54 protein-coding genes, 1 riboswitch and 1 other annotated feature (1 of these 56 only partly in view) are annotated in these 57,671 nt (G+C 46.5%); of the genes, 44 read left to right on the top strand and 10 right to left on the bottom strand.

Annotation, left to right across the window (positions count from 1 at the left end; all coding sequences use genetic code 11):
- Positions 1-1,025: the 5' portion of an MFS transporter gene (locus ACTRXF_RS10345; RefSeq protein ID WP_474279059.1), read on the bottom strand. The gene continues 229 nt to the left of window position 1, outside the view; the window shows 1,025 of its 1,254 coding nt (coding positions 1-1,025); its start codon is at positions 1,023-1,025; the stop codon falls past the left edge of the window.
- A 212-nt stretch (positions 1,026-1,237) separates the two neighbouring features.
- Positions 1,238-1,446, top strand: a binding site (T-box leader).
- Between the two features lie 46 nt (positions 1,447-1,492).
- On the opposite strand from ACTRXF_RS10345, the gene argS reads away from it, so the two are divergent.
- From argS to ACTRXF_RS10305, 8 genes are all read left to right on the top strand, one after another.
- Positions 1,493-3,181 carry an arginine--tRNA ligase gene (argS, locus tag ACTRXF_RS10340; RefSeq protein ID WP_474279096.1) on the top strand — a complete coding sequence of 563 codons (1,689 nt, stop codon included), beginning with the start codon at positions 1,493-1,495 and terminating at the stop codon, positions 3,179-3,181.
- Between the two features lie 199 nt (positions 3,182-3,380).
- Positions 3,381-3,836: a GNAT family N-acetyltransferase gene (locus ACTRXF_RS10335; RefSeq protein WP_474279057.1), complete on the top strand. Its 456-nt coding sequence runs from the start codon at positions 3,381-3,383 to the stop codon at positions 3,834-3,836.
- A 37-nt stretch (positions 3,837-3,873) separates the two neighbouring features.
- The gene (locus ACTRXF_RS10330) at positions 3,874-4,398 is read left to right on the top strand and encodes an alpha/beta fold hydrolase (RefSeq protein ID WP_474279055.1); all 525 of its coding nucleotides are present in this window, start codon (positions 3,874-3,876) and stop codon (positions 4,396-4,398) included.
- A gap of 424 nt (positions 4,399-4,822) precedes the next feature.
- Entirely contained in the window at positions 4,823-5,881 is a 1,059-nt protein-coding gene (locus ACTRXF_RS10325; protein ID WP_474279053.1) for a tyrosine-type recombinase/integrase, read from the top strand.
- 379 nt (positions 5,882-6,260) lie between these two features.
- Positions 6,261-10,052 carry a hypothetical protein gene (locus ACTRXF_RS10320; protein WP_474279051.1) on the top strand — a complete coding sequence of 1,264 codons (3,792 nt, stop codon included), beginning with the start codon at positions 6,261-6,263 and terminating at the stop codon, positions 10,050-10,052.
- Between the two features lie 395 nt (positions 10,053-10,447).
- The gene (locus ACTRXF_RS10315) at positions 10,448-10,714 is read left to right on the top strand and encodes a recombinase family protein (protein WP_474279049.1); all 267 of its coding nucleotides are present in this window, start codon (positions 10,448-10,450) and stop codon (positions 10,712-10,714) included.
- Positions 10,715-10,753: 39 nt separating this feature from the next.
- The gene (locus ACTRXF_RS10310) at positions 10,754-11,047 is read left to right on the top strand and encodes a hypothetical protein (RefSeq protein ID WP_474279047.1); all 294 of its coding nucleotides are present in this window, start codon (positions 10,754-10,756) and stop codon (positions 11,045-11,047) included.
- Positions 11,048-11,333: 286 nt separating this feature from the next.
- Positions 11,334-12,851, top strand: a complete 1,518-nt coding sequence (locus ACTRXF_RS10305; RefSeq protein ID WP_474279045.1) for a hypothetical protein — start codon at positions 11,334-11,336, stop codon at positions 12,849-12,851.
- 294 nt (positions 12,852-13,145) lie between these two features.
- On the opposite strand, the gene ACTRXF_RS10300 is transcribed toward ACTRXF_RS10305, so the two are convergent.
- The 3 genes from ACTRXF_RS10300 to ACTRXF_RS10290 all read right to left on the bottom strand — a co-directional run bounded on the left by ACTRXF_RS10300 (position 13,146) and on the right by ACTRXF_RS10290 (position 17,495).
- Positions 13,146-13,556: a hypothetical protein gene (locus ACTRXF_RS10300; RefSeq protein ID WP_474279043.1), complete on the bottom strand. Its 411-nt coding sequence runs from the start codon at positions 13,554-13,556 to the stop codon at positions 13,146-13,148.
- Between the two features lie 1,262 nt (positions 13,557-14,818).
- A complete protein-coding gene (locus ACTRXF_RS10295) occupies positions 14,819-15,814 on the bottom strand; it encodes an NAD(P)-dependent alcohol dehydrogenase (RefSeq protein ID WP_474279041.1) in 996 nt (331 codons plus the stop codon).
- Positions 15,815-15,902: 88 nt separating this feature from the next.
- The gene (locus tag ACTRXF_RS10290; protein WP_474279039.1) at positions 15,903-17,495 is read right to left on the bottom strand and encodes a phytoene desaturase family protein; all 1,593 of its coding nucleotides are present in this window, start codon (positions 17,493-17,495) and stop codon (positions 15,903-15,905) included.
- Between the two features lie 187 nt (positions 17,496-17,682).
- Here ACTRXF_RS10290 and ACTRXF_RS10285 point away from each other — a divergent pair, with 187 nt between their 5' ends.
- From ACTRXF_RS10285 to ACTRXF_RS10265, 5 genes are all read left to right on the top strand, one after another.
- On the top strand, positions 17,683-18,123 hold the full coding sequence (locus tag ACTRXF_RS10285; RefSeq protein WP_474262216.1) for a MarR family winged helix-turn-helix transcriptional regulator: 441 nt from the start codon (positions 17,683-17,685) through the stop codon (positions 18,121-18,123).
- Between the two features lies 1 nt (position 18,124).
- Positions 18,125-18,541: an organic hydroperoxide resistance protein gene (locus ACTRXF_RS10280; RefSeq protein ID WP_474279037.1), complete on the top strand. Its 417-nt coding sequence runs from the start codon at positions 18,125-18,127 to the stop codon at positions 18,539-18,541.
- A 168-nt stretch (positions 18,542-18,709) separates the two neighbouring features.
- The gene (locus ACTRXF_RS10275; RefSeq protein ID WP_474279035.1) at positions 18,710-19,096 is read left to right on the top strand and encodes an RrF2 family transcriptional regulator; all 387 of its coding nucleotides are present in this window, start codon (positions 18,710-18,712) and stop codon (positions 19,094-19,096) included.
- 67 nt (positions 19,097-19,163) lie between these two features.
- A complete protein-coding gene (locus ACTRXF_RS10270) occupies positions 19,164-20,066 on the top strand; it encodes an NAD(P)/FAD-dependent oxidoreductase (protein ID WP_474262213.1) in 903 nt (300 codons plus the stop codon).
- A gap of 86 nt (positions 20,067-20,152) precedes the next feature.
- Positions 20,153-21,022, top strand: a complete 870-nt coding sequence (locus ACTRXF_RS10265; RefSeq protein ID WP_474262212.1) for a PhzF family phenazine biosynthesis protein — start codon at positions 20,153-20,155, stop codon at positions 21,020-21,022.
- A gap of 4 nt (positions 21,023-21,026) precedes the next feature.
- Here the strand turns inward: ACTRXF_RS10265 and ACTRXF_RS10260 are convergent, their stop codons facing one another.
- Complete coding sequence (locus tag ACTRXF_RS10260) at positions 21,027-21,602, bottom strand: DUF4256 domain-containing protein (RefSeq protein WP_474262211.1); 576 nt, start codon at positions 21,600-21,602, stop codon at positions 21,027-21,029.
- A gap of 134 nt (positions 21,603-21,736) precedes the next feature.
- Between ACTRXF_RS10260 and ACTRXF_RS10255 the strand changes: the two genes are divergently transcribed.
- Complete coding sequence (locus ACTRXF_RS10255; protein ID WP_474262210.1) at positions 21,737-22,495, top strand: SDR family NAD(P)-dependent oxidoreductase; 759 nt, start codon at positions 21,737-21,739, stop codon at positions 22,493-22,495.
- A 111-nt stretch (positions 22,496-22,606) separates the two neighbouring features.
- A complete protein-coding gene (locus ACTRXF_RS10250; protein ID WP_474262209.1) occupies positions 22,607-23,323 on the top strand; it encodes a class I SAM-dependent methyltransferase in 717 nt (238 codons plus the stop codon).
- On the opposite strand, the gene ACTRXF_RS10245 is transcribed toward ACTRXF_RS10250, so the two are convergent.
- Positions 23,320-24,087: a helix-turn-helix domain-containing protein gene (locus ACTRXF_RS10245; RefSeq protein ID WP_474262208.1), complete on the bottom strand. Its 768-nt coding sequence runs from the start codon at positions 24,085-24,087 to the stop codon at positions 23,320-23,322. The genes ACTRXF_RS10250 and ACTRXF_RS10245 overlap by 4 nt on opposite strands.
- Before the next feature lie 118 nt (positions 24,088-24,205).
- Here ACTRXF_RS10245 and ACTRXF_RS10240 point away from each other — a divergent pair, with 118 nt between their 5' ends.
- The 15 genes from ACTRXF_RS10240 (at position 24,206) to ACTRXF_RS10170 (ending at position 40,261) form a co-directional block, all read left to right on the top strand.
- The gene (locus ACTRXF_RS10240; protein WP_474262207.1) at positions 24,206-26,128 is read left to right on the top strand and encodes a right-handed parallel beta-helix repeat-containing protein; all 1,923 of its coding nucleotides are present in this window, start codon (positions 24,206-24,208) and stop codon (positions 26,126-26,128) included.
- 143 nt (positions 26,129-26,271) lie between these two features.
- Positions 26,272-27,552, top strand: a complete 1,281-nt coding sequence (hisD, locus tag ACTRXF_RS10235; RefSeq protein ID WP_474262206.1) for a histidinol dehydrogenase — start codon at positions 26,272-26,274, stop codon at positions 27,550-27,552.
- Between the two features lie 103 nt (positions 27,553-27,655).
- Positions 27,656-28,660 carry a LacI family DNA-binding transcriptional regulator gene (locus ACTRXF_RS10230; RefSeq protein WP_474262205.1) on the top strand — a complete coding sequence of 335 codons (1,005 nt, stop codon included), beginning with the start codon at positions 27,656-27,658 and terminating at the stop codon, positions 28,658-28,660.
- A gap of 35 nt (positions 28,661-28,695) precedes the next feature.
- On the top strand, positions 28,696-29,538 hold the full coding sequence (locus tag ACTRXF_RS10225) for an SDR family NAD(P)-dependent oxidoreductase (RefSeq protein WP_474262204.1): 843 nt from the start codon (positions 28,696-28,698) through the stop codon (positions 29,536-29,538).
- Between the two features lie 49 nt (positions 29,539-29,587).
- Positions 29,588-30,193 (top strand): cupin domain-containing protein, encoded by a 606-nt coding sequence (locus ACTRXF_RS10220; protein ID WP_474262203.1) that lies wholly within the window; start codon positions 29,588-29,590, stop codon positions 30,191-30,193.
- Between the two features lie 79 nt (positions 30,194-30,272).
- On the top strand, positions 30,273-31,556 hold the full coding sequence (locus tag ACTRXF_RS10215; RefSeq protein ID WP_474262202.1) for an ester cyclase: 1,284 nt from the start codon (positions 30,273-30,275) through the stop codon (positions 31,554-31,556).
- A 21-nt stretch (positions 31,557-31,577) separates the two neighbouring features.
- Positions 31,578-32,936 (top strand): amidase, encoded by a 1,359-nt coding sequence (locus ACTRXF_RS10210; protein WP_474262201.1) that lies wholly within the window; start codon positions 31,578-31,580, stop codon positions 32,934-32,936.
- Positions 32,937-33,000: 64 nt separating this feature from the next.
- Complete coding sequence (locus ACTRXF_RS10205) at positions 33,001-34,332, top strand: ABC transporter substrate-binding protein (protein WP_474262200.1); 1,332 nt, start codon at positions 33,001-33,003, stop codon at positions 34,330-34,332.
- 80 nt (positions 34,333-34,412) lie between these two features.
- Positions 34,413-35,291, top strand: coding sequence for a carbohydrate ABC transporter permease (locus tag ACTRXF_RS10200; protein WP_474279033.1), 879 nt, complete (start codon positions 34,413-34,415; stop codon positions 35,289-35,291).
- On the top strand, positions 35,291-36,160 hold the full coding sequence (locus tag ACTRXF_RS10195; protein WP_474279031.1) for a carbohydrate ABC transporter permease: 870 nt from the start codon (positions 35,291-35,293) through the stop codon (positions 36,158-36,160). Before ACTRXF_RS10200 ends, ACTRXF_RS10195 begins: the two co-directional genes overlap by 1 nt.
- A gap of 24 nt (positions 36,161-36,184) precedes the next feature.
- Positions 36,185-37,441: a histidinol dehydrogenase gene (gene hisD, locus ACTRXF_RS10190; RefSeq protein ID WP_474279028.1), complete on the top strand. Its 1,257-nt coding sequence runs from the start codon at positions 36,185-36,187 to the stop codon at positions 37,439-37,441.
- A gap of 25 nt (positions 37,442-37,466) precedes the next feature.
- Complete coding sequence (locus ACTRXF_RS10185) at positions 37,467-38,162, top strand: alpha/beta fold hydrolase (protein WP_474262196.1); 696 nt, start codon at positions 37,467-37,469, stop codon at positions 38,160-38,162.
- Positions 38,163-38,177: 15 nt separating this feature from the next.
- Positions 38,178-38,942, top strand: a complete 765-nt coding sequence (locus tag ACTRXF_RS10180; RefSeq protein ID WP_474262195.1) for an HpcH/HpaI aldolase family protein — start codon at positions 38,178-38,180, stop codon at positions 38,940-38,942.
- Positions 38,943-39,028: 86 nt separating this feature from the next.
- Entirely contained in the window at positions 39,029-39,205 is a 177-nt protein-coding gene (locus ACTRXF_RS10175) for a CsbD family protein (RefSeq protein ID WP_079476655.1), read from the top strand.
- A gap of 177 nt (positions 39,206-39,382) precedes the next feature.
- Positions 39,383-40,261 (top strand): AraC family transcriptional regulator, encoded by an 879-nt coding sequence (locus ACTRXF_RS10170; protein WP_474262194.1) that lies wholly within the window; start codon positions 39,383-39,385, stop codon positions 40,259-40,261.
- A 94-nt stretch (positions 40,262-40,355) separates the two neighbouring features.
- Here ACTRXF_RS10170 and ACTRXF_RS10165 read toward each other — a convergent pair whose 3' ends face one another.
- Genes ACTRXF_RS10165 through ACTRXF_RS10155 form a run of 3 tightly spaced genes read right to left on the bottom strand, consistent with a single transcriptional unit; the run spans position 40,356 to position 43,674 of the window.
- Positions 40,356-41,846 carry a phytoene desaturase family protein gene (locus ACTRXF_RS10165; protein ID WP_474262193.1) on the bottom strand — a complete coding sequence of 497 codons (1,491 nt, stop codon included), beginning with the start codon at positions 41,844-41,846 and terminating at the stop codon, positions 40,356-40,358.
- Positions 41,843-42,949, bottom strand: coding sequence for a glycosyltransferase family 2 protein (locus ACTRXF_RS10160; RefSeq protein WP_474262192.1), 1,107 nt, complete (start codon positions 42,947-42,949; stop codon positions 41,843-41,845). The genes ACTRXF_RS10165 and ACTRXF_RS10160 overlap by 4 nt, the downstream gene beginning before the upstream one ends.
- A 14-nt stretch (positions 42,950-42,963) precedes the next feature.
- Positions 42,964-43,674, bottom strand: coding sequence for a lysophospholipid acyltransferase family protein (locus ACTRXF_RS10155; protein WP_474262191.1), 711 nt, complete (start codon positions 43,672-43,674; stop codon positions 42,964-42,966).
- A 281-nt stretch (positions 43,675-43,955) separates the two neighbouring features.
- On the opposite strand from ACTRXF_RS10155, the gene ACTRXF_RS10150 reads away from it, so the two are divergent.
- Positions 43,956-44,456 (top strand): PTS sugar transporter subunit IIA, encoded by a 501-nt coding sequence (locus ACTRXF_RS10150; RefSeq protein WP_474262190.1) that lies wholly within the window; start codon positions 43,956-43,958, stop codon positions 44,454-44,456.
- A 51-nt stretch (positions 44,457-44,507) separates the two neighbouring features.
- Here the strand turns inward: ACTRXF_RS10150 and uppP are convergent, their stop codons facing one another.
- The gene (uppP, locus tag ACTRXF_RS10145) at positions 44,508-45,338 is read right to left on the bottom strand and encodes an undecaprenyl-diphosphatase UppP (RefSeq protein WP_474262189.1); all 831 of its coding nucleotides are present in this window, start codon (positions 45,336-45,338) and stop codon (positions 44,508-44,510) included.
- 154 nt (positions 45,339-45,492) lie between these two features.
- Here uppP and ACTRXF_RS10140 point away from each other — a divergent pair, with 154 nt between their 5' ends.
- The 13 genes from ACTRXF_RS10140 (at position 45,493) to ribH (ending at position 57,662) form a co-directional block, all read left to right on the top strand.
- On the top strand, positions 45,493-46,032 hold the full coding sequence (locus ACTRXF_RS10140; protein WP_474262188.1) for an NUDIX hydrolase: 540 nt from the start codon (positions 45,493-45,495) through the stop codon (positions 46,030-46,032).
- 225 nt (positions 46,033-46,257) lie between these two features.
- Complete coding sequence (gene fur / locus ACTRXF_RS10135) at positions 46,258-46,746, top strand: ferric iron uptake transcriptional regulator (RefSeq protein WP_474262186.1); 489 nt, start codon at positions 46,258-46,260, stop codon at positions 46,744-46,746.
- Between the two features lie 155 nt (positions 46,747-46,901).
- Entirely contained in the window at positions 46,902-47,789 is an 888-nt protein-coding gene (gene xerD / locus ACTRXF_RS10130; RefSeq protein ID WP_474262185.1) for a site-specific tyrosine recombinase XerD, read from the top strand.
- A 19-nt stretch (positions 47,790-47,808) separates the two neighbouring features.
- Positions 47,809-49,002 carry a phosphopentomutase gene (gene deoB, locus ACTRXF_RS10125; RefSeq protein ID WP_474262184.1) on the top strand — a complete coding sequence of 398 codons (1,194 nt, stop codon included), beginning with the start codon at positions 47,809-47,811 and terminating at the stop codon, positions 49,000-49,002.
- A 7-nt stretch (positions 49,003-49,009) separates the two neighbouring features.
- Positions 49,010-49,837, top strand: a complete 828-nt coding sequence (locus tag ACTRXF_RS10120) for a purine-nucleoside phosphorylase (RefSeq protein WP_474262280.1) — start codon at positions 49,010-49,012, stop codon at positions 49,835-49,837.
- Positions 49,838-50,653 carry a purine-nucleoside phosphorylase gene (locus ACTRXF_RS10115; protein WP_474262183.1) on the top strand — a complete coding sequence of 272 codons (816 nt, stop codon included), beginning with the start codon at positions 49,838-49,840 and terminating at the stop codon, positions 50,651-50,653.
- A 29-nt stretch (positions 50,654-50,682) separates the two neighbouring features.
- Positions 50,683-51,984 carry a pyrimidine-nucleoside phosphorylase gene (locus ACTRXF_RS10110; protein ID WP_474262182.1) on the top strand — a complete coding sequence of 434 codons (1,302 nt, stop codon included), beginning with the start codon at positions 50,683-50,685 and terminating at the stop codon, positions 51,982-51,984.
- 93 nt (positions 51,985-52,077) lie between these two features.
- On the top strand, positions 52,078-53,403 hold the full coding sequence (gene lysA / locus ACTRXF_RS10105) for a diaminopimelate decarboxylase (protein WP_474262181.1): 1,326 nt from the start codon (positions 52,078-52,080) through the stop codon (positions 53,401-53,403).
- A gap of 16 nt (positions 53,404-53,419) precedes the next feature.
- Positions 53,420-53,857 carry a peptidylprolyl isomerase gene (locus ACTRXF_RS10100; RefSeq protein WP_022792317.1) on the top strand — a complete coding sequence of 146 codons (438 nt, stop codon included), beginning with the start codon at positions 53,420-53,422 and terminating at the stop codon, positions 53,855-53,857.
- A gap of 74 nt (positions 53,858-53,931) precedes the next feature.
- Positions 53,932-54,081: riboswitch (FMN riboswitch) on the top strand.
- 169 nt (positions 54,082-54,250) lie between these two features.
- Positions 54,251-55,333 (top strand): bifunctional diaminohydroxyphosphoribosylaminopyrimidine deaminase/5-amino-6-(5-phosphoribosylamino)uracil reductase RibD, encoded by a 1,083-nt coding sequence (gene ribD / locus ACTRXF_RS10095; RefSeq protein ID WP_474262180.1) that lies wholly within the window; start codon positions 54,251-54,253, stop codon positions 55,331-55,333.
- Between the two features lie 4 nt (positions 55,334-55,337).
- Positions 55,338-55,937 (top strand): riboflavin synthase, encoded by a 600-nt coding sequence (locus ACTRXF_RS10090; protein ID WP_474262179.1) that lies wholly within the window; start codon positions 55,338-55,340, stop codon positions 55,935-55,937.
- 30 nt (positions 55,938-55,967) lie between these two features.
- Positions 55,968-57,176, top strand: coding sequence for a bifunctional 3,4-dihydroxy-2-butanone-4-phosphate synthase/GTP cyclohydrolase II (locus tag ACTRXF_RS10085; RefSeq protein WP_322525185.1), 1,209 nt, complete (start codon positions 55,968-55,970; stop codon positions 57,174-57,176).
- 12 nt (positions 57,177-57,188) lie between these two features.
- Positions 57,189-57,662 (top strand): 6,7-dimethyl-8-ribityllumazine synthase, encoded by a 474-nt coding sequence (ribH, locus tag ACTRXF_RS10080; protein WP_091611315.1) that lies wholly within the window; start codon positions 57,189-57,191, stop codon positions 57,660-57,662.
- Positions 57,663-57,671: the final 9 nt, after the last annotated feature.

Genomic DNA, 57,671 nt, shown 5'->3' with positions numbered 1-57,671 from the left:
TTTTCTTCCGTATGGGCTTGAATCAGAGAAATTTGCGTAACTTCCTGAACCTGCGTCGGAATACCGATCAAAAGGGAAATGAGCAGGGCGAAAGCGTTGGAAGCTGGAAACGCGAACCAAAAGGTGAATATCGCAACACAAAACGAGCTGCCGATTAAAAAATACCGGGCTTTAGCCTGAAGAGCTTTTTCAAACCGGAAGCAGAGCATACCGCCAATCATCAGGCCGGCGAAAAACGAAGCATTGATGTAACCCCACCACGACTCATTTTCCTGAAGCACATCGGCAACATACACATACAGTAACGCAGCGATCCAGATGGCTGCTGTTAAAGAAGTGATGCCATCGACAATAAACATGGTGCGCAGCGGACGATGCTTCCATACATACTTCCATCCCGATTGAATGGTTTCTGCCATCGATGAAACCGACGAGGTTTGCAAAGAAGCGTCGCTGCTCTCAATACGAACACCAAGAAGCAGTAAAGGAATTATCATAAAAGTAAGGGAAGTGCCTATAAACACTGCACCTGGTGGAAACAGTACGATGAACAGAGCGCCAACAGGCCACCCGGTTAATTGAATCGTTTGGTCAGAAACGGACATCAGGCTGTTTGCCCAAACCAGAAAGCGCCGAGGGACGATTCTGGGAAGAGAAGCGTTCCGGGCAGGCGTGATCCAACTGTCCAATACGGCAATCAGGCCCACAATGATCAACGCCCAAATTAAAAATGAAGACCCGATAGCTGTTAAAAGAAGCATGGGCAGGGTCATCAACAGCAGCCCTTTACCGATAGATGCCGAAGCTAAAATCGATCTCAGGTTCCCTTTTTCCAGTATCAAAGGAGCGAACAAGCCGCCAAGAAACCGGGAAAACGTATTGATAAAAGGAATAAGAGAAACGAGAAACACGGAAGAAGTGCGTTCGTAAACGACGCTGATGATACTTACAAGATAAAAAATATCGCCGGCACTGGCGATGGACTGATTACTCAACAACAAAAAGAACGAACGTGTGCTGCTCATCATATCACCCACTGTATTTAGTTTTTATATGGGGAAGATGAGCTGCCTACATGAGCTTTCGTCCTTTCGTGAAAATAGTTTTGTTGGATGCTTTAAATATGGTTGTTATTAAAATATCACAATTTATGGAAAAAGCACAGTCTCGAAAACCATTTTTGTAATTTTAAGGTTGATTTTTCTATCTTTTACATATACACTTCTTCATTAATAAATCATATTCGGGGAAGAAGAGAGTAATGATGCGGCCGGTCTGGCAGCGACTCAGGGACGGTGGAAGCCTGGGAAACGGTGCATGATGAAGCGCACTTCGGAGGAACGGTCTGAAACCAAGTAGGAACCGTCGGGTCATTTCGTTATCAATGGGCAAGGAGGTTCTTCGGAACAATCGGAGTGGTACCGCGGGTAAGATCTCGTCTCTATACAGAGGCGGGATTTTTTTATGCTATAAACAGGAGGAAAAGCAGATGATCGAATACGAAAAGCATTATGCCGAAGCCATTACCCCGCACATTCAGCATGTGTTGAATGTCGAGGAGGTCCAGGCGTTGATTGAATATCCAAAATATGAGGGGCAGGGAGATCTGGCGTTCCCTTGCTTTGCGCTGGCCAGGCATTTCCGAACCAATCCTAAGGAAATCGCTGCCGAGTTGGCCGACAGCATCAACAGCCCGTTATTTGAAAACGTGGTGGCAGATGGACCATATGTGAATGGGTTTTTAGATAAAGCAGCTGTCAGTCAGCAACTTCTTCAGCGCATTCAACAAGAAGGAACGAATTACGGGACGCATGCATGGGGGAGAGGGAAGACCATTACGCTGGATTTTTCGTCACCTAATATTGCGAAGCCCTTTTCGATGGGGCATTTACGGTCGACGGTGATCGGTAATGCCATGGCGAACATTGTCCAAAAGTGTGGATACACCCCGGTCAAGATTAACCATGTGGGGGACTGGGGGACCCAGTTCGGAAAATTAATGGTGGCTTATACGCGCTGGGGATCGGAGGAGCAGGTACAGCAGAATACGATTAAAGAACTGCTGGATTTGTATGTACTGTTCCATGAAAAAGCGAAGACTGAGCCGCATTTGGAAGAAGAGGCACGTCAGTGGTTCCGAAAGCTCGAACAGGGGGACGAAGAAGCAGCCCTTCTCTGGCGTTGGTTCCGGTACGAATCCCTGCAGGAATTTTCAAAGATTTATAATCTATTGGGTATAGAGTTTGATACGTACCACGGCGAAGCCTTTTATAACGATCGGATGGAGGGGGTGGCGCAACTGATTCAAGAGAAGGAGCTGCTGGTAAGATCCGAAGGAGCAGAAGTAGTCGATTTGAGCGACCATCAGCTGCCGCCGTGCCTGATTCGAAAATCCGATGGGGCTACGCTATACGCCACACGGGATCTGGCCGCGGCAATCTATCGGCATCAGAAGTACGGGTTCGATCAATCGTACTACATTGTCGGAGACGAGCAACGCCTGCATTTTCAACAGCTGTTTTTGGTTTTGGAAAAGATGGGATACGATTGGGCGAAGGGAATGATCCACATCCCGTTCGGCTTTATACTGCAAAATGGGAAGAAAATGTCGACGAGAAAAGGAAAAGTGATTTTACTGGAAGAAGTGATTCAGGAATCCATTGATCTGGCGCAGCGAAATATTGAGAAGAAAAACCCGGAGCTTGGGCAGAAGGAAGAAACTGCGCGTATAGTCGGTGTTGGAGCGATTATTTTTCATGACTTAAAGCACGAACGGCAAAATAATATCGAATTTCAATTCGAGGATATGCTGCGGTTTGAAGGAACGACAGGGCCGTATGTACAGTACACGCATGCAAGAGCCTTTTCGATTCTAAAGAAGGCCGGTTATCAGCCGTCTTCAGTGGAGCAGGGATTAACGGATGCTCCGAGCTGGAATGTCATCAAAGCGCTGGCAGCTTTTCCGTCGGTTATTGAAAGAAGCTACCATCAGAGTGAGCCTTCGGTCATTGCCAAGTATTTGATTCATTTAAGCCAGAGCTTCAACAAATACTACAATCAGGTACGCATACGGAGGGAGGACGAGGAGCTGCCAGCCAGACTGGCCCTGGTACATGCAATGGCGATTGTGTTGCAGGAGGGGTTGCGTATTCTTGGTGTTCAGGCACCCGAAGAAATGTAGAAGAGATTCAACTAATAATATACCCCGTTAAACCAACGGAGCCATCAACCGCCCGGGGGAGGAAGAAGGAAAGACGTTTTCTTTCTTTTGGCTGCCTCTCCATCAGCGGCAAGTATTAGTGTCGGGGTATAGTGATTACATTTATCGTCTGTAATAGTTTTCTCAAGCTTCTATAACTAAACAAGGAGGTGTTACTAAGATGATTCATTGCCGAACGATCAGGAAACGGGACTATATTTCTCTACCGTTGCTTTTTGATGTATTGGGGTACACGAGCACGCCAGAGGATATCGTTAATCGCATGGACCACTTAATGCAGCTGCCGCAATACGAAGCAATTGTCGCTGTAAATGATAAAGAAGAAATTTTCGGGTTTGTTGGCTTGGGGCATATGCATTATTTTGAAAGAACGGGCACATATGGAGCTATTTTAGCTATGGCAGTGAGAGCAGATAAACAGCGCCAAGGCATTGGAACAATTTTAATCGAAGCCGTAGAGGTCTGGGCGAACCACCTTGGATGTGATGGTGTAGTAGTTTCGAGTGGTAATCGAAATGAACGGAAGGCGGCACATCAGTTTTATCAAAAACATGGGTATCTTCGCGAAGGCTCGAGCTTTGTGAAACGTTTGGAGGAGAGCGGGAGCAAAAAATAATGATTCGGCTAAACTTCAGCAAAAAGGGGGGTTATCGATGAGAGAATACTGGATTTCTGGCAATAATACGGTTTTACACTGCCTGGACAGTTCTCCGGATACTAGGGAGACAACTCCTTTATTTATTAGTCCGGGATTATCCGAACCTGCTGAAAACTATATTGATACGATCCGGGCGTTAGAGCCCCGGCGGTGTATTGTTTTTGCGCATCGGGGTAGAGGGAAAAGCAGTGCGCCAACATCAGGATATACTTTGGAGGACCATGTGAATGATATAGAGGCAGTTGCGAATTTCTTTGACCTTCACCGCTTTTATCTGATGGGGTATTCGTGTGGCGTTTCCTACGCCTTGGGTTATGCGCTACGACAACCCTCCAGGCTGGAGGGATTAATCTTAGCCGAATACCCCGCAGTCGATAAACAAATGGGTCCGGGATGGGCTGATCATTACTTGCAGACCTCATATGGAGACCAAAGAGGTAGCGATCTCATGGACGAGCAGGTCGTTCGGGGAATCGAACGAGATGCCCGGGAGTTCTCGTTTCGTTCCTCTCTTCATTAGATTTCCTGTCCGACGCTCATCCTGAGAGGTACGGGAGAAGAATCACTTTTATCTGAAGAAGAGGCCGGAGAATACCAACAAAAAATGAAAAACGCACAATCGGTAGTATTTAAACAGGCAGGGCATACCTTAAAAGAAACAGAATTCCATAAGTTTGTTCGTATACTCCGCGCATATTTACAGAGCGGATTAATAGAGCTATAAATATCAAAGTACTCTTAACTGTAAATCTTGCTATGTTTTTCTACTTTTCTAAAAGGTTTATTTAAAACTTTTGAAATTAAATTAAAAAAACAAAAATTAAACAAGTAAGTAAATATTGTCGAAAAATTTCAAAATTTACTTTTTATGATAAAATAATAACTAATGAAAGCTTCAATTTCCTTAGGTTTTGGGTTAAGAACAACAATAGGGAGGGCATAGAATGAACCACCTTGTTTTACCGGGAAATCAAACTCAAGCTCTTTCATTAGAAAGCTCTCACTCGTTTCTGAATAGTGACTTATATACAGATATTTCTGCGCAAGGTTTCGAAGGGGTTGAGTGGGAACAGATACCTGATGAATTTTTAATGTACATCTATTTACATAAAAACAATACGCTTCGTAAACAGCGAAGCGAACGAACAAAGCGCAAATATGTAGAAACGCTTGTCCCATTCCTTACTTATGTACAAGAGTTCGGAGGATTAAGAGAAATTTCTGCTCAACGTATTTATGCGTATCAGCTATATCTCGAGCGAGAGAAGGGATATAAGGCGAGCACGTTGGCACGTCATAGTACGGTCATTAAACAGTTTCTGCGATTCCTCGTGCAGGAAGACATGATGGAAGTCGATTTGACAACAAAAATGGCTCCCGTCGCTCAACCGAGAGATGAGCTCGTAGACCGGGATCTTCATGAGCACGAAGTTCAGCAATTACTCTCTTATTTCAAACAAAAAGATACGTTTGCTTATACTTTGTTAGTCGTTTTAACGAGCACGGGTATGCGGATTGAAGAGCTGGCAAATGCCAAATGGCGCGACCTGGAGTGGCGATCGCCAGAAGGGGCCTTTTTTCTGCACATTACGGGAAAGGGCGAAAAGGAGCGGCCGATTTTTCTTTTCGCCGATGTGCTGCGTATCCTCCAGGACTTCCGGGAAGAGCGTGAAATGATCACCGAGACCTTTACAGGAGACTCTGCATTCTTTCCAAAGAAAAACGGGGAACATTATCATGTGAACTACCTAGGGGATCGCTTCAGCAAGCTCATTGCTTCAGCTCCATTTCCGTTTGTGCAGCACCGTCGAGATCCTATTACGCCACACACGTGTCGTCATTATACGACCTATTACATGCTAGAGCATGGAGCTGACCTTGCTTCGGTACGGGATATGTTGGGGCATGCGTCGATACGAACGACAGAGCGCTATCTCCTTCGAAGAAGAAACTATGGGGAACATGCTGGATTGAAAGTAGATACAAGCAGTTTTACACATTGAGGTGTTGTAAACAAACTCTTTTATGAGCAAATTATATATTTCATATTTAAAGATTGTGAGGAATTAGCCTCGTTACATATGGGACTTTTTGTGCTAAGAGACAAACCAAGTTTATTTCCCTCGAATTTCATATGAACCCCATTGGTGTTTTCGTATATTACGAGCTACCAGTTTGTTAATTTAAGTATTTTGGAAAGATAAAGTTAATACAAATTTACCATGGCTAAGGTTAATAGATTTTAATGATTTTAAATAGGTGTCTGAAGGAAACCTTGCGAAAGAAAGTAGAATTGAACCAAAATTGAAAGAGGAAGAGAAATTGTTATAAAGGTGTACAGCATGCATCAGTATAAAACTTTTTCTAGGGGAGAAATATATAATGGAATTTTTAAAAGTTACTCACACTGATATAGAAAAATTATCGGATCAACAGCTAACGGAATTATTGTCAATGTTGCTATATGCCGAATCTGAAAAATGGAATATCCCTGCTAATTCAGTAGGAGTAGCCCTTAATATTAATGTTCCAGACGGCGGTGAAGACGGCAGGATAAAGTGGACAGAGGGGGTAGAAAAAACAAATTGGTTGCCAAGTCGCTTTACTTTTTTTCAGTGCAAAGCCACAGACATGCCCCCTTCAAAATGCAAAGATGAAATATTAACAAATGATACTGAACTCAAACCAAAGGTTAAAGAGGTAATCGAAGAAAAAGGAGTCTATATCCTATTTCATAACCAAACATTAAATGAACAACAAAAGCAGCAAAGAATTGATAAATTTAGAGAAGCTATCGATAACTCATCGTTACAAATAGATAGTGATTCTGTATGTATACATATATATGATGCGGGAACAATAGCGGCATGGACGAATGAATCAATTGCAGCAGTCGTGGCAGTTTGGGGTTGGGTAGGCAATCATTTATTAGAGGGGGCCTGTACTTGGAAAGAGTGGAGCGGTTATCAAGAAGATGATTACACTTATGTATTCGATGACTCAAATTCAGCCAATATAGCACAACTAAAAGACCACTTCACGGGAGTTAGGAGGGTCGCACGTATCATAGGGTTATCAGGGTTAGGTAAAACAAGGTTAGCCTATGAAGCATTTCGACCTCCAGATGATTTAAGTGATATAGCACAACTTTCTAGGAGTAATCAAGCAATATATATAGATGCGGCTATGAATTCAAATAAATTATCTGGAAGTATTGCAACTTGGAGATCACAAGGCTTGAGAGGGACTCTCATTGTAGACAATTGTAATTTTGAAATGCATAACATCTTAAGGAGAGAAGTAGAACATTCAGAGAGTCAGTTGAATTTATTAACATTAGATTTTAATCCTGAGAAATATGACAGTGATCACCCTTACATAGAATTAAAACAAGTATCAGATGAAATTATCAAAGGAATCATTTCTCAGAGCTATCAGAATATATCCCGAGAAGACATTGAACGAATTGTTCATTTTGCTCAAGGCTTTCCCAAAATCGCGGTACTTTTAGCAAAGGCTAGGCTTAATATGGAAGATGATATCGGAAGTTTAAAAGATAATACTTTAATAGAAAAACTTCTGTGGGGTAGAAATGAAAAAGACCACACAAAACAAAAAGTAATATCAACATGCGCTCTATTTGAACATATAGGATTTGAAAAAGAGGCTTCACCTCAACGTCAGTTTGCTGCTGAGCATATATGCAAGGTTACTAATGACGAATTTTATGCAGCTTGTCAATATTTTATTGATAGGGGAATATTGGATGTAAGGGGGAGATACATTAGAGTAACACCGCAGCCTTTAGCTATACGTCTGGCCGCGGATTGGTGGAAAAACTGTGCACCCGAAACGGCATATCAAATTGTAACAGCAGAGATGCCAACAGGGATGTCTGAGGCTCTGTGTGACCAAATGGCAAAACTTCATTTTCTTCCTAAGGCTCAAGAATTAACTTCGAATTTATGTGGAGAGCAGGCCCCTTTTGGCCAAGCGGAAGTTCTAAATTCTGAAAAGGGTTCCCGCCTCTTCCGTTCTTTAGTAGAGGTGAATCCTAAAGCTACAGCAAAAGCTCTAAATAGGGCCTTTGGTTCGATGAGCATTGAAGAATTATTGCAAGTGGAATCAGGTAGAAGAAATTTAATTTGGGCATTGGAGAAGCTATGTTTTTGGGAAGAAACATTCGAAATTTCCTCAAAAATATTATTATATTTTGCTGCCGCAGAAAATGAAAGTTGGGCTAATAATGCAACAGAACAGTTTCTGCAATTGTTTCATTATGTTTTATCGGGCACACAAGCTCCTCCCGAAGTAAGGATAAAGGTAATAGACCATGCCTTAGAATCTAAAGTATCTAAAGTTCAGTTTTTAGGTGTAGAAGCACTGGGACACGCTTTGCAAACTCATCATTTTAGTCGAATGATAGGAGTGGAAAAACAAGGAAGTAGACCGATAAATCAAGAATGGAGGCCTGAAACTTGGAGTGAAGTTTTTGAATACTGGCAAGTTGCACTTGAAAAGATTACACAAATAGCAGTAAATAGTGAAGCAATGTCTGAGAGAGCACTAGAGATAATAGCAAATAGTATACGGGGCTTAGTTTCCTATGGAAAAGTAGAAGAACTTGAAAAATCTATAAAAATAATAATTGATCGAAAAGGTTCATTTTGGCCGAGTGCATTAGAAAGTATAAAAGATACCATTGATTTTGATGGCTCTAAAATTCCAAAAGAAGGACTAGAACGATTGCAGAATTGGGAGAAATGGTTACAACCAGACGATTTCATAAATCAATTAAAACTACTCGTAAGTATATCGAAGTGGGAACATGAAAAAAACGATAAAGGGGAATATATCGATATTTCTGCTGAAAAAGCAAAACAATTCGCTTTATATACTATTGAAAATCATTATGAAGAGTTACTAAGTAACTTACATTTAGTTTTAATCGGAGAACAAAGAAAAGGGTACGTTTTTGGTTATGAAATTGCTAAATGGGTTGAAGATCCAAATTTTTTACTAAATAGAACAAAAGATTCTTTGAAAGAAATTGTTAATAAAGATATTGAATACATTAACTTATCTTTTATCGGAGGAGTCCTTTCTTTTTTACAGACTAAAGCTTCTGAACTAGTAGATAATTTTTTAAATGATTTCTCACAATGTGCGGAGTTTGTGCAATTTATTGTAGATTTAACAAGGTTTATAAGTATTTCTGAAAAAGATATTGATAGAATTATCGTATTATTAAAGGAAAGAAAAATAAATGTTGAGACCTTGAATATTTTTTCATATGGAAGTGTTTTAGATCATTTAAAATTTGAAGAAGTATTAAGATTGATTTCAGAGATTGTTAAGTATGGGGAAGAAGGGTACCTTGTTAGTTGGCACATTCTATACATGTATGCTTATGATGATGATGAAAAGTTCAGATCATTATTGGGTGAATTTAAAGCTTTGATCTTAAAACCGGAAGTTATAATTAATAGAAAAATTTTTAGTTATGAAATTAGTGAGGTGACAAAAAAGATTATTCTGAACGATGAGAATGAAGAAAAAGAAACATTTATCTCTGCTCATTCTCAAGAGATAGTGAATTTATTAGCGACTAAATTAAATTTTGAGCAAAGAAAAAGTTTACGAGAATTTACTGGTATTCTAATGGACTATGGTTGGGAACACAGCTGGCCAATAATCAGTGAAGGCTTGCTTTCTGAGGATAAAACAGTTGTTTATAGAACAATAGAAATACTAGAACCAAGCAGTCTTCTAGGTGGATACACTTGGCCGTTAAAAAGCGTGCCATATGAAAACCTAGTAAAGTGGTGTGAACTTAATAATAAAGGGCCCGAGCTTCTCTCAGCAGCAATTCCGGTTATGAGAGATGTCGACTCTGAGGAAGAAGCGAACATAACTCAGATTGCATACTATCTAGTTTCTCAGTATGGTTCTAATGAAAAAGTGTTACGTAATATTAGTGCTCGTTTAGGTACGTTCAGTTGGACTGGCTCGCCGATTCCTCATCTCCAAGCACAAATTTCTATTTACAAATACTTTGAGAGTCATCAATCATCAATAGTTAGGGAATGGGCCCAAAATCATGTGGAAAAATTGATCAACAATATAGAGAGAGAGAAAAAAAAAGAAGAGGAAGAAGAACTAGGGTTTTATTAATTTACCAATAAAATAAACGAAGAGCCCATCTAACATTAGAAATAGTACGATAATTAAAATCCTGCTTCAATATCGAACAGAAGTAGCTCATAGATTTAATAACGAACCAAAAAATCAACAGATTTAACTAAAAAACTTCTGGACAGTGCCCGAAACCTCCCATTTTTGTCTCTGAAAATGGGGGGGGTTCCATAATAAAATGTACAATACCTTATAGATTTTTAGACACTTTGGAGGGACGCCCATGACCTAACGTATCGGATATGCACGCGTATACACCTTGTCCGTTCGATTATTAATCTAAACAATATTGTGCACGAACTGGCAGCCGAAGGTATTTCGGTGTTGTTTTAAAAGATAATATGGAATTTCACGCCGGAGAGGGAACCAATAGCATGCAGACGCTGTTGTTTAATGTGCTAGGAAGCTTTGCGCAGTTTGAGGTCGACCTGATCCGGGAGCGTACCACAGAAGGAAGAGAACGAGCGAAAGCGTATGGAAAACATATGAGCCGTCCGGGCCAATCGGAAAAGGCAGTTCAGCAAGCCTTACAGCTCTTCGAGAACCGAGCGACCAATCACATGAGTGTGAAAGATATTGTAAAAGTAACGGGCGTTCCCCGTTCGACCATATATGCTAAAAGGAAATGTGATGGAGCGTAGCTCGGTGCTACGTTTCTCTCTCTGAAGGATCTGATACTTATGAATTCACCCATAATGTCTATTGCGGTTTGGAATATTCTCCTAGTTGGGACGCTCGTGTACCTTTCTCTTACCTTGCCGATGGAGTGGTTCACCCCATTCACGCAGGAGGGTTCTTTTTCTCTCTACCAGAGCATCTCCGGGATCTTCCTTGTGATGTTTCTTCTCGTCCTGTCGGGTTTGGCTGCGACACTCCTGTCCTTGAAGCTGAAGAAGCTTCATCTGGTTATTCTATCTCTTCTCCTGTACTTATCCATGGCCATTGAAACGGTACTCTTCGCTTTTGTTTTTTAAAGGCCGACTATTAACCTTCAAGAGGATAGAGAAGATATCACTCACTTCTTATTTAAACTCTTAAATCAAGTTATTTTTTATAATGTTACCGAACAAGAAGAATCCGAAAAAATGTTTCAAGGACTGCCATCAAGCGCTATAGAGCAAATAGAACAAAGAAGCGAGCAGCGAAAAAATAAAAAATACAACTAATTTTTACATTAGTAAAGAGTAAGTTTGAATTTAAATATTTTGAAAACATGAAAAAACCTGTACTTATTCCAATTAAACGAAAGGCGGGTTTCTGATGGGACAAAAAATGATAGCTACTAAAACTTCTAGAGGTTATCCAAAAAAAGACGTAGAAACTTTAATTGAAGAATTAAAAGTCATCCCTCCTCTACAAGCTATAAAATTTTTGAATACCAAATCATTTCAAATTTACAATCAATACACAAATGATGAAGATACAGATTTTATTTTTGCTCAGCAAACCATACTTAACGCTTTAAAATGGATATTAGTTTATAGTGATTTTAACAATGAAGAATCTTATGAATTTAATGCTGCTGAATTTGAAAACTTAATGTTAGATCTTAATGAATACTTAGAACCGACGATTAAAGATAAAGAAGATCTGATGGCTTACGTATTTAGTAATCTTATGTTTAATAATAGCCCTCAATTTCATAATGATTTGGCACGAAATAAAGAAATTTATACTAAAATAGCTGCTGATTTAGACATTTTTGACGGTGGGAACGTCATCGATATCAATGAAGATTTTCAAACGGAATATAATATAAGTATAGATGAATATTTTATGATTTTATTCATCATATTTAGCGTAGCTTATAGTTCCAAAGATGAAAGTGTTTTTCCAGTAATTAATGTCGAGGAAAAATTTAAAGATATTTCCTATAAAGAGAAGTGCAGGGATACTATAGAAGAACTTTCAATTAGTATCGATGAGGCTAAAGGTTGGGCTGCACAAAATTTAAATGACCAATGGAATTATAGTCAACTTAAAAGTTATCCTATTTTGAAAATTGATGAAAATAATTTTCTTCCAATGAATTATTTATTCTTAGAAAAGCAGTATCTTGAAGGTATTTACCATAAATTAAGAAATATATATAAAGATAATGGAGCAAAAAGTACAGATTTTAACGCAGCATTCGGCCGCCCGTTTGAAATATATTGTATGAATTTAGTTGAACATTCAAAAGAAAATTCAGAGACTGATTTTGAATTTTTTGATGAATTTTGTTACGGGCGAGAGCATAAAAAAAGTTCAGATGTAATGTTGAAAAAAGATAATAAATTAATAATTTTTGAAATAAAAAGCTCTTTTGTAAGGTTTGCATCAGAAGTACAAAGCAGTAAAACTAATATAAAACGAGACCTTAATGATTTAATCATTGAGCCTCTAAAAAAAATGAATAAAAAAATTCCAGAAATCCAAAAAGAGAAGCATGAATCTATGGAAGGTGTTACTGAAATTCATTTGGTTTTAGTTACACAAGGATTTTTACCGACTCTGGACTATTATGAAGATTATGTAGAACAAGAAGTGATTTCTTCTCTAGCAAAAGAAGTAAGAACTTATCACCATTTTGATATTGAAGAACTAGAAATGTTTAGTGGTTTAGTAGAAAAAAGCGAGCCGATTTTTTCATTGTTAACTAATAGAAAAGATAGTTTTAAAAATTATTTATTCAATCAAGGTTATACTGAATTGAGACCTGTATATTTAGAAGAACGTTTTCAACAATCTATTGAGCAATGGAAAAAAATTTGTTTCCCAAATAATTACCAAAGATAAAGGTATTTTTTAAAAGAAATTGAATCTGTCTACCTTTAATCCTTCATATTCGGCATAGTTGCGTCGACGAAGCAGATACCGTTCGGTCGTCCGGATGGAGGTGTGTCTCAACAGGTCTCTAACGGAGGCTAGATCCGCCCAGTGCTCCAACATGTAATGCGTGGTATAGTGGCCGCATGTGTGCGGAGTGATCGAGTCCTGGCGGTGCTGCACAAACGGAAATGGCGCCTGAGCCGTACCTTTGCTGAACCTGTCGTCCAGGTAATTCACATGGTAGTGGCCCCCCGGTCGTTTTTAAAAAAACGCCGTATCGTCGGTATACGCGGTAGTCTCGCAGTTGCGCTCAGCCCGAAAGGTTTTGAGGATCTCCAATACATCGGGAAATAGGTAGATCGGCCGTGGCTTGCCTCCTTTACCGCGCACCTGCAGGAAAAACGCTTGCTCGGGCGAGTGCCACTCCAGGTCCCGCGACTTAGCGTTGGCCAGTTCTTCAATCCGCATGCCGGTGCTCGGCAGCATGGCTAACAGGAGATATAAAAAAGAGCCCCTGTCGCGAAAGTAACTTAAAAGCTGAGTGACTTCGTGTTCATGCAGGTAGCGGTCCACGAGCTCCTCGGTCGGCTGGGCGACTGGCGCGAGCTTGGTCGTCAAATCGGTGGCTACCATGCCTTCCTGATACAGGAAGCGCAGAAACTGCTTGGCCACGATGCTGTGCCGGACGAGCGTAGAGGCTTTATAGCCGTTGGTACGTTCTAAGTGGGGCTGATAGGCGTACACGCGCTGGGGGGATTGTCTGTAGGGCGCCGTAGTCTTGCACGTAACGTACAAATGGCCGCAGGTTTTCCAGATACTTGCGCTTGGTGCGGTCGCTACGCTGCTTCCGGAGCGTGGTATCGGTATGCAGATAAATGTACAGTAACAGCTCGTCCGGAGTGGTACACCACTCCACGTTCTCAAAACCATGCATAGAGATATCGGTGTATAAGTCTTCCTGGAGAAAGGAGTGTTTTCCTTCAAGGAAAGCGGCTGGTGATCGTTATGTAAAATGAGATCCTGGTTGCCGTGTATTTTTAACGCATTTGAAAATTTCACGTATCGTATAAAAATTATAAATAAAAATCTAATTTTAAGCAAAGATGCCATGAACGATCATTCGTTTGGTTAGTCAGCTTTCTCTCCTCGATTTTACCAAAACCCTAAGGAAATACAACATATCCTAGATTCTTAGTTGATCATTCAATTTCGATTACTCCCCCGAGGATGCGTCCCGGTCAAAATTAGCCATGGGTCCCGGTTTGGGAAATTAATCGTAGCTTGTACGCGGTGGGGAGCAGACGGCAGGTAAAGCGGAATTCGAATAAAAGAGTGTTGAACTTATGTGTGCTGTTTCATGAAAAGCTGCAGGCTGATCCGCATGTAAAAGAGTAAAACAATCTAATGTTTTCGAAAGTTCGAAAAGGTCTACCTCTTCTCCAAAGAACATACCTAACCCGGGTGGTTGTAAGATCCGCTGTAACAACATTCCGAATCTTAAATCCGTTATCTTTTAGAATATCGGGCAAAGAGCCTGCCAACGGCTATGTTTGAAGATCTAGTGACTGATAGAAAAGATAGAAGTCACCGCGAAGTTCAATAAAAATTTTAATTAATTCAAACTCTTGAACCAATCACAGGCGTTAAAACAATCCCACATCAAAAGCAAAGATCTTATAGAAACACTCATTGCCGACATTAGTTTTAAATAAAGACATTGATAGAGAAAAATCGGTTAAAAATCGTGCAAAATTAAAAAATTGTTGAAAACTGCCTCCAGTGACTTATTTGGAGGCAGTTTAAAAGTTTGCTATAAAGATGTGATCGCTTGTTATTCGTTTGGAGGTTTAGGCTATATTGAAAATTATTTAAGCTTTTTAGAGGAAACCATTAAATTATATAAAAAGAAGCTGCATAGACTCATTTTATGAAACTCAATAGCCTTGATCTGTAGACTGTTCCGGCATTATGACCACGACATTCCCTTTTTTATGCTGTTGATCAACATACCTGTGTGCCTCTGGCATTTGTTCCAATGGATAGCGTCTATCTATGACTGGTTTAATTGTTCCAGCCCGAAAAAGTTCTTTGAGATGAAATAAATCTTCTTTTTTATAACCTGCTAATTCAAATAAAACTTTTTTGTCTGATGTCACTGAAGTCCACAGCCCTCTGATCATCCCTGGAAGACTTGGATTACCTAAAATATAACGTCCATTTTCGCTCAATGACTTTACGGTTCGTGCATACGGACATTTCCCAACCACGTCTATAATAACATCGTAATTCTTACCGCTTTTAGTGAAATCTTCTTGAGTGTAATCAATAACATTATCCGCGCCAATGGAACGGAGCATATCTAATTTCTTCGTGCTGTCGATACAAGTTACTTCAGCTCCAGCTGATTTGGCCATTTGTAATGCTAAAGTGCCTATACTTCCAGCAGCTCCAACGATAAGAACCTTTTGGCCTTGCTGGATATTTGCTTTTCTAATGAAATGTAATGCATTTAGGCCGCCAGTGGGGAGGACAGCAGCTTCTTCATAGCTCATATTGTCTGGTTTAATCACTATCGCATATTTGCTCGGTAAACAAACGTACTCGGCATAAGCACCAAACCTTAGCTGGGTAGAACCGAAAACCAAGTCTCCCTTTTTAAATTCAGTAACCTCTTTACCCACAGATTCAATTTCCCCGGATAGCTCTTGTCCCAATATATTAATTCTTGGTTTAAATATGCCGAAATAAATTCTCATGGGGAGCCAAAACAAGATTGGCATTTTAAATTTGCGCAGTTCACAGTCCCCGGCTGTTACCGTAGTTGCATGTACTTTAATCAGTACTTCATCGTTTTTGGGAGTAGGTTTTTCTACCTCCTTGAGCTGAAGAACTTCTGCTGAACCGTATTTTGTCGCTACAATAGCTTTCATATAAATCTCCTCCCTGGAGTGGATAAACTCTTGCAGGTTTTCCAAATGAACTATTAAAGCAATGAAATGATAGTCAATAGCGGTCCAATCATAAAGGCGAAAATTTAAAAAAGGATCTGCTTTTTAGCTTTTTCCCCAACAAATACCCGGAACCTGCGTTTAATCCTCCGCCGGGCCACGTGGAGGCTCCGATCATATAGAAACGGCTGATCGGTGTTTGATAACGGGAGTAGCCCACCATAGGGCGGAAAAGAAAATGCTGAAACAGCTGATGGCTGCCGGCCATATGGTCACCCTCGACAAGATTAGGATCCTCCTTCGGCAGATCCTCTGGTGAAAAGACGTGCCGGCCTTCAATAGTGTCCTTCACATCAGGTGCATATTCCGCCAGTTTATCAATGATCCGGTCGGCATATTGCTCTTTGATGGAGGACCAGGGCCCCGGGTCGATTTCATTTAGTGCATCATACTTTGGATGAGCTGGCAGAGAACGAACCATGATCCATACCGTTGCCTTTCCTTCCGGTGCTCTGCTCGCATCGACGGCACTGGGCTGGCCAACAATCAGCAGGGGGCTGTCCGGAAGAACGTCATTCAGTGCCTGGGTATGGGTACGGGCCAGATCCTCCACGTACGGTCCCACATGCACATAAGCAGATTGGGCAATGTCTTCGCCGGCTGCCCATCGAAGCGGTTCATTCAGCGCCAGGTGAATGACCATCGTTTTTGGACCGTATTGATAATTTTTTGCTTTAGAAACAAAGGATGCTGGAAGATGTTTGGCATCGACCAGATGATCGGCTATTTGGGTCGGGGTAGCGGTGCCAATCACGTCTCCGGCTTCTATATACGTCCCGTCGGCCAGGATCACACCTCTGGCTTCACCGTCCTCGACGCGCACTTCATTCACCCAGGTATTGGTTTGCAGCTTGCCACCTCTCGCTTCGAGCATTGTTACCATTGCCTGAATCATCGTTTGAATTCCGCCGCGTGCAAATGGAATTCCCTCCCGGTAATGTCCAATGGCTTCTATTAAAGGAAAAGCGGCTCCACCGCTGATATCAGGTGCATAATCCATCTGATAGCCCCACGGAACGACCAGCGACTTAACTTTATCGTTTTCAAACCAGGAGTCGACAAACTGCCGCGGGGACTTGGCAAGCTGACTTGAAACCCTCAGGGCGGTTTTTATTTTTAAGTCCAGAAGCGCCCTGAACACGACAAGCCCGGCTCGGAGAGAAGGGAGCTCCCGCTGCATCAGTTTGTACAAATAAGGAGCTACCTGATCGTATAGGGCATCAAATTCTTTCCAGGCCTCCGCATCAGCGGGGGAATGGCTGGAGAGACTCTGGTGCGTTTTCTCTGACTCTGTATCAATTGCGAGTCCGTCTCCGTCCGGAAAAACACTTGCATACGGGTGGGAGCTGTGTACCGGGGTAAACCCGTTCGCGGCAAGCTCCTGCTCATTTTCCATATAAAATCGGGACTTTAAAAACAAGCTGAGGTTCATGGAAAATAAATCATGAATAAAGCCGGGAGCAGCTACTTCGCCGGATTTAGCCGCTCCTCCGGGCCGGGGTTCCTTCTCGAGGACGAGTACCTGCTTTCCCTGCTTGGCGAGTTGAATGGCGGCGGCGAGGCCGTTGTGTCCGGCGCCGATGACAACTATGTCATATTTCATATTTTCCTCCTATATGATTTCGTTTTTCTATACGGTCAATTGTATGCTGAACTCCTATTCTTTTCCCGAAAATCCGGAGGGGTAAGAGCCCGATTGCCCGAATGATATAAGCACATTGTTTGTGCTTCAGTATAATATTGTGTACTATTTGATTGTGCACAATTAAATGTAAAGGATGGCCATCCGCATGAATGATTCACCATTATCGCTTGATCATCAGCTGTGCTTTGCTGTTTATGCCTGTTCCAAGGAAATATCAAAAATGTATCGCGAGGAGCTGGAGCCGCTCGGGCTCACCTTCTCACAGTATTTGATGATGCTTGTCCTGTGGGAGGAGGATCATCAGTCCGTAAAAGCTATTGGCGAGAAGCTGTACCTTGATTCCGGGACGCTGACCCCAATGGTCAAACGAATAGAGGGCGCCGGCCTGGTAGCAAGGGAGCGCTCTCTGGAGGATGAACGAATCGTGCTTGTTCATCTCACCGGGAAGGGAAGAGAATTAAAACGCGACGCAGCGTGTCTGCCTGCGCGCCTCGGCACCCGGCTGGGGATTGATGAGGAAGGTGCGAAGCAGCTGCTTCGTCAGCTGCACCAAATTACGGAACATATTCAAAAAGGAGAGAATTAACATGCAGCCAATTTATACAACTACCGCTACCGCTGTCGGAGGACGCGACGGCCGTGTCACTTCAGAGGACGGTAATTTAAACCTGGACGTTCGTACACCGAAAGAGCTCGGGGGGAGCGGCGAGCCGGGCACAAACCCTGAGCAGCTTTTCGCTGCCGGCTATGCGGCGTGCTTTGAAAGCGCCCTGAACATGGTCGCCCGTCAGAAAAAAATCAAGCCGGACCATACGGAAATCACTGCTAATGTCTCCATTGGCAAAGAGGACGAAGGCGGGTTCGGTCTGGCCGTGCAGCTGTCGGTTCATGTGGAAGGCGTTTCGGAAGAGCAGGCAAAAGAACTCGCCGAAGGCGCTCACGAAAACTGCCCGTACTCAAAAGCGACACGTGGTAACATTGAAGTGGATGTAACAGTAGCTTAACCTGTTATAAGAATCAAAGGGGGCAGGCCCCCGAAAGTTTAAGGACTGATGCCGGAGATCATTCTCTGTCATCAGTCTTTTTATTTGGATTAGCATTTAAGCTTGCGAATTAAACCATACAAGTATATAATAGATTTATAATATCTTTAATTGGAAGTGAAAAGCGGTATGAAATTTTCAAAAGCCACGGATTATGCGCTGCATGCGCTGGTGTATATGATTCATCGTGACGGGGATACGGTGAAAATTCCGGTACAGGATCTGGCTGTAGCGCTGAATGTCTCTACGACGTACCTATCCAAAGTGTTAACGCGTATCGTGAAGGCAAATTACATTACTTCCACGAGCGGTGCCAAGGGCGGCTACCGGCTGCAGCAGAACTGGGAAAACGTGAGCGTGTACGATATTGTAGTTGCGATCGACGGCGTGCAGACGCTGTTTGAGGACAGCTTTGATCACGGAAATGAATGCAGAATCCAGGCAGCCATGATGGAAGCGCAGGACAATTTAATCAGCACGTTAAAAAACAAAAAGCTGAAGGATTTGACGGTGTAGCAAATCCTTTTACTTTATTATAATTATGGATAATAAGAATCTTTAATATACAGGAAGGAGTTTTAAAATGATTTATGATGTGATTATTATTGGTGGAGGCCCGGCGGGATTGAGTGCGGCCCTGTATTTTGGAAGGGGTTTAAAGCAGGCGCTGATTATTGATGAGGATAAGCCGAGAAACATTGTAACGCATGAAACGCATTCCTATTTAACACAGGACAGAGTGACCCCGCAGACGTTCCGGAAGCGGGCCAGAGAAGACGCGCTGAAGTACGAGGGAAATACGCTGTTAAAGGATAGAGTGATTACAATACAACAGCATAATGACGGCTTTATCGTCCAAACGCCTACGGAGCAGTTTCAATCAAAGCAGGTGCTGATCGCCTCCGGCTTAATCGAACAGCTGCCGGCCATTAAAAATATCGAAAGCTATTACGGGCAAAGCGTCTTTTACTGCCCGTGGTGTGACGGCTGGGAAATGAGAAACAAAAAGCTTGCCGTTATCAATCCGTATGAATCGGTCATGCATATGGTTACACTTCTCTCCAACTGGACAGACAAACTCGAAGTATTCACTGATGACAATGACAGCCTGACAGAGGAAAACAAAAAGGTGCTCAAGGATAAAAATATTCCTTATCATTTGGGGAAAATCGCCGAAATGTCTGGAGAGAAGGGGCAGCTGCAGACGATCAGAATGGCCAACGGGAAAACGGTGGACGTGGAGGGTGCTTTTACGTACGTGCACTGGAACACCAATTATGAATTTTTAAGCGGTCTGGACGTGGAACGGGATGAAAACGATCGGTTTGTGGTCGGTCAATTCGGAGAAACCTCCGTTAAAGGGCTGTATGTGGCTGGAGAATCCAAGGACAACTTTGGCAGCCAGCTGATAGCGGCAGCGGCGAATGGCGGAGAGGTGGCAAGGTTTATGATGATGATGCAAATTCAACAGGAGTTTAATAAGTAAGCATAAAAGTCCGGAAAGAAACAGCAGTTTTAAATATGTACTAAATGCTATAATAAGCCTGAAAGCTAACGAAATGAGGGAGAAAAGTGAGCTATCAGGTTGTACACACCACAGTGTTTTCTTTAGAAAATGGAGGAGGCAACCCGTGCCCGGTCGTATTAAACGCGGATCACCTCTCCACAGAGACAATGCAGCAGATGACGAAAGAGTTTAAGCATGAGTCAGCCTTCGTCATATCTTCAACCCGTCCGGACTGCGATCTTAAGCTTCGTTTTTTTGTTCCCTCCCATGAGATGGAAATGTGCATACATGCAACCATAGGGAGCATTACGGTTTTAGCTAACAAAGGAGCCGTTAGCCATTCCCCGGTCGTTGTGGAAACGATGCTTGGCCCTGTGAATGTAGAATGGACAAAGCGTGATTCGAAGCTGAAGATAAGTGTCGAACAGTTCCCGCCCGAGTTTCTGAACACCGTGCCGTCGAAAGAAGAAATAGGCAGGGCACTAAATATTGGCTCAGAGGAATTGGCGGAATGGCCGGTTCAATCCGTTTCCACGTCTCGTTATAAATTAATTATCCCTTTAAAAAGTGTAGATACGCTGAACTCGATTCATCCTGATTTTGAATATCTTTGGGATTTATGTGACGAATTCAACACGACCGGCTTTTATCCTTTCGCTATTTCACAACAAAAAGAAAAATACGTGCAGGCGCGCCAGTTCCCCCGAAGAGCCGGCTATCCGGAAGATCCGGCCACCGGGGTAGCTGCGTCGGCCTTAGGTGCCTATTTAACGGCCCATAAAATGTTGCCCCCAGTAAAAGAAGGATGGAATACCTTACGCATTATTCAGGGAGTCGCTATGGGAAAACCGAGCATGATTGAATCCGAAACGTTTGTAAGCAGCAATCAAATTATAAATACCCGGATCAAAGGGAGTGCCGAAGAAGAGCAGTAGTATTTTATACTTTCAATATACACCGAAAGCCTCTCGCGGCGTAGTACGCTTCGGCTCCGTTATGGTATATGAACGTGCGACCGTACCGGTGGTCACCAAACAAAGCGCCGCCCCGTTTTCTTATGTCCGCAGGTGTCTGAATCCAGCTTGATGTTTTCGTATCAACTTTTTCCAGCTTCTGCAGGGTGCGGTACTGCTCTTCGGTTAAAAGCTCAACACCCATAGCCTGAGCCATGTCGACAGCGCTTGTTTCAGGCTTATATTTCTTTCTTGCTTTTAGTGCTTCGCGGTCATAGCAGAAACTCCGGCGACCCTTAGGGCTTTCTGGCGAGCAGTCACAGAATAAATATTTGTTTTCTTCACGGTCATAGCCAATCACATCCGGTTCTCCGCCGGTTGCTTCCATTTCGTTCAATGACCACAGTTTTTCGTCGTCAGCCTCCAGCTTTTCCAAAACAGAAGTCCATGCTAATTCTTCATGGCGGTGCATATGCTGCCCGAAACGGTCTTCGAGTATGGCCAGTATGTCTTTCTTCTGTTTTGATGCAAGGTGCTGAGATGAATTATTTCTCGCGTCCATATGAATCCCTCCTTAAGACTTTAAAGATTTGTCTAAAGTATACCATTTAAAGGGGCCTTGATTACCTGCTCTCCATAATGGGTATTTGTACGAGAGAAAACGGATGAGTCTGAATCATTGAAGGAGGAAATAGATTGGCACGTTTACAAAACAAAGTTGCGATTGTGACCGGGGCAGCCGGTGGGATTGGCCTCGGCACTGCCAAACTGTTTGCAGAAGAGGGAGCGAAGGTGATAGCAGCCGACGTTCAGCTCGACCTGCTGCAGGAGGAAGTAAAGAAAATACAGGACGAAGGGGCAGACATCACCGCCTTTGAACTGGATACCACTTCAGAGGAAAATTGGAAAAAAGCGGTCCAACAGGCGGTGGACGCCTACGGTCAGGTGGATATCCTGGTAAACAACGCAGGTATCCATTATCCGAGCAAGATTCTGGATACTTCTCTTGAAGAATGGAATAAAGTCATGAACGTGGATTCGACAGGCTACTTTCTCGGTATGCGCGAGGTTATTCCGGAAATGCAGAAGGCCGGGCAGGGAGCGATTATCAATATAGCCTCGATGGCTGCACTGACCGGATCCGGAGCGGCCGGCGGCAACGGTACAGCCTACAGCGCAGCAAAAGGAGCGGTCCGTTCGATGACGACGCACGTGGCCGCGCACTTTGCTGAAGAAAACATCCGGGCAAACAGCATTCATCCCGGGCCGATCAGAACACCTATCATGGGAGAGCGGCAGAAAACCATTTCGCAGGATAACCAAGATGTCGTGCCTCTTCCGCCTCACCACGGGGAAGCGGTAGATATTGCCTATGCCGCCCTGTACTATGCTTCCGATGAATCCCGGTTTGTCACCGGGGACGAGATGGTTGTTGACGGAGGATCATTAGCTTAACAGGATGTAAAATAACGGTTAAAAAATAGATTATTTTTCCAGTAAGGATTACCCTGGTAGCAGAACATATGCTAACGTGAGGGTAATCTTTTTTATTTGAGGTGAGCAGAGTTGAGCAGAGAAGAGAAGAAGACGAAGCTTGATTTGGATCGTATTGTTTTTATCGGGCGCACATTTGACGAATACCTGGATATGTTTGCCCTCTCAAAAGCAGGAATCCAGGGAAAACGCATTCTTGATTGCCCGGCCGGGGCCTGTTCGTTTACGGCTATTGGAAACAGTCTGGGGGCAGAAGTGACAGCCTGTGATATTGCGTACGATCACCGGGGCGAAGACCTGAAACAAAAAGGGCTGCAGGATATTGAGCACGCGGCGGCACACATAACGAAGGCCGAAGATAATTACAAATGGGCGTACATTCGTAGTGTTGAAGATTTAAAAAGCAGACGCAAACAGGCGCTGCACGACTGTGCGGAAGATATGTATCATTCAGGCGGCCGGTATGTGCCAGCGGAACTTCCGGTGCTTCCCTTTAAGGATAGTGCCTTCGATATGGTTTTATCCGCCCATTTCCTGTTTATGTACGCCGACCGTCTGAGCTATGACTTTCATATCGCCACGCTTACAGAATTGCTGAGAGTGGCAAAAGAGGAAGTGCGTATTTTTCCGCTGGTGGATCTGAAGGGCGACCGGTACGAACACCTGGATGAAGTGATTGAATATTTAACAACGGAGGGCCATAGGGTGGAAGAGGTTTCCGTTTCGTATGAATTTCAAAGAAAAGCGAATTCGTTTCTCCGAATCACGAAATCCTCCGCCGGTAATTAAGCCTGTTGGGACGAAAGCTCCCGAAACCTGCGGGGGGAATCGCGTACAAATGCCTGGAAATTCCGGTTGAAGGAGCGGAGGCTGCTGTAGCCGCAGTCTGCAGCAATTTCCCCGATCGGCTTCTGGCTGCTTTTCAGTAAATAACAGGCACGCGAGATCCGGTAATAGTTTAAGTATTCGGTAAAGGTCATGCCTGCCATGTGAACAAACAGCTTGGACAGGTAGGGATAGTCATACTGCAAATGTTCAGCCACCGCTTTTAACGTACATTCGGCGGCGTAATTATTATCCACATACAGAAGCATTTGATGAAGTATTTTTGTTTTCGCGGAATACTGTACGGGCTTGAAATCGGTATTTTCCTCTAATGTACTGCATATGCCGTACAAAAAGCTTTTTTGCCTGTAGACGGAGCCCCGGGACGGTAGCTGCGCGTCCGGTGAAAGAGAGAACGTATTATTGACGGGAATGAGGCCTTTATAATCCATAAAGAAACGGCCAATCAATTCAGGGGAAAAAATGATGATGGTGATAGCGGAATGCCCGACCGTTGTAAATTCATGCATCTGATTATTAAAAATAAAAACCGCTTCGTTTTGCTGCAGAAGATACTCCTTCTGGTCAATGGTGACCCGCACCTGTCCTTCATGCACGATGATCAGTTCATAGGCACGGTGAAAGTGAAGCGGGAAGCTGAAATTAGTCAAGGTAACACTCTGAAATGATTCCTGCTCTTCGACTCCATGAGGCTCAAAAAAGACCACAGCCGGTTCCCCCCTTTCATAAACACTAATATTGTCTTATATTATACTATTTTTTGAATAGAAGCATAAGAAGCTTCCTGCCTATAATAAAAATAGATTGATAAAAGGGGGAAGCTTTATGGCAGTTGAATATCATGTAGCAAAAAACGGCTCTGACAGCAGTAATGGTACACGGGAAAACCCATTTTTAACAATTAATAAAGCGGCTTCGACAGCCGCTGCAGGCGATACCGTAGTAGTGCATGAAGGTGAATACAGAGAATGGGTGAAGCCGAAAAATGGAGGCCGGAGCGAGGATCGAAGAATTACATATACCGCTGCTCCCGGAGAAAAAGCAGTGATTAAAGGTTCGGAACAAATTGACTACTGGGAACAGGTGGAAGGAACGGTCTGGAAGGCAGTTATTCCAAACACGTTATTTGGCGACTACAATCCGTTTACGGAAAAAATATTCGGGGACTGGATCGTACACAACCCAGGCAGGCATCTGGGAGATGTATATTTAAACGGAATGTCCTTTTACGAAGCTGAAACCTTCGACGAAGTGATGAATCCGGAAAAGCAGACCGAGGTTCTGGACCACTGGACAAAAACGATTGTTCCTGTCCATCGGCCGGAGCAGACCACGTATCGCTGGTATGCGGAAGCAGACAGCAGCCATACGACGATTTTCGCCAATTTCCAGGGAACTGATCCGAATAAAGAGCTGGTGGAAATAAACGTGCGGAAGGCCTGCTTTTATCCGGAAGAGACAGGGCTCAACTATATTACGGTGCAGGGGTTTGAAATGGCACAGGCAGCAACGCCGTGGACCCCTCCGACAGCGGATCAGCCGGGGTTGATCGGACCGAACTGGAGCAAAGGATGGATTATTGAAAACAACGTGATTCACGATTCCAAATGCAGCGCGATCAGTATTGGAAAGGAAGCATCGACCGGCGATAACTACCGGACGATAAGAAAAGACAAGCCAGGCTACCAGTACCAGCTGGAATCTGTATTTCTTGCCCGTCAGATTGGGTGGAGCAAGGAGCGTATCGGCTCTCACATTATCCGGAATAACACCATTTACGATTGCGGCCAGAACGGGGTGGTCGGTCATCTGGGCTGCGTGTTCAGCGAAATCTATCATAACCACATTTATAACATCGCATTAAAGCGGGAATTTTTCGGTCACGAAATTGCCGGAATTAAACTGCACGCAGCAATTGATGTTCAGATTCACAGCAACCGCATCCATGACTGCTCGCTTGGGGTATGGCTCGACTGGCAGACCCAGGGAACAAGGGTAAGCAAAAATCTATTTTACAGGAACAGCCGCGATCTTTTTGTAGAAGTGAGCAGCGGGCCGTACGTGGTGGACCATAATATTTTAACAGCAGACTATGCCCTGGATAATCATGCGCAGGGAGGAGCTTACGTTAACAATCTGATTGCGGGCAGGATGGTTCATCGTAAAATGCTGGACCGGGCAACGCCGTATCATGTGCCTCACAGCACGGAGGTAGCAGGCTTTGCGGCCACCTACGGCGGGGACGACCGTTTTTACAATAACATGTTTGTCGGAAAACCGGACCTGGATAATGTAGGAACCTCCCATTTTAACGGATATACGGCATCGCTTGAGGAGTACATCGAAGCTGTTGACCAGGTAGGCGGCGACCATGAAGCGTTCCACAGTATCGAGCAGCCGGTCTATATTAATCATAACGCCTACTTTAACGGGGCGGTTCCGTTTGAAGGAGAAAATGAGGCATTCACCAAAGAATCCTTTGACCCCCAGCTTACGATCATCGAAAAAGAGGACGGTGTATATCTTTCCTGTGAGCTGCCTGATGAATTTGAGCAAATGCGCGGTGAGATAAAGCATACGGGCAACCTGGAGCGGGCACGTATCGTGGATGCAGATTTTGAAAATCCGGATGGAAGCAGGCTGCGGATAGACACCGACTTTTTCGGAGAACAAAAAGACGGCGCAGACGTCCCGGGTCCGATCGGTCAGCTGCAGTCCGGCAAAAATGAAATAAAAGTGTGGGGTTAATTTTTAATCGTACGGTACCTGTTCTTGATAAACAGGTGCCGTATTTTTTATGAAAGAGCAGCCGGATTATTTAATAAAGCGTTTACAAAATAGGTGGTTTAGTTTATATTGAATACGTATTCAAAAATAAAGGAGGATGCTTGATGCCCACTTATTTGAAAAGAGGTAAAAGCGATCAGGAAAAGCAGGAGGCGGACACGGAGGTTCAGCAGGCGGTGCAAGGGATCATTCATGACGTAGAAAAGCGGGGAGATGAAGCGGTCCGGGAGCTCTCCGAAAAATTCGACAAATGGTCACCGGAAGCGTTCCGTCTATCGCCGGAAACCATTCAGCAGGTAATCGATGAGCTCCCCCAGCAGGTAATTGACGATATTAGCTTTGCGCAGGCACAAATTCAAAATTTCGCAAGGCATCAGCGGGAGTCGATTCAGGATATTGAAGTGGAAACACGTCCCGGCGTTATTTTAGGGCATAAAAACATCCCGGTGAACAGCGTAGGCTGCTATATTCCAGGAGGACGCTATCCGATGGTTGCTTCTTCCCATATGAGTATTGTGACAGCGAAGGTGGCCGGAGTCGAAAGGGTAATCGCCTGCACGCCACCGAGTAATGGTGAGATACCGGCAGCTACAGTAGCAGCTATGCATATGGCTGGAGCCGATGAAATCTATCTGCTGGGAGGAGTCCAGGCAATGACCGCCATGGCTGTCGGAACGGAAACGATTCAGCCGGTGGATATGATCGTCGGTCCGGGAAACGCTTTTGTGGCGGAAGCAAAGCGGCAGCTGTACGGCAGAGTGGGCATTGATTTATTTGCAGGCCCGACCGAAACGCTTGTCATTGCTGATGAAACAGCCGATGTGGAAATGGTGGCCACTGATATTCTCGGCCAGGCAGAGCACGGCCCAACGTCTCCGGGCGCTCTTATTACCACGTCCCAATCGCTTGCCGAGTCGTTGGAGGAGGAGATTGCCCGTCAGTTAAAAACACTCCCGACAGCGGAAGTCGCAGAGCAGGCGTGGCAGGACAATGGTTCAATTATCGTAGTAGAAGATGTGGAGGAAGCGGTTCAGGAGGCAGATAAGCTTGCCTATGAACACGTAGAGGTTCTCACGAGCAATCCGGATTATTTTCTGGAAAACATGACAAACTACGGTGCACTCTTTCTCGGGCCTGAAACGAATGTAGCGTACGGGGACAAGGTAATTGGAACCAACCACACACTTCCGACCAAGCAGGCGGCAAAATATACGGGCGGTTTATGGGTAGGCAAGTTTTTGAAAAACTGCACGTATCAGCGTGTGACGAAGGAAGCCAGCGTAGAAATAGGCAGATATGCCGAACGACTGTGCGAGCTTGAAGGCTTCAAAGGCCATAAAGCCCAGGCTTCATTACGTGTCCAAAGATACAGCGCCACCGATTGAACGCGGCACGAAAATTGAAGTATATGGATAAATGTGCTAATTTAAAATTAGTTGAATACGCATTCAACTAATTTCGGGAACATGAAAAGGTGATTGGTAAGTAATGAAGTTAACTGTGACGTCCAACGATGTAGCCAAAAAAGCAGGCGTGTCCCAGGCAACGGTTTCAAGAGTAATTAACAACTATCCTTATATCAAGGAAGCCACACGGCAGAAGGTGTTAAGTGCGATAGACGAAATGGGCTTTACGCCGGATGAAGTCGCGAGAAGTTTAAACAAACGAAAAACCGGAACGATTGGTTTAATTGTCGGGGACATAGCGAATACCTTTTTTGCGGAAACCGCGAAAATTATTATAACCGAAGCCAGAAAAAAAGGCTACGACGTCATATTAACAGATACCAATCACAGCAGTGACAATTTAAAAACAGCGATAGATACGCTGATCGGAAAGCGTGTGGAAGGGATCATTGTCGGATCCGTGGAAAGATATGAAGAAGAAATCAACCGGCTTTACAGCTCGGATACCCCTGTCGTTTTGTATAATACAAAAACGTATTCAGAAAAGGGTCATTCCTTTGTACTCGACAACGTTAAGGGTGCTCACATGGCGATGGAGCATTTGATTGGCAAAGGCCATAAGCGAATAGGGTTTGCGACGCTGTTAACAAAGTATTCGACGCTTTATGAAAGAAGTATTGGCTATGAAAACAAGCTTGAAGAACATAGCATTCCCTATGATCCAGCGCTCGTTTACGTTGGGGATTTGGAACACACAGCGATTTCGGATTATATAAAAGAAATAATGAAGGGCCCGGACCCGGCAACAGCTGTATTTGCTGCTTCAGACCAGATGGCGCTGGCCATTATGGAGAGCTGTAAAACGATGAATCTGAATGTGCCTGGTGATCTGGCAGTTATTGGCTTTGACAATATCAACCTTGCGGCTAATCCACTGATAAATTTAACGACCATTTCCCAGCAGCATGAACGTATGTCGCTTTTGGCAGTGGAAAAATTAATTAATTTACTGGCATCCGGGGAAAAGCAGGAAGCCTATACGGACGAGGTTATTGAGCCAATTTTAATTGAGCGGAGCACCACATAAATAATAAAAAAACAAAGAAAGCGTTTACAAATAAAATGCTGCCTGTTATTGTATACGTATTCATAAAATTTTTAACCGTTTTTGAATACGTATACAAAAAAGGAGGAAAAGCCATCAGCTCTAATCTATTCTCTTTAGAAGGGAAAACGGTCGTCGTTACTGGTGCTAATAAAGGCATAGGCAGGGAAATAGCGGTTATGCTGGCCGAGGCCGGCGCCGGCGTGGCTCTGGTAGCCCGGGATGAACAGGCTTTACAGGAAACAGCCCGTATCATTCAGGAGAAAGGCTGGACGGCTGAGTCATTTCCGTTTGATTTAACCGACACCGAACACCTGGACGAATTATTCGAAAGTATTTACAAATGGTTTGGCCGGATCGATGTGCTCCTGAACAATGCCGGCACGAATATCCCGGCGCCGGCAGAAGAGGTAACGGAGGAGCAATGGGACCGAATCCACGACATTAATTTAAAAAGCGTCTTTTTTGCCTGTCAGGCTGCTGGAAAATGGATGCGTGAAGCGAGGCGCGGAAAGATTATTAATATGTCCTCCCAGATGGCTTTTGTAGGGTATTACAACCGCACAGCCTACAGCTCAAGCAAGGGAGGAATTACGCAGTTGACCAAATCACTGGCAATTGAGTGGTCTTCTTACGGCATCAATGTTAATGCTGTAGCTCCGACCTTTATTGAAACACCAATGACAGAAAAAATGTTTGAGGATACAGAATTTAAAGAGGAAGTGCTTGCAAGAATTCCGCTTGGCAGACTGGCCCGGCCTGAAGACTTATTCGGAGCAGTGGCATTTCTCAGCTCGGCTTCCTCCGATATGGTTACCGGCCAGACGATCGTCGTCGATGGCGGCTGGACCGTCTGGTGAGAGCTTCTGATAATACACAACAAAACAATCGTCTTAGGAGGACTAGTACATGAATGAAAACTCGACAAAAAGCATTAATGAACAAATGAAGGAACGGATTGTACGATTTAAGGACATGAAATCGCAGGGCATCCCGCTGATGTTTATCGACAGCATCATCCCGGGGCACAACCGGATTAATTACGCAGTGATCGGGGACACAGCAAGCGAAAATCCTGAATACAACCCGATTATTACTGAGCCGCATGGCTTCCAGATTGGAATGGTCAAGGCTCCGCCCGGAAACGGCCCGGCTTTTCATACGCATGATTATATTGAATCGTTCATGCCGCTGAGTGGAAAATGGCGCTTTTATTGGGGAGAAGGTCCGGACGAGATTGAAGGTGAAGCTATTTTGGAAGCATGGGATTTGATCACACTGCCGAAAGGGCTGTACCGCGGTCTGGAAAATGTGAGCGATGAGGACGCGTGGCTGTTTGCGGTGCTCGAGCAGCATGAAGTGTTTGAAGGAAAGGATCCTTACTGGGCGCCTGACGTGATGAAACAAGCAGCCCAATACGGGTTCAATGCGGACGAAAAAGGCAAAATGGTGCCGCCGGAGGATTTTAAGGAAAGAGAAAAAGAAATGGCAGAAAAATTGAAAATGGGAGAGTGAAAAAATATATAATAGAAGAATTACGTAGACGAGAGTCTATAGGCAAGTGGGACACAACCAATGCTCAGGAGGGTATTTTATGGAAAACAAGAATGCAGCCAAAACAGGTAAGAAACAGGAAGAGGCACTGACAGCCGGAAAAGGAGAACCGGCCCAGGAAGTGACAAAAAGCCCGAAGGCAGAAACAAAAGGCGGAAAGGACACCGTTCATAAGCATCTAGTACATTACGCTGACGGCAGTGAAGTAAACGCGATGGATGCCCGGGATGATGAGGATTATCTGCGTATCCCGGAGCATGAAATCAAAAAGCAATCGATGAAGGGCTACGGCAATTACCACAATATCGTGGATTATATTGTACGGATTACCCGTCAGATCTGGAAGGAAAAGGACATCGGACTTATTTATGATACGTACAGTCATGGCGTGCAGATCCACCGCGGACTCATTAACAGCCACGGTGTTAACGAAGTAATCTCGGGGACGCTGCAAACCCTGCAGGCTTTTCCAGACCGTACAGGCCTCGGGTGGAGCATTGTATGGTCCGGCAATGATGAAGAAGGCTTTTTCACTTCCCACCGCGGCAGGTCTGTAGCGACTAATATTGGTGACACCCTTTATGGTCCTGCAACAGGGAAAAGAGTCGTTTTCCGGACAACCGCCGACTGCCTGATTCATGAAAACAAAATATATGAAGAATGGCTCGTGATGGATACGCACCACCTCGTGCAGCAGCTCGGCTATGATCCGTTGGAAATAGCTAAGCGTACCGCGAAGCAGACAAAGCAGCTGGCTCCTAACCTGCAGTTCAGCCTGTCCCAGTCGGCAGAGGAAGGGCTTCCGCCAAAAGAGTATATCCCGCAGCACGAAGAATTTGAAATTGGTGATTTTATACTCGAAATGTTCAACAAAGTGTGGGAGCGCCGGTCGTTTAATTATGTAAAGAATTTTTACGAAAGCAATGCCGTGATTCATTACGTATGCAATAAAGACATGGTCGGACATAGTGAAATCCAGGGCATGTTCATTAACCTGTTTGCCTCTGTACCGAATGCCAAGGTGCTGCTTGATCGTGTGACGTGCAACAAAAAAGGCTCGGATGACGATTGGGATGTAGCTGTGCGCTGGAGAATTCAAGGTGTACATGGCGGTATTGGCTATTTCGGTTCACCAAGCGGAAAAGCGGTGGAAATCAACGGGATGAATCATTTCAAAGTCCGCAACAAAAAGATTCAGGAGGAATGGATGCTGTTTGACGGCATGGAAGTGCTGCGCCAGATCTATGCTCAAATGGACGAAGATAACGAGGGCGGCGACAACCAGTTTTCCTCTGAGGACGGTAACTTTACCGGTGTTTCATAACAATCATTGGAGGGAGGTATCATGAATTCCATCCGCAAGCTGCACGAAGGATATCAGCATAAATGGTTTTCTCCTGCGGAAATAGTTACGGACTGCCTGCGAAAAATAAAAGCCCGGGACAGCGAACTTCATTCCTTTATTTCCATAACAGAAGAAGAAGCAGTACTTGAAGCAAAAAACATAACTGAAGAATTTAATAAGGGCCATTTCGAAAGCAAGCTGGCGGGAATTCCTGTTTCCTACAAAGACATTATTAATACAAAAGGAACAAAAACGACCAACGGATCCTGGATTGATAGGAATTACGTTCCCAGTGAAGACGCTGCAGTGGTAACGAATCTAAAAAGCCGCGGGGCCATTAATTTGGGGAAGAACAATTTACATGAGTATGCGTTTGGGATTACATCAAAAAATCCCTTTTACGGGGACGTTCTCAATCCGTGGCATCAGGACTATATGGTAGGCGGGTCCAGCGGCGGCTCGGCGGCGGCTGTAGCTGCCGGCTTTTGCTGCAGTTCCGTTGGTACGGACACCGCAGGGTCCATCAGAATACCGTCCTCATGTACAGGAATCACCGGGTTAAAGGCGACGTATGGGCTCATCAGCACCGAAGGCATTTTTTCGTTATCCACTTCGATGGATCATGCAGGACCAATGGCTAATTATGTATCAGATATTTCTTTATTGCTTTATGGCATGCAAAAAACTACTCCTGGCAATCCACAGACAGGGGAAAGACCACTCAAGCTGGGCGTCCCCAAGCAGTACTTTAATGAAAACCTTAGTGCGGAGGTGCAGAAGGTGTACGACCAGTTTTTGGGAAACTGTCGTTCAATGGGAGCCGAGCTAATAGAAGTGGACACGGCTTTCTTCAACAGCTCCATTGAGCTGGCCCGGAAAATTGCCGCACCGGAGGTTACACTTGTACATCAGGGAAAAGCATCTCTTGATGATTACGCAGAAGATATCGGCCCCACGTTTGCACGGGGAGAAAAAGCTTCGGCGTTAGAATATTTGGAAGCTCTTAAACAGAAGGAAGAAATGACACTCAAACTTTCCAAACTATTTACACAGATGGATATTTTAGTAACTCCTACTCTTCCTGTTACCCCGCCGCGCCTGGGAGAAAACCAGGTTTTGGACGGGGAGCATATAAACGAAGCAATGATCAGATACACGTGCCCGTTCGACATTACAGGGCATCCGGCTCTGTCCATGCCCGGCGGCCTTTCGGGCGGTCAGCTGCCAGTGGGGATTCAATTAGTTGGAGGCTGGCATCAGGAGAAAACCGTGCTGCAGCTTGCTGAAGAATATGAACGTTTGTTTTTAACACCGTTTTATGAGCAGAGAAACAAGCAATGTGCAACTGCCGGCAAATAATGCTGCAGAATCAGCAGTGAAATTGGTTTGCAGCTTGCAGGCATAAAAAATAGGGGGCATAAAAATGTATAAAAAGCCATCACTGTTACTACTGTCCGGAACATTGGTTTCGTCACTGGCGCTTAGCGGCTGCGGTAATTCCTCGGGGGATGAAGATTTAGAAGGGGAGACAGTCACTGTAGCAGTTACCGAAGGAGATATCGGCCAGTTTAATGCATGGGAAGCGAGAAGTGAAGAATTCACGGAAGAAACGGGCATCGAAGTAGAATTCATCGGGGTGCCTTACAATAACCTGCTTGACCGCATTACTACTGAAGGTATTTCGGGAGAGGGCACCTTTGACCTGGTCACGTATCTGGATACGATGGGACCGTCTGTGCAGCAGTTTCTGGAGCCGTTAGATGAGTACGCTGCCGAGGACGACTATAATTTTGACCGCTTTCCGGAATCATCGTTAAATTTATCCACATTTGACGATGAGGTACACAGTCTGCCGGTTCGGGCAAACGCGCAATTGATGTTTTACCGTAAGGATGTTTTTGAGGATTTAGGCATCGATCCACCGGAGACATGGACGGAATTAGAGGAAGCAGGCAAAGAAATTACAGAAAATACAGAAATGTCAGCAATTTCCCCTTATTATCAGGGCGGAAACAACGGGCAGAACATGTACATGTGGACCTCTTACTTGTGGAGCAACGGAGCCGATATTTTCGACGAGGATATGAAGCCGGTGTTTAACTCTGAGGAAGGTATCGAAGCGACCCAGAGGTACGTTGACCTGTTAGTGGAAGATGAAATTGCCTCCCCGGGTTCTGTTTCCTTTGGGGAGCAGGATGCACGAACTGACTTTAAACAGGGGAATTCTGCCATGTGGGTCGGCTGGTGGTGGGTATATTCCGACTTTAACCTGAGTGATTCAGCAGACGAGGAAGTTCAGGGTAATGTCGGCTTTACTACTGTACCCGGCTGGGAAGGAAAAGGCAGCACCGCAAATATTTCTACTTTCCCACTGGGCATGATGAAGGATTCAGAGAATAAAGAAGCCGCCTGGGAATTCATGAAATGGGTAAGCGAGCCGGAAAACGAAAAAGAGATCGTCCTGGATGCATTGAATGGAGAATCGCCGTCTGATCAATTCTCCACCGACATTTCCCAGACGGAGAATTTTAATGACGAAGAATTAAATGAAGCGGGCGACGATCTGTTCAAAGTAGGCGGAGAAGCGTTTGGAAACGCCCAGACACTTCCAAAAATTCCGGAGTGGCCTGAAGTCTCAAATATTATCAGCAGTGCCATCTCAGACATGGCAGCCGGAGCCCCGGTAGAGCAAACGACGAATGAAGCGGCTGCGGAAGTAGAACAATTGTTGGAAGAAGAAGGATATTACGAATAAAACCATTCAGCCCCCTTACGGTGAAGGGGGCTCCCTAACAATGTTTTATCGGCATCGGCCTCAAAGAGGAGGATAAAGGCATGACCAATAAGTATTTTAAATATATACTGCTCGCCCCTGCACTTTTAATCGTTGGAACGATTACCGTGTTCCCGCTGGTCCGTTCACTCTGGATCAGTCTCCATGAATGGGATTTAACTGAAACGCTTGAAACCGGCCCCTTTGTAGGGTTTGATAATTATCTTCAGGCAATGTCGGACGGAAATTTCTGGAACAGCGTCATAGTGACGCTAATATTCACCATAAGCACTGTTTTTATCACCATTGCAGCCGCAATAGCTGTAGGTATGCTGCTGAGTAAAGAAAAAAAGCATCTGTCGTTTTTGCGGGCTGTACTGATCATTCCTTTTGCTTTAAGTCCGGCGCTGGTAGGGTACTCCTGGCGTTTTATGCTGAACCCGGATTACGGGCTGTTTGACCGGATTGTCGGATTTTTGGTTCCTCCGCTGTCAGATGTCGTCTGGCTCGGCAACCCTTCTACGGCAATGGCGGCACTAATTTCGGTGGCTGTCTGGATATGGCTGCCGTTTATGAGTCTCATGTTTATCAGCGGATTAATGGGCATGCCAGGAGAAGTATTTGAAGCAGCAAAAATCGACGGAGCTTCCGCTTTTCAGACGCTTTTCCGTATCACCCTGCCCATGCTGCAGCCGATCATTTTGATCGCCTCTATTCTGATGACGATGTTTGCCCTGAAACAGTTTGACCCCATTGTCACACTAACCAGCGGGGGACCGGGGAATTCCACCGAAGTTTTGAACTTCCTCATCTATAATACGTCCTTCAGGTATTATGACATGGGTTACGGAGCGGCTCTTGGCTACATTCTCGCCATTATAACGATCGGCTTCGTTCTTATTTACATGAGGAAACTCGTGAAAGGAGGCGAGTGGAACTAATGAATACTACAGCGGCACCTGCTACGGAAGAGAAGAAAGCCAAAGCACTGCACAAACGAAAAATAACGCTGGGTGTAGTGGAAACCATTGGCGTATTGCTCGTCGTAACGTTTTTGTTTCTGCCTATTTTTTGGATCACCTTAACTGCCTTCAAACCGGTATCGGAAGTGTATTCGTTAAGCGTGTTTTTCCAGCCGACCCTGGAGAACTTCAGCAGAATATTCAGCGCAGAGTATAATTTTGGGAGGTTTTACTCCAACAGTACCATAGTCGTGTTTTTCACGCTGCTGATCACTATGCCGGTCAGTGTACTGGCAGCCTACAGCATCTCCCGCTTTGACATGAAGGGGAAACAGGTATTCATGTTTGCGATTCTGGCAACGCAGTTTATCCCTTTAATCGTCAACGTGATTCCATTTTTCATTATGTTCCGGAACTGGGGGACCCTCGATACTACACTGGCGCTGATTATTGTAAATCTTGGCCACACGATTCCGTATGCGATCTGGCTGATTAAAGGCTTCATCGACAGCATACCGCAGGATATGGAGGAAGCAGGAATGATTGACGGGGCCGGCAGGCTTCGTGTCATATGGCATATTCTACTGCCGATGGCCCGGCCGGGTATTATCACTGCCGCTGTTTTCTGCTTTGTCATCACGTGGAACGAGTATATGTTTGCCCTTATTTTAACGAATGAGGAAGCCGTAACATTACCGGTGGCTCTGTCCTACTTTGTCGGTCAGAACGGTGTCATCTGGAATGAAATGGCCGCTGCAGGCATTATCTATGTGCTGCCAACAATTATATTTATGCTTATCGTCCGAAAGCAGTTCGTTAAAGGAATGAGTGCAGGAGCAGTGAAATAATTTATAGAACCTGGGAGGCGTTTTATGCAGTATTTAAAGAAAGCTGATGCCATTTCTTCTGAAGTGACGGAAGAAACAGAGCAGATTGTAAAACAAATTATTAAAGACGTGAAGCAGGAGGGTGACGAAGCGGTTAAACGCTATGAGGAAAAATTCAGCGATTCCGTACGGCCCATCCGTATTTCCGAAGAAGAAATGACCGAAAGCATTGCTTCTCTTTCAGACGAAACGAAGCGGTTGATCGAAAGAGTAGTGGATAGGGTGACGGCGTTTGCTGAAGCTCAGCTCGAATGCCTGCAGCCCCTGGATAAAGACTTTGGGGAAGGCATCCGGATGGGGCACCGGGTAATACCGGTGGAAAAGGTGGGAGCATATGTGCCTGGCGGCCGGTTTCCGCTGCTTTCCTCCGGACCGATGGTAACGGTGCCTGCCAAAGTGGCAGGTGCAAAACAAATTATTGCGTGCAGTCCGGCTAATTATAAGGGCAGCATTCATCCGGCGGTATTGTACGGGCTCCATTGCTCGGGGGTAACGGATATTTTCGCCATAGGCGGAGCGCAGGCTGTGGCAGCAATGGCGACAGGAACAGAAACGGTGCCGGAGGTCGATGTCATTGCCGGGCCGGGCAACCGGTTTGTAGCAGAAGCGAAAAGACAGGTGTTCGGCAAAGTGGGCATCGACCTGATTGCCGGGCCGAGTGAAGTGCTCGTGTTTGCCGATGAGCATGCAAAGCCCGAATGGTGCGCAGCAGACCTATTAGCCCAGGCAGAACACGATCCAAATGCCAGAGCCATTCTTGTTTCCACCTCGGAAGAACAGGCCGCCCAGACAATCATTGAGGTGGAAAAATATTTGAAGCAGTTTTCTGAAGATTCACCGGCTCACGCGGCATGGGAAAAAGCGGGAGAGGTTGTTGTTGTAGACAGCACCAGCCAGGGCATCGACGTGTGTGATGACTACGCTATCGAACATCTGCACGTGCACCTGCGATCGTATGAGGAGATTAAGGACAGATTGAGCAATTACGGCTCCATATTTTTAGGGGAAGAAAGCTCCGTGGTCTTCTCAGACAAGGTTTCAGGAACCAATCATACCCTGCCAACGCAGCGGGGCGCCCGTTACACCGGAGGACTATGGGTAGGGAATTTTGTGAAAATCGCCACCCATCAGGAAATTACAGGCAGAGGCACCCAGCATCTGGCCGCTCATGCTACAGCACAATCCGAAATTGAAGGATTGGAAGGGCACCGTTTGTCGGCAGAGGTGCGGCTGGAAAAATAAGTACTCCAAAAGGAGGGGGAGCAGCATGGAACCTCTTGTATTAATTCCCGGTACGTTGTGTACGTCAGCGTTATGGGAGCATCAACACCGTGCTTTTTCTGCTGATAGAGAGATCATCATTCCAGACATGACCCGGGACGCCTCCGTGAAGGAGATGGCGGAGCGAATACTGGGCAGTGTTTCCGGATCCTTTTCGCTTGCCGGGCTGTCGCTTGGCGGCATTGTGGCTATGGAAATAATGAAAGAGGCTCCGGACCGGGTGAACAAGCTGGCACTGCTCGATACCAATCCCTATCCCCCGACTAAAGAACAGATAGAGCTTTGGGATAATCAGCAGAAGCAGCTGCAGGCAGGCGGCTTCGAACAAATGGTTTCGGAGCAGTTCCTGCCTGGTGCTGTATTTCAGGAACATGCTGGTGAGAGCGTTAAAGAAGTAATTCGGCAAATGAGTCAGGATGTCGGGGAAGAGGGCTACTACAGGCAGCTTGAAGCCAATAAAACGCGCCCGGGGGCGGTAGACGTGCTTTCTGCTGTAAAGTGTCCGGCGCTGGTTTTGGCAGGCAGGCAGGATGCGCTGTGCGGGCCTTCCATGCAGGAAGATCTCGCGAAGAAAATACCGGGTGCAAAATTGGTTTTGATTGACCAGTGCGGCCATTTAAGTCCTCTGGACCAGCCCGAAGCAGTAACAGCAGTTTTATCCTATTGGCTTCAGGAAAACTAACAAAGGAAGATGAAAATGCTGAAAAACGAGGTTAAAGATAAGATTAAAAAAAACGAGCTGACCCAGGGGGCTATCACAAGCCTCTATTCGCCGGCAATCGTAGAGATGCTCGGATACGCAGGCTATGAGTTTATTATCATGGACGATGAGCACGGCGCCTACAGCGGGGCAGAGATGGAGGAAATGATCAGAGCCGCCCGGCTAGTCGGAATGGTGCCTATCATACGCGTGAGCTATGATCCCTCGAGCATTCAAAAGGCATTGGACCGCGGGGCTCTGGGTATCCAGGTGCCGATGGTAAATTCCCGGGAAGAAGCAGTAAAGGTGGTACGGGCAGCAAAATATCCACCGTATGGAACACGGGGAACCGCGTTTTCGATGAGGGCCGCAGGATACGGTTTCCACGGCGGAGAAGCGTTTATGAATGCGTCCGATGAACAAATTTTAGTGAGCGTTCAAATTGAAACCCCGGCAGCGGCCGAAAATTTTACGGAAATTATGGAGGTACCCGGCATCGACATGGCGTTTTTAGGACCGACGGATTTGTCCGTTAATATGGGGTATAGAAACGGAGCAGACAACCCGGAAGTGCAGGAGGTGCTTAGAGGGCTGTATCAAAAAAGTGCAGATATGAAAATGCCCCTCGGTACGATTGCAAGCTCCCGGGAAGACGTGCTTCAGGCACAGCAGAAAGGTGCCTGCTTTGTTTCACTCGTTATCACCAATGTCATAAAACAGGCATTGATGGCCAGCCTGGCCCCGAAGCAGTCTGCCAATTAAATATGCACGATGGGGAAAGTCTTCTGTTTGACGCTGCCTGCTGAAGGGAACTGCTGATGTAGACAGACATCATGGAGGGATCACAGATGAGCGGTAAAAAAGGTTTTGGCGACAAACTGAAAGGAAACGCGAACAAGGTCAAAGGGGAAGCAAAAGACCGTATGGGAAGCGCCACAAACAATTCAAAGATGCAGCGCGAAGGAAAGAAAGACAAGCTTAAAGGCGTCGCCCAGGATAAAAAAGGCGATTTTAAAAACAAATAATGAAATGGAATAGAAGTTTTCCCGTGAGGGGCTTCTATTTCTTTTTTTTATGATATACATAGTCCGGTGCGCTTCTTAATCAGAAAGCTAATAGTTATCATCCGACTTTATCAGGCACGAAAAGCAGGGCACGTATTTCAGGGGATTGATATTCTCTAAATAAGAGAGGTCATTATTATGGATAGTTTACAGGAAATGAATAACGCCCTGCGTTATATTGAGAATCACTTAACGGAGGTAATCGATTTTCAGGAAGTGGCCCGTATTGCCTGCTGCTCGGAGTACCATTTTAAGCGGATGTTTTCTTCTTTAGCAGGCGTCCCGGTATCGGAATATATCCGGCGCCGCCGTTTAACGATGGCAGCGCTTGATCTTCAGCGTCGCCAGGTACGTGTTATCGATACAGCGTTAAAATATGGCTGCGATTCGCCCGATTCGTTTACGAGGGCCTTTCAGAAGCTGCACGGTGTAACTCCTTCAGAAGTAAAACGGCACGGAATTTCTTTAAAAGCATATCCAGGGATGACCTTTCAACTATCTGTCCAGGGAGGAAACGAAATGAACTACCGTATAGAGAAAAAAGAAGCTTTTCGAATCGTCGGCATAAGTAAAAGAGTTCCTATCATCTTTGAGGGAGAGAACCCTGAAATTAATGCGATGTGGAAATCCTTGAACGAGGAGAAAATAAATGAATTACTTGCGCTGTCAAACGGTGAACCGGCGGGGCTCATTCAAGCTTCCGTGAATTTCTCTGAAGCACGCATGGAAGAACAGGGAGGGCTGGATCATTATATTGGCGTAATTACTGATAAAAAAAGCCCTGAAACATGGGACGTGCTGGAAGTGCCTGCTTCCACCTGGGCTGTATTTACCTCTGAGGGACCTTTTCCAAGTCATCTTCAAACAACGTGGGGACAAGTATATTCGGAATGGTTTCCTTCTTCCGGTTATCAGCAAGCATCCGGCCCGGAAATGCTGTGGATGGAGGGAGATCAGTTTGATAAGCCTGATTTCAAAAGCGAAATATGGATTCCAGTGGAGGAGAGAGAGGAATAGTTCCCCTCTTTCTATTACAAACAGCCCCGCTTTTATCGTAAGCGGGGCTGTTTGTATGCGCTGCTTTTATTAGAAAAGCAGAAAGCTTCTCATTTTAATTTTTCCCCCAGAAATCAAGCAAAACACCGTTATCCTTAAGGAGGGCGGAGGCAGCAAGAACGCCGCTGGTAGTCACCATGGGCGAGCCGCCGCCAGGGTGGGTGGAACCGCCGGCAAAGTAAACATTCTTCAAATCCTGGGAGCGGTTGAATGGCCGGAGAAACGCATCCTGCCGCCGGTTGGATGCGAGACCGTAAATGGAGCCCCTGTAAGCGCCAAACGTTTCTTCCAGATAAGACGGACCGAGTACTCGTTCCTCCACAATATGCGGACGCAGAAAAAGGCCAAACTCCTCAAGCTTGTCGTATACAAGATTTCTGTACGATTGTTTTTCCTCTTCTGTCATGGCGCCGCCGGGAAGTGCTGGTGCGTTAATAAGAATAAACAGGTTGTCGCCGTCCGGGGACTGGCCGCGGTCGCTGTAGGAGGAGTTGCTGATATAAATGGTTGGATCATCTGGAAATACTCCGTGCTTGAGCTGCTCAAACTCTTTTGGATAATCGGCAGAAAAGTAGACCTGGTGATGCTTTAACTGCGGAAGGCGGGTGTTGAGTCCGGCCATGATCACAAATGCTGAAATAGATGGCTCGGGATGAGCTGGAACGGTCCGGCTCTTTTGACTGAAGCCCTGGAAAAGTAACGGATACTGGCTGAGAAGATCCCCATTTAATAATACACTGTCCACTTCCAGAGATCCTGAGGCTGCATGCACGGTTTGAGCACGTCCATTGCGGGTGGAAACGTGGTATACGGGATCATTGAACGAAAAGGTAACGCCAAGCTCTTTGGCTGTTTCATAAAACACGTCGGCAATCTTTACGTTTCCGCCCGGAGTATAGTACACGCCGTCAGCGAGCTCGAGGTGGGCAATCAGCGCGAATGTTGCCGGAGCATCATACGGCGAAGAGCCGATATAGGTCGCATAACGGTCGAACGCCTGCTGCACATCCGGATGCTCGAAAAACCGCCGGTGGAAAGCATGCATGGTAGTGGCCGGACGCACTTTGCGAAGGGCAAGGGCGAGCCCCGGTGAAAGGTAATCCAGCGGCGACTCGAAGGTGCGCTGCAGAAAATTTTCAGTAGCGAGGATGTAAAGCCGTTTCACTTCCCGAAGGTAGTCATCGTACCGGCTGGCGTCGGATTTTGAAAGACGGGCAATGGCCTGTCTTGTTTCTTCGGCATCTGAGGAGACGTTGAGCATGCTGCCGTCAGGGAAGTAATTACTGGTATGCTCCGGCAGCTGTTTGAACGGAAGGAGCTGCCCGGGATCCTTGCCGGCAAAAGCAAGTACGCGGTGAAATATATCCGGCATCGTAATGGTGTTAGGACCATAATCAAATGTATGATTTCCCAGCTGAAACGGGCGGAGTTTTCCTCCAGCCCGTTCGTTTTTTTCGTATACAGTAACGTTTTCCCCGGTTTTAGCGAGTACAATGGCAGCACTTAAGCCTCCGAGTCCGGCGCCGATAACAGCAGTAGTTGTCATTGATAGGTCCGCCCTTTCCATGAATAGCCTTTTTTCGTTTTGTCCAGATAAATCGAATACAGCAGCACAGCAATCATGGCTCCCGAAGATAGAGGCTGTACGAGTACTGTCCACCACGGATGGGAAGCTTTTATCGTAATCCCAGCGCGAAGCAAAGCCGTCAGCACGTATGGGACAGCGAGCTGCCACTCGGACATGGCAATGGCAGCCAGCAGAAGAAAGGCCGGGACGATAAAAAAAAGAGTATGAACAGTGATGACGGCCAAAGCAATGATCGCCGAGCGGCCGATCCCCGGAAAAATATTTTTGCTGAAGCCAAGCCACGCTTCCCGGCTGGACGTATACATATAACAGGTAACCGCAGGGCCCGGAGAAACGAGCAGTGTTTTTAAGTGTTTTGATTTTATGTTTTGGGCAAGTGCCATATCATCCACGAGCGCCTGTTTAACAGCAGCATGACCCCCGGCCTGGTCGTAGGCTGTCCGGCTGAAAAACAAAAAAGCCCCGTGTGCTGCAGTAAAGGCCCTCCAGGTGGTGCGGTTAGCGGCTGCGACGGGCAAGTGGGCATACACGACAAAATGCTGCATATACACAAGCAGCCGGCCCCAGAAGCCTTCTGTTTTGAAATGAGGAAACCCGGTAACCAGACCGGCATCGTGCTTCTGAAGAGCCCCCTCTGCCCAGCGGAGGGCGTCCGCGTGCAGTCTTACATCGGCATCAACAAAACACAAATACTGTCCGGCAGCTTCACTCGACAACTGATGGCACGCATGTACTTTGCCGTTCCAGCCGTCCGGCAGCGTGGTTCCCTCAATGTAGCGGGCATTAGGCCAATAGCGTACAGCATCCTGCAGGAGCATTTTTGTGCGGTCAGTCGAATGGTCATCGAGAAAGATAAATTCTGTTTTTAGATCGTCCGCCTGGCGGAGGCTCCGCACAAGCGCTGGCACGTTCCGTTCTTCATTCCGAAGCGGTACAAGAACGCTGATCAAGCCCGGTCGCTTCGGTACCGAAAACGAGGCGAGAGAAGGAAGGGTCCACACGTTAATGATCGTAAATACCGTCCAGGCGCTGAGGATGCATATGAGAATCCATAGGAACATGGCGGGAGTCCTTTCTATTTTTTCTGCCGGAGGGAGGTCCACCAGCTGCTCATCGTCTGTGAACCTCTCAAAACGGTAGTGTAGTTCTCCATATGCTCGTAAGCGATGTCTTCACGCATCTCGTCCCATTGATGCTGCAGGTGACGCTCCAGCGCGTCCTGAGATGCCGCTCTCGAAGCGAGGTTCTCCGGGGTCCTCGGGAGCGGTGGGCCGATGTTTATGAAGATTTCAGGCTTTTGATGGTGCAAAAATGTGTAGTGCATCGTAACCGGTACAAACGGTACATCCACCCGGGGAAGCAGATAGGAAATGCCGGGCTGAAGAGTGATCGGAAACTGATCGGCATGGGTTTCTGCCCCTTGCGGGAATAGCCAGACGTGATGACCGTTCACGAGTTTATCCTCTGTGTAGCGGAGGGCATTAATAACATCGCGGCGGCTGCTGCGGTCCACCGAGTAGGCTCCGAGCCTGCGGAAAAATGGGAATTCGCGCAGCCCTTCTTCGTCCATCATGACGTAGCCCGGGTGACGGAACCAGTGTTTATTTAAAAAGTAGATTAAAAGGCCGTCCCACCAGTTGCTGTGATTCACATAAAAAAGCGCAGCATCGTCGGTGTAGATGCTGTTATTGTGCATATGTACGGCTGAGAAATGCTTTTGGATCAAGCGCCGGTCATACAAATAAAACAACTTCTCAAAAAGTGGCTGTTTATTTTCTGTAATCATCTGCGCACCCCCTGTGTTGGACTGTATGTATAGAATTCAGGTTTAAATTGTTATAAAAAGAAGGTATATACAATTAGAATAGAGTTCTATTCCTTATTTGCGCGTATTTAAAACGTGTTGTATAAACGTACAAAAAAAGAGTATTACATCAGGCATTCTCTGGAATGTTATGGTAAAGACGTTCCGGAAAGTTTGTGCGCAGGCGTGAAGTTCGTTACACTTACTAAAGCATACGCACAGCTTGAACGCAGTTGTGACTATATAAGAAGGAAGTGAATAAAATGTTAAAAAAACTATTTGGAAAAGAACAAAAGCCTGTAGAAGTCACCATAAAATCGCCGGTCAGCGGGGCATTCGTTGATATTACAGAAGTGCCGGATCCGACATTTTCAGAAAAAATGATGGGAGAAGGTTTTGCGGTTGATCCATCGGAAGGAATTATTCTTTCACCGGTTAAAGGAAAGGTGGAACAGATCTTTCCAACGAAGCACGCCATTGGCATCCGTTCAGAGGAAGGACTTGATGTATTAATTCACATCGGACTTGAAACGGTGTCTCTCGACGGAGAAGGCTTTACATGCAAAGTATCCGAAGGAGACAGCGTGGAAGAGGGCGATCTGCTGATGGAATTTGATATGGATGTGATCAGTGAAAAAGCTGCCAGCAAAATCACGCCAGTCGTATTCACGGAAGGCGATCAGGTCGAAAATATCCAGATGAACAGCGAAAACCGCCTGAAAGCGGGAGAAACCGTAGTAGCGACTATCACTGTCAAAAAATAATGAAATACAAAATCCAGCCGGAGTCCGGCTGGATTTTTATGTGATAAACGATTATTCGACTACTGTACTTCCCGGATCGAGAAATAAAATAGTCACAAGCGCGAGCAGGAAGCAGTAGATTGCAAAGTAAGTGAGCTTTCCTTTATTCAGGAAGTTAATCAGCCATACGATGCCGAGCCATGAAGTGATCAGTGAGGCAATGAATGCAGCAATAAGCGATACTGCCCCAATAGAAGCGAGGCTGCCGTCTGTAATATCACCGAGGGCGAGCACGGTTGATCCTAAAATGACAGGGATCGAAAGCAGAAATGAAAACCGGACCGATGTCTCCCGGTCCAGACCGGAAAACAACGCAGCAATCAGCGTGCTTCCGGATCTTGAAATGCCGGGAATGACAGCCACCGTCTGTGCAAGGCCGACAATGACCGCATCGAGCGTCGTCATTTCATTAACGGTACGGCTGCCAATGGTGTAGGCCCGCTCGATGATGATGAGAAAAATGCCGGTCAGGGTAAGCGATATAGCAATCATCACCGGCGTTTTCAGAGCGCTGCCAAGCGAATCTTCAAGGAAGACGCCAAGAATACCGGTAATAACGGTTGCAAGTACTATGTACAAACAAAGGAAAAATTCAGGGCGGTCCTCCCGGTTCCTTTTGGCGATATACCGGAAAAATACCTGAATCAGATGAAGAATGTCTTTGCGGAAATAAAAAATGACGGCTACGATTGATCCCAGGTGCAAGAAAATTTCAAATGAGAGGCCGGGGATCGAATGGCCGAGGAGAAATTCTGCAATGATGATATGGGCGGTACTTGAAATCGGCAGGAATTCTGCAATTCCCTGGACGATTCCTAGAAAAATAGCTTCAAAAATATTCATGGTTCCAACTCCTCCATCAGATTACTTGGATAGTGTAGCAAATCTGGTGATAATTAGGAAGAGTGAAAATAAGCAAATGACTATTCTCACAGACAGTTAAAGACTGGTAAACTAAAACGAATGAATCACATTCGATGCAGAAAGGACGTTAACGATGAATTTTACAGAAAAAACAACGAATAAGAAAACAATATTTGAAGGAAAAATCGTCGATTTATCAGTGCATGACGTAACACTTCCGGACGGGCGGAGCAGCAAGCGTGAAGTGATTAATCACAGCGGTGCGGTTGCTGTGGTGGCGGTCACCCCGGAGCAGAAAATAGTTATGGTGAAGCAGTACCGGAAGCCGCTCGAAAAGCCGCTGGTTGAAATACCGGCCGGGAAACTCGAGGGTACTGACAGTCCTGAAGAAACAGCAGCCCGGGAATTAAAAGAAGAAACCGGGTACACTGCAGGGCGCCTGCAGAAAATTGCTTCATTTTATACCTCTCCTGGATTTGCAGACGAAATTGTTCATTTGTATGAGGCGTTCGAACTGGAGGCCGGAGAACCGGAAACCGAAGAGGATGAATTTATTGAACTGATGGAGGTAAGCGTGAAGGAAGCAGATGAATTGATCCAGAAAGAAGAAATTCATGACGCTAAAACCATGTACGCAGTGCAGTATGTAAAAACGATTCTCGGTCAGCGGTAATTGAGATTGAATATCGTCATTTATCTGTCACATAGGGAATTCATTGATAATCAATACCTGAATTACTGAAATTACGGGATAAACAAGGTTTATATGCAAATTTCATGCCAATTTATTTATAATGATTTTAAACTGAGAATGGTTATCGGTTTTATATTGACAGGCTTATTTAAAATTATTATAATAAGTTTATTACCCTTGAAGGAATAAGGGAGGTAGCGATAATTGGAAAATCGGGTAGAACGTATTAAAAAACAGCTGCATGAACAGAGCTACAAGCTAACCCCGCAAAGGGAAGCAACCGTACAGGTGCTTTTGGAAAATGAAGAAGATCATTTAAGTGCAGAAGATGTGTACCTTCTGGTAAAGGAAAAAGCGCCGGAGATTGGTCTTGCCACCGTGTACAGAACACTGGAATTACTTAATGAACTTGAAGTTGTGGACAAAATCAACTTTGGTGACGGAGTTTCACGGTATGACCTTCGAAAAGAAGGAGCCAGCCACTCTCATCACCATCTCGTCTGCATTGAATGCGGAACAGTTGATGAAATCCAGGAGGACCTGCTTGCAGAGGTCGAAAAGATTGTAGAAAAAGACTATCAGTTTAAAGTGAAAGATCATCGTTTAACATTCCACGGTGTCTGCCACCGCTGTCAGGCGAAGGCAAAAAAGGACAAAGAAAGTGCGGAGGCTCCTTCGCTGCACACGAATTAACATATGCACGGGCATCGTCTTTTGACAAAAAGCGGTGCTTTTTTTATTTTACAGTATAATGAAAGCGGTATATTTACTGGCGCATTCGCCCTTTCCTAGTAATAAGCGACTATGCTATTCTTAGAAGGGAAGATTGGGAAGCAGGAGGCGGTCGTATGACCACGGAGGTACTGGACTTTATTCATTATTGCCAAGTTGAAAAAGGCCTCTCCAAAAATACGATTCAGTCGTATCAAAGAGACCTGGAACACTATAGAAAATTTATGCAGCTCCGGGAGAAGAAATCATGGGCGGATACTGAGCGTGCGGACATTGTGGATTTTTTGTATGCCCAAAAAGAAGCCGGACGCTCTACAGCTACGCTGGCGCGCTTTTTGTCATCGGTCCGGGCGTTTCACCAGTTTCTTCTGCGTGAACAGGTGGTAAAAAAAGACCCTGCAGAGTTGATTGAAATCCCGAAAGGGGAAAAGAAGCTTCCGACCGTGCTGTCTACTCAGGAAGTTGAGCGGCTGCTCACAGCGGCCGAGGGCACAACAGCCTTTGCAAAGCGGAATCATGCGATGCTTGAGTGCATGTACGCTACCGGTCTGCGGGTGACTGAACTGTGTGAATTGAAAATGTCTGATGTGCATCTGCAGATGGGATTTATCCGCTGTATCGGTAAAGGAAACAAAGAAAGGATCGTTCCGCTTGGGAAAGTGGCTTCCGAGGCTATTGACACGTACATACATCACGGTCGCAGTACCCTGATGAAAAGCAAACGTCATGAGCTGTTATTTGTTAATCATCACGGCAATCCGCTTTCAAGGCAGGGTTTTTGGAAGATATTAAAAGCAACAGCAGGCCAAGCAGGGATAGAAAAAGCATTAACGCCGCATACCCTGAGGCATTCCTTCGCCACCCATCTGCTTGAAAACGGGGCAGATCTGCGGGCGGTCCAGGAAATGCTCGGACACGCCGATATTTCCACCACCCAGATTTACACCCATGTATCCAACCATAAATTAAAAGATGTATACCTGCAGGCTCATCCGAGAGCTTAGCAGAAAAGGAGAGAGAGTAATGGAAAACTACAAGTACCCACGCATTTTTTTAGTTGTTATGGATTCCGTCGGCATCGGCGAAGCTCCTGACGCTGAAGAATACGGAGACAAAGGGGCCGACACGCTCGGTCATATCGCCCAGCATATGAACGGAATCAAAATTCCGAACCTTGAACGACTCGGCCTTGGAAATATCCGGGAAATCCCGGGTGTAGAGGCGTCAGCGTCACCAACGGCTTCGTACGGTTATATGGAAGAAATGTCGCGAAGCAAAGATACGATGACCGGCCACTGGGAAATCATGGGCCTCTACATTGACGAGCCTTTCCGGACATTTCCGGATGGCTTTCCGGATGAGCTTTTGCAGCAGCTCGAACAGGAAACAGGCCGGGGTGTTCTCGGAAATAAAGTGGCTTCAGGTACCGAGATCATTGAAGAGCTCGGCGAAGAGCATCAAAAAACCGGAAAGCTGATTGTCTACACATCGGCGGATTCAGTGCTTCAAATCGCCGCACATGAGGATGAGGTGCCGATTGAAGAATTGTATGACATCTGCGAAAAAGCCCGGGCGATGACGTATGAAGCACCGTATATGATTGGCCGCGTGATTGCCCGCCCGTTCACCGGATCCCCCGGCAGCTATGAACGTACAGCGAACCGACATGATTACGCGCTTAAGCCGTTTGGCCGTACGGTCATGAATGACATTGAAGATGCCGGTCTTGACAGCATTGCCATTGGAAAAATCAGCGATATATATGACGGCGAAGGGGTTACGGAGTCGATCCGTACCTCCTCCAATATGGATGGCATGGACCGTGTTACAGAAACCGCGCAGAAATCCTTTACGGGTCTCAGCTTTTTAAATCTGGTGGACTTTGACGCTAAGTTCGGCCACCGCCGTGACCCGCAGGGATACGGAGAGGCGCTCGAGGAGTTTGACGCCAGGCTTCCAGAGCTGCTGGAAGCTATGGAGGAGAATGACCTTCTGCTTATTACTGCCGATCATGGAAACGATCCCGTGCATCACGGCACTGACCATACCCGTGAAATCGTACCGCTGCTTGCCTACAGCAAAAGCACCGGCTCTGCTCCACTTGGCACCCGGAAAACATTTGCCGATATCGGTGCCACGGTGGCGGATAATTTCCGTCTATCCATGCCGAAGTACGGTACAAGCTTTTTACAGCAATTAAAAAGGAAGGGTGAATAATTTGAGTATCCAGCAGCAAACCAAAGAAGCAGTTCAATACATTCAGTCCAATATCTCCGCTGTACCGACGACCGGGCTCGTGCTCGGTTCTGGCCTGGGGGTACTGGCCGATGAGATTAAAAACCCAGTCGTTCTAAAATATGAAAACATCCCGGGCTTTCCTGTTTCCACGGTGGAGGGCCACGCGGGCCAGCTTGTATTCGGTGAACTTGAGGGTATGCAGGTGGCAGCGATGCAGGGACGTTTTCATTACTATGAAGGCTATTCCCTTCAGGAAGTGACTTTTCCTATCCGCGTCATGAACGCGCTCGGAGTGAAACGGCTTCTTGTCACCAATGCTGCGGGCGGCGTGAACCATGACTTTGAACCGGGTGATTTGATGATTATCGATGATCACATCAACTGGCTCGGCGCTAATCCGCTTATTGGAGAAAATGATGCAGAACTCGGTCCCCGCTTTCCGGATATGAGCTCGGCGTATTCGAAAGGACTCGCCAAGATTGCTGACGAAGCGGCGCTGTCGCTGAACATCCGTATTCAGCGCGGCACATATATGGCAAATACCGGACCGGCCTATGAAACCCCGGCAGAGGTCCGCATGGCCCGGGTGCTGGGAGCGGATGCCGTCGGTATGTCCACGGTGCCGGAAGTAATCGTTGCCGTTCACGGAGGCATGGAAGTGCTCGGTATTTCCTGCATTTCAAACCTCGCTGCCGGTATGCTTGACCAGCCGTTAAGCCATGATGAAGTCATGGACACGACCTCAAAGGTCCAGGAAGATTTCTTGAAATTAATGAAAGAAACCCTTCGTCGGATCGCACAGGAGGATGCCTGAATGAATGCTGTAAAAATAAAAGAAGCAAAGGATTACATCCAGTCGAAGTACAGTGCAGCGCCTGCGGTCGGCATGATTCTTGGCTCCGGGCTCGGCGATCTGGCTGATGATATTGAAGCGGCTACTGTAATCCCATATGAAGACATTCCGCATTTTCCTGTCTCTACAGTGGAAGGCCATGCCGGACGTCTTGTCCTCGGCGAGCTCGAAGGAAAAACAGTCGTAGCGATGCAGGGCCGCTTTCATTACTATGAAGGCTATTCGATGCAGGAGGTGACATTCCCGGTCCGGGTGATGAAAGCGCTCGGCGCCGAGTTTTTATTTGTCACCAATGCGTGTGGAGGGATGCAGTCGTCGTTTCGGCCGGGGGACTTAATGGTGATTGAGGATCACATAAACTTTACCGGCACCAACCCGCTGATCGGCCGGAACGACAGCGATCTCGGGCCGCGCTTTCCCGATATGAGCCAGGCCTACGATCCAGTACTCCGCGGTAAAGCATTCCAGGCCGCTGAAACGCTTGAAATTGACTTGAAACGCGGCGTCTACGGCGGCATCGGCGGTCCAAACTTTTTGAGCCGGGCAGAGTTAATTCTGCTTCGGAACGTCGGCGCTGATGTAGTGGGCATGTCCACGGTGCCGGAGGTAATTGTGGCACAGCATGCCGGTCTGCGTGTGCTCGGTGTTTCATGTATTACTGATATGGCTATCGGCGAAGAAATCGTCAGCATATCCCACGAGGAAGTGATGGAAACGGCGGCCAAAACCAAACCGATTTTTATCTCTTTAATGAAAGAAATCGTCAAAAATACGTAATCAACAGCAATGTGTAAAGGGGCCATACTATGAGAATGGTGGATATTATTGCAAAAAAGCGCGATGGAAAAGAACTGAATGAAGAAGAAATCCGCTGGTTTGTGGAATCATACAGCAACGGCGAGGTGCCGGATTACCAGGCATCGGCGTTTGCGATGGCGATTTACTTTCAGGATATGACCCAGAAGGAATCTGCCGCGCTCACCTACGCGATGGCAGAGTCGGGCGATCAGCTCGACCTGTCGGCAATCGAGGGAATCAAAGTGGACAAGCACTCCACCGGAGGCGTCGGCGACAAAACGACGCTGATTATTGGACCGATTGTAGCAGCATGCGGCGTTCCTGTAGCGAAGATGTCCGGGCGCGGACTCGGGCATACCGGCGGCACGATTGATAAGCTGGAAAGCTTCCGCGGATTTGAAACAGAGATTCCAAAGGAAGAATTCGTCAATCTTGTTAATGAGCATAAAATTGCTGTCGCAGGTCAAAGCGGTAACCTCACCCCGGCAGACAAAAAGCTTTACGCCCTTCGGGACGTGACGGCGACCGTAAACTCTATTCCATTGATTGCAAGCTCGGTGATGAGTAAAAAAATCGCAGCCGGCGCAGACGCGATCGTGCTTGATGTAAAGGCGGGCTCAGGCGCCTTCATGAAAGAAGTGGAGGAAGCGAAGCGTCTGGCGGAAGCAATGGTGGAAATCGGCCAGTCACTCGATCGTAAAACGATGGCGGTCATTTCCAATATGGATCAGCCGCTCGGCCGGACCGTCGGGAATGCGCTCGAAGTAAAAGAAGCAATTGAAACGCTGCAGGGCAACGGGCCGGAAGATCTGCACGAGCTGAGCGTCACGCTTTCTTCCTATATGCTTGTCGCGGGCGGCAAAGCCGATACGCTCGAGCAGGCGGAAAAAATGGTGCTTCAGGTGATTGAAAACGGGGAAGCGCTTGAAAAAATGAAAGCATTTGTGAAAAATCAGCACGGTGATGCCTCCGCTGTGGATCATCCGGAGAGTCTTGCGGCTGCTGAGCACCGGGTAGAAGTGAAGGCGGAAGCCACCGGCTACGTACATGGTATTGAAGCCGAAGAAATCGGCGTAAGTGCGATGCTTCTCGGAGCCGGACGGGCCACCAAGGACGATGTGCTTGATTACAGTGTGGGCATCGAACTGACGAAAAAAATCGGTGACCCTGTACAAAAAGGAGATACAATTGCGGTCATGCACGTAAACGCCCAGGATAGCGCTGAGAGCGCCAGAAAAATTTCTGAAGCCTTTACGATTGCAGAAGCTGCGGTGGAAAAACCAGTCCTCATTTATGAAACCGTGCAGTAATTGCGCGGTTTCTTTACTTGCATAAAGCTTTTGTCTTTTTCGGAAGCGTGCTAAAATAAACGGACGAGGAGGAGCAACGAAGGAGAGAATAATATGCAGCTTCATGGAACGCACCATATAAATGAACACGGCCACCTGGAGATTGGCGGGGTGGATACCGTTAACATAAAGCAGGAGTACGGAAGCCCGGTTTACGTCTATGACGTCGCTTTGATGCGGGAGCGGGCCCGGGGATTTCAGCAGGCTTTTGAAGATAACGGAATGACGTATCAGGTGGCCTACGCGAGCAAAGCCTTCAGCTGCGTTGCAATGTCACAGCTGGCGAAAGAAATGGGGCTCAGTCTGGACGTGGTTTCCGGAGGAGAGCTGATGACGGCATCAAAAGCCGGTTTTCCTATGGAAAAAGTTCATTTTCACGGTAACAATAAAAGCGAAGCAGAAATCGCTCTTGCCATTGAGCTTGGCATCGGCTGTTTTGTGATTGATAATTTTCATGAAATTCAATTGATTGAGCAGCAGGCGGCCAGGCAGCAGACGCGTGTGGAAGCGTTGATCCGTACGACTCCGGGCATCGAGGCGCATACACATGAATACATTTCCACTGGGCAGGAGGATTCAAAGTTTGGCTTTGACCTGACGTCCGGCCAGGCAGACCAGGCTATTTACCGCCTGCAGCAGAGTCCGTCCATCAATATCAAAGGCGTGCATTGTCATATCGGCTCGCAGATTTTTGAAACGAGCGGATTTACAATGGCTATCAAAAAACTGTTTGATCAGTTTGTGCACTGGCAGGAGCACCTGCAGTTCACGCCGGATGTGCTGAACTGCGGCGGCGGCTTTGGGATCCGCTATGTGGAAGGGGACGAACCGCTGGCACCGGAGCAGTACGTGCAGGATATGATTCAGTCAGTCAAACAGGAAGCGCTCCGGACCGGCATGGATGTGCCGGAGATCTGGATTGAGCCCGGAAGGTCCATCAGCGGCGATGCCGGCACGACGTTGTATGACGTAGGGTCAAAAAAAGATATTCCCGGTGTCCGCCGGTACATTTCGGTGGATGGCGGCATGTCCGACAACATCCGCCCGGCATTGTATCAGGCAGAATATGAAGGCATTCTTGCCAACCGCGGCCATGAAAAAGCCGACGACACGTTTTCAGTCGCCGGCAAGCTTTGTGAAAGCGGCGATATGCTGATTTGGAATCTGCCGCTTCCGGAAGTGAAAACCAACGATACGCTGGCGGTTTTCTGTACAGGAGCCTATGGGTACTCCATGGCCAACAATTATAACCGTCTCCCGCGTCCGCCGGTCGTCTTCGCCGAAGACGGGGAATCGCACCTGGTGGTTCGCGGAGAGACATACGAAGATATTCTTCAGTACGACCTGTCCTATGAGCCAGCAAAGGCAAAAACAAAATAAAAAGGGGTAGAGAGAGATGAAAAAAGGTAAAATCGCATTTGAAAATGGAGAAACAGTAACGTTGGAATTTTTCCCGGAGGACGCACCGGGCACAGTGAAAAACTTTGAAAGTCTGGCAAATGACGGCTTTTATGACGGCCTTACGTTCCACCGCGTCATCCCGGGCTTTGTCGCCCAGGGCGGGTGCCCGAACAACCGCGGAGACGGAGGCCCGGGGTACACGATCCCTTGTGAAACGGAAGGGAACCCGCGCACTCATGAAAGAGGCTATCTGTCGATGGCGCACGCCGGAAAAGACACCGGCGGAAGCCAGTTCTTTATTCTGTTTGACCAGCAGCCACACCTGAACGGCGTGCATACGGTATTCGGCCGTGTGACAGATAACATGGACCAGGTGGACCGCATTCAGGCGCAGGACGTTATGAAGGAAGTGCGGGTCTGGGACGAAGCGTAAGCTGAATCTTTTGACGGATATTTAAGAACGTAATAAAATGTATTTTAACTTCATACGGTACGTTGATTGCGATCAACATCCTTCGGGGTCGGGTGCAAGTCCCAACCGACGGTGATAAAGCGAATGCTTTTCAGTCCGTGACCCGGTAAGCGCTCCTGGCGTGGACGGTGGATTCAGTGCAACTCTGAAGCCGACAGTAATAGTCTGGATGGGAGAAGGAAAACCGTATTCGAAAAAATTCTGTTTTTCTGTCAGCAGGTGTAACGCTGCAGAATAGAACCGGAATATTATTTTGGATACGTATGTATAAAAGCCCCCGGATGTTTTCATTCGGGAGCTTTTTTTATTTCTGTAATCAATAGCAGCAAGCAAAAATAAAGGAGGTCCGGCCATATGGATCATACCTGGATGCACACAGCACTCGAACTGGCACGCTCGACGGAAGGGCAGACTTACCCGAATCCAATGGTCGGTGCCGTCGTCGTTAAAGATGGGAGAGTCGTAGGGATGGGAGCGCATCTTCGCTCCGGGGAAGCACATGCAGAAGTCCATGCGCTCGCGATGGCAGGAGACGAAGCTGAAGGAGCGTCGATTTACGTCACTCTTGAGCCCTGCAGCCATTACGGCCGTACTCCGCCGTGTGCCAAACAGATTATTGAAGCGGGCATCGAAAAAGTAGTGGTGGCAGCGTCAGACCCGAATCCGCTTGTAGCCGGAAAAGGCATACAGATGATGGAAGAAGCAGGCCTTGAAGTGGTGACCGGAGTCAGGCAGGAAGAAGCGGCTTACTTAAACCGGAAATTTTTTCATTTTATTAAGACCGGCCGACCTTACGTGACGGCTAAAACAGCTTCTTCTCTAGACGGAAAGACTGCTACGGCCACGGGCGAAAGCCAGTGGATTACCGGAAAAGAAGCCCGGGAGGATGTTCACCAGGAACGGCGCCGGTGTGACGGCATATTAGTCGGCATCGGAACGGTGCTGAGCGATGATCCCTCTCTTACGGCCCGGGTCCCGGAAACGGGAGTGACGCCGGCACGGGTCGTGCTGGACAGTGAACTCCGGATGCCGGAAAACAGCCGGATGCTAAAAGACGCCGCAGCTCCGGTCTACGTTTTGACGAACGATCCGGCTGATGCTGAGAGGCAGCGCCGCCTGGAAGAAGCAGGAGCTGAAGTGATTCCGGTCGCTTCCGGCGTGAAAAATATCTCCGCGGTGCTGGATGTGCTCGGGAAAAAGAAAATCGTTTCATTGTTTGTGGAAGGAGGGGCCGGCATTCTCGGCTCTTTCCTGGAAGCAGAAGTGATTCAGGAATATTTAATGTATGTAGCGCCGATTGTGATTGGCGGGGAAAATGCACCTGGAGTGTATCAGGGAAATGGTATTTCGACGCTTCAGGAAGCCCGGGCATTTTCATTGAAAAAAGAAGAGACATTCGGGCAGGACCGAAAATATACATTGCAGTCCGGGGAGTGAAAGCATGTTTACAGGAATTGTAGAAGCGACAGGAACAGTATCAAAAATGACGCATCAGGAAAATTTAATTCAGCTCGAGCTTGAGAGTAATCTGGATATGGACAGTATTCACATTGGCGACAGCATCGCGGTAAATGGCATCTGCCTGACAGCGACGGCTAAAAACGGGCGGTGCGTCTACGTAGACGTGATGGCTGAAACGCTCAAGCACACGAGTCTGAAATACATGGAAGAAGGCATACGCGTAAACCTGGAGCTTGCGATGCAGGCTGGAGGACGGTTTGGCGGACACTTTGTCCAGGGACATGTGGATGCCACTGGAACCATTGCTTCCATTGAAGAGGAAGAAAACATGATTTACGTGCACGTAAAGACACCGAAGGAGCAGCTCCGCTACATGACTAATAAAGGCTCCGTCACGGTCGATGGCATCAGCCTGACAATTTTCGGAGTGGACGACGAAAAAGAAACCTTTACTCTGTCGATTATTCCGCATACGTGGGAGGTAACCAACCTGGCAGATAAACAGGCTGGTGATCTGGTCAATATTGAATGTGACATGCTTGCCAAATATACAGAACGTCTGTTAACTGTAGATAAATAAAACCTTTGCAAAGAAAGTAGGAACGATACCATGGAGGAACGACGCTGGTTTGACCCCATTGAAGAAGCGTTAGATGAACTGAGAAACGGGCAGGTTGTGATCGTCTGTGATGACGAAGACCGGGAAAACGAAGGAGATTTTGTCGCCCTGTCGGAAAACATTGATGCCCAGACAATTAACTTTATGATTACGTATGGCCGCGGTCTCGTCTGCACTCCGATTACTGAAGAGCAGGCCGGGCGTCTGCAGCTTCAGCCGATGGCTGATCAAAACACTGATCCGCACGGTACTGCTTTTACGGTGAGCGTCGACCATGTGTCGTCCAAAACCGGTATCAGTGCCTCCGAGCGGGCGCTGACGATCCAGCATCTTGCCAACCAGACCGCAGAACCGGGGGACTTTCAGCGTCCGGGCCATGTGTTTCCACTTATTGCAAAAGAAGGCGGGGTCCTGCAGCGGGCCGGTCATACGGAGGCTGCGATTGACCTTGCGCGCCTGTCTGGAAAAACGGCCTCAGGGACGATTTGTGAAATTACACGGGAAGACGGGGAAATGGCCCGGGTGCCGGAGCTCCGCGAAATTGCTGACCGGTTCGGGTTAAAAATGGTAACGATCAAAGACTTAATCAGCTACCGCCGTCACCGCGAAAAACTGGTGAAGCGGGAGGCGGATACGAGCCTTCCGACCGAATTTGGTGATTTCCGGGCGCTTGGTTTTACTTCCTCCATTGATGGGAAAGAAATGATGGCGCTTGTAAAAGGGGAGATCGATCCGGAGGAAGAAACACTGGTCCGGGTTCATTCGGAATGTCTGACTGGGGACGTCTTCGGCTCCAAGCGTTGTGACTGCGGACCACAGCTGCAGGCAGCGCTGATGCAGATCGAAAAAGAAGGCAAAGGGGTACTGCTTTATATGCGCCAGGAAGGACGCGGCATCGGCCTGATCAATAAATTAAAAGCCTATGAGCTGCAGGAGGCGGGCTATGATACGGTGGAAGCAAACAAAAAGCTTGGTTTCCCGGATGATCTGCGTGAATACGGGATCGGTGCCCAGGTGCTCCGCGACATTGGCGTAGGGAAAATGAAGCTGCTCACTAACAATCCGAGGAAAATAACGGGGATCTCCGGCTACGGCCTTGAAGTGACACAGCGGATTGCGATACAGCTGCCGCTGCAGGAGGAAAATGAGAAATATATGCGTACGAAGTTTCAAAAATTGGGACACATGCTTCATTTTTAGGAGGAAAATAGAATGACAACTACTATTGAAGGCAACGTAAACGGCAGTGGACAAAAAATTGCGATCGTCGTAGCACGTTTTAATGAATTTATTAACAAACAGCTGCTCGAAGGAGCGGAAAGCACACTAATCCGCAGCGGGGTGAAGGAAGAGGATATAGATGTTATCTGGGTGCCCGGGGCGTTTGAAATTCCTTTTGCCGCCCAGCAGGCAGCCAAAACGAAAAAATACGATGCGATTGTGGCCATTGGTACTGTCATCCGCGGCGCAACTCCACATTTTGACTATGTATGCAGCGAATCCGCCAAAGGAGTCGCAAATGTCTCCCTGCAGGAAGAGCTTCCGGTTATTAACGGCATCATCACGGTGGAATCCATTGAACAGGCGATTGAACGTGCCGGCACAAAAGCTGGGAATAAAGGTTCCGAGGCAGCTATGGGAGCCGTGGAAATGGCCAGTCTTGCAAAAAAAATCCGCATGGAGTAAAATAAATCA

It is taken from the genome of Marinococcus sp. LNHM3E3-2.2, assembly GCF_056034385.1.
Note: the sequence above shows the minus strand (reverse complement) of the source record. Positions and strands in the feature narration are given on the sequence as shown.

Bases quoted from the DNA above. Each gene is read 5' to 3' on its own strand.
- ACTRXF_RS10200 (WP_474279033.1), top strand. From the start codon at position 34,413: ATGACCAATAAGTATTTTAAATATATACTGCTCGCCCCTGCACTTTTA.
- ACTRXF_RS10160 (WP_474262192.1), bottom strand. From the start codon at position 42,949: ATGTTCCTATGGATTCTCATATGCATCCTCAGCGCCTGGACGGTATTT.
- ACTRXF_RS10155 (WP_474262191.1), bottom strand. From the start codon at position 43,674: ATGATTACAGAAAATAAACAGCCACTTTTTGAGAAGTTGTTTTATTTG.
- uppP (WP_474262189.1), bottom strand. From the start codon at position 45,338: ATGAATATTTTTGAAGCTATTTTTCTAGGAATCGTCCAGGGAATTGCA.
- lysA (WP_474262181.1), top strand. From the start codon at position 52,078: ATGCAGCTTCATGGAACGCACCATATAAATGAACACGGCCACCTGGAG.
- ACTRXF_RS10225 (WP_474262204.1), top strand. From the start codon at position 28,696: ATGCTGCCTGTTATTGTATACGTATTCATAAAATTTTTAACCGTTTTT.
- ribH (WP_091611315.1), top strand. From the start codon at position 57,189: ATGACAACTACTATTGAAGGCAACGTAAACGGCAGTGGACAAAAAATT.
- ACTRXF_RS10335 (WP_474279057.1), top strand. From the start codon at position 3,381: ATGATTCATTGCCGAACGATCAGGAAACGGGACTATATTTCTCTACCG.
- ACTRXF_RS10170 (WP_474262194.1), top strand. From the start codon at position 39,383: ATGGATAGTTTACAGGAAATGAATAACGCCCTGCGTTATATTGAGAAT.
- ACTRXF_RS10260 (WP_474262211.1), bottom strand. From the start codon at position 21,602: ATGGACGCGAGAAATAATTCATCTCAGCACCTTGCATCAAAACAGAAG.
- ACTRXF_RS10280 (WP_474279037.1), top strand. From the start codon at position 18,125: ATGCAGCCAATTTATACAACTACCGCTACCGCTGTCGGAGGACGCGAC.
- ACTRXF_RS10240 (WP_474262207.1), top strand. From the start codon at position 24,206: ATGGCAGTTGAATATCATGTAGCAAAAAACGGCTCTGACAGCAGTAAT.
- ACTRXF_RS10310 (WP_474279047.1), top strand. From the start codon at position 10,754: ATGAATTCACCCATAATGTCTATTGCGGTTTGGAATATTCTCCTAGTT.
- ACTRXF_RS10320 (WP_474279051.1), top strand. From the start codon at position 6,261: ATGGAATTTTTAAAAGTTACTCACACTGATATAGAAAAATTATCGGAT.
- ACTRXF_RS10315 (WP_474279049.1), top strand. From the start codon at position 10,448: ATGCAGACGCTGTTGTTTAATGTGCTAGGAAGCTTTGCGCAGTTTGAG.
- ACTRXF_RS10175 (WP_079476655.1), top strand. From the start codon at position 39,029: ATGAGCGGTAAAAAAGGTTTTGGCGACAAACTGAAAGGAAACGCGAAC.
- ACTRXF_RS10205 (WP_474262200.1), top strand. From the start codon at position 33,001: ATGTATAAAAAGCCATCACTGTTACTACTGTCCGGAACATTGGTTTCG.
- ACTRXF_RS10220 (WP_474262203.1), top strand. From the start codon at position 29,588: ATGAATGAAAACTCGACAAAAAGCATTAATGAACAAATGAAGGAACGG.
- deoB (WP_474262184.1), top strand. From the start codon at position 47,809: ATGGAAAACTACAAGTACCCACGCATTTTTTTAGTTGTTATGGATTCC.
- ACTRXF_RS10290 (WP_474279039.1), bottom strand. From the start codon at position 17,495: ATGAAATATGACATAGTTGTCATCGGCGCCGGACACAACGGCCTCGCC.
- ACTRXF_RS10295 (WP_474279041.1), bottom strand. From the start codon at position 15,814: ATGAAAGCTATTGTAGCGACAAAATACGGTTCAGCAGAAGTTCTTCAG.
- ACTRXF_RS10195 (WP_474279031.1), top strand. From the start codon at position 35,291: ATGAATACTACAGCGGCACCTGCTACGGAAGAGAAGAAAGCCAAAGCA.
- ACTRXF_RS10210 (WP_474262201.1), top strand. From the start codon at position 31,578: ATGAATTCCATCCGCAAGCTGCACGAAGGATATCAGCATAAATGGTTT.
- ACTRXF_RS10180 (WP_474262195.1), top strand. From the start codon at position 38,178: ATGCTGAAAAACGAGGTTAAAGATAAGATTAAAAAAAACGAGCTGACC.
- ACTRXF_RS10305 (WP_474279045.1), top strand. From the start codon at position 11,334: ATGGGACAAAAAATGATAGCTACTAAAACTTCTAGAGGTTATCCAAAA.
- ACTRXF_RS10270 (WP_474262213.1), top strand. From the start codon at position 19,164: ATGATTTATGATGTGATTATTATTGGTGGAGGCCCGGCGGGATTGAGT.
- ACTRXF_RS10150 (WP_474262190.1), top strand. From the start codon at position 43,956: ATGTTAAAAAAACTATTTGGAAAAGAACAAAAGCCTGTAGAAGTCACC.
- ACTRXF_RS10115 (WP_474262183.1), top strand. From the start codon at position 49,838: ATGAATGCTGTAAAAATAAAAGAAGCAAAGGATTACATCCAGTCGAAG.
- ACTRXF_RS10110 (WP_474262182.1), top strand. From the start codon at position 50,683: ATGAGAATGGTGGATATTATTGCAAAAAAGCGCGATGGAAAAGAACTG.
- ACTRXF_RS10230 (WP_474262205.1), top strand. From the start codon at position 27,656: ATGAAGTTAACTGTGACGTCCAACGATGTAGCCAAAAAAGCAGGCGTG.
- hisD (WP_474262206.1), top strand. From the start codon at position 26,272: ATGCCCACTTATTTGAAAAGAGGTAAAAGCGATCAGGAAAAGCAGGAG.
- ACTRXF_RS10325 (WP_474279053.1), top strand. From the start codon at position 4,823: ATGAACCACCTTGTTTTACCGGGAAATCAAACTCAAGCTCTTTCATTA.
- ACTRXF_RS10100 (WP_022792317.1), top strand. From the start codon at position 53,420: ATGAAAAAAGGTAAAATCGCATTTGAAAATGGAGAAACAGTAACGTTG.
- ACTRXF_RS10330 (WP_474279055.1), top strand. From the start codon at position 3,874: ATGAGAGAATACTGGATTTCTGGCAATAATACGGTTTTACACTGCCTG.
- ACTRXF_RS10275 (WP_474279035.1), top strand. From the start codon at position 18,710: ATGAAATTTTCAAAAGCCACGGATTATGCGCTGCATGCGCTGGTGTAT.
- ACTRXF_RS10090 (WP_474262179.1), top strand. From the start codon at position 55,338: ATGTTTACAGGAATTGTAGAAGCGACAGGAACAGTATCAAAAATGACG.
- ACTRXF_RS10285 (WP_474262216.1), top strand. From the start codon at position 17,683: ATGAATGATTCACCATTATCGCTTGATCATCAGCTGTGCTTTGCTGTT.
- ACTRXF_RS10140 (WP_474262188.1), top strand. From the start codon at position 45,493: ATGAATTTTACAGAAAAAACAACGAATAAGAAAACAATATTTGAAGGA.
- ACTRXF_RS10185 (WP_474262196.1), top strand. From the start codon at position 37,467: ATGGAACCTCTTGTATTAATTCCCGGTACGTTGTGTACGTCAGCGTTA.
- hisD (WP_474279028.1), top strand. From the start codon at position 36,185: ATGCAGTATTTAAAGAAAGCTGATGCCATTTCTTCTGAAGTGACGGAA.
- ACTRXF_RS10085 (WP_322525185.1), top strand. From the start codon at position 55,968: ATGGAGGAACGACGCTGGTTTGACCCCATTGAAGAAGCGTTAGATGAA.
- ACTRXF_RS10215 (WP_474262202.1), top strand. From the start codon at position 30,273: ATGGAAAACAAGAATGCAGCCAAAACAGGTAAGAAACAGGAAGAGGCA.
- xerD (WP_474262185.1), top strand. From the start codon at position 46,902: ATGACCACGGAGGTACTGGACTTTATTCATTATTGCCAAGTTGAAAAA.
- ribD (WP_474262180.1), top strand. From the start codon at position 54,251: ATGGATCATACCTGGATGCACACAGCACTCGAACTGGCACGCTCGACG.
- ACTRXF_RS10165 (WP_474262193.1), bottom strand. From the start codon at position 41,846: ATGACAACTACTGCTGTTATCGGCGCCGGACTCGGAGGCTTAAGTGCT.